The organism is Lysinibacillus sp. NPDC093216, assembly GCF_050280325.1.
Classification (GTDB): domain Bacteria; phylum Bacillota; class Bacilli; order Bacillales_A; family Planococcaceae; genus Lysinibacillus.
Window position 1 is genome coordinate 1 of record NZ_JBNNVB010000014.1, and the last position, 57,671, is coordinate 57,671.

Sequence of the window (57,671 nt, forward strand, 5' to 3'; positions counted from 1 at the left end):
TTTGATGTCCAAAATTTTGTTTCGTTCACCAACTCAAGGTTAGCTACTAAAAACTTTATTGATTACGTTTTGCTTGTTCAGTTTTCAAGGTTCATTTCGTTACCATTTCTTCAACAGTAACTTTTATATAATATCATGTCGCAAACTCTATGTCAACAACTAATTTAGTTGTTTTTTAGTAGCTGTCTTAACGACTTGTATAATATTACACCCGTATTTTAAAAAGGTCAATACTTTTTCTAATAAATATTTATATTTTTTCATTTCGTTGAAAAGCTTCCTATATAATAATTGAATTATCGTTTTGATCAAACTTTGTTCAATAGCTGATTAAATGAGAAAGTACATTGTTTTTCACGTTTAAAGTAAGAGACTTTTTTGTGGGAGAAGTTAAATCTAGGTATAAATTAAACAAAAAGACTCTTTTCTTTTTAAATAATTCCATTAATACTAATAGATGACCACTATGTGGAAAGGAGTTATGTATAAATGTCCTATGTCGATAAAAATCTTGCTCGTACTTTAGAACAGCAACATAAGCGAAGTATAAGAGGTTTATTTTTAAAAATTCAAGACTTAAATAATAATTGTACACTATTAAGTAAACGACTTGAACCACAGATCGACTTAGCTGTTTATAAGAATGCTATTGATTATGTGAATCAATTCGTTTCCCATACTACCATACTCAACTTAAAATTCATTACAAATACACAAAATTTAGAGGTCGTTGTGTTACATGCACTTTTATTAGCGCATATAGTAGAAAACGAAGACCATTCTGATTTTGAATATGAACAACATTTACTTCAAGGGTACATTCATGAAATATTTGCGTTAAACGATCATGCAAAAGCACTTTATACTAATCATCAGGAAAAGATGCTTCACTATATAGAATCTCAACCAACATAAAAAAGACGATCAAGTAGTACTAAGCTACAAAGATCGTCTTTTTTCTTTTATTGTAATCCTTTAATAATCATTGATCGAACTGGTAAGAATTGCTCTCCCGTATCACCATAAGTGAGAATGACCTCATCACCTTCTTGCAAATAAATTGCAAGCGGTTCTGTTTCTGAGCTTACTAAATAGTTTTCACCGTTATTTAGTAAAAATGATACAACTGTATAGTCTCCGAGACGTTCCTTGTAAACGCGAAGCACCTTTCCACTTGCATTTTTCTCTTCCGCATGTGAACTTCCTTCGACTGTAGTTCCACCGCGACTTAAGGCTGTTTTATATAATTTTAATGCCTCTTTAGGAGTTGTCGCATATACGGAAATTTCAGGATTTGCCGCAGATACAATGAAATAATTTTGTAAGAAACCATTTGAATCAAGTACCGCTGTTAGCCAGCTAGCTTCGCCATAAAAGTTATACAACACTGGCATTTCTCCAGACCATTTTTTCTCTATAAATTTCTTCTCGATAATTTGCAAGTTACCTTGTGAATCCATGTAAGAAGCGTCTTGATTTCCAGTATAATAGGTTGCTTGACCTGTTCGTGCATTTGTTAAGGAATAGCCAAGCATTGAATCGACACCCTCTTTAGGGCTCGTAAAGTCTGTGAAATAATACATATCGCCCTTCTCGTCAAAAATTGGGCTAACATTTGCCTCTGTTCCCTCATCAGAAGGAAGTTTTACATCTTTCTTACCAAACTGACTGTTCCAAAATCCATGTACATAATTACCGAAATAACTATTTTGTAAGCTTACTGTCTCTGGAGAAACCGCTCCATCAATAAATTCTGGGACTTCCTCCAGCTTAATAACTTCTGATTTTCCTGTTAGCGCATCTACAAGCACGATCCCTTTTACATCGAAGCCATTACGTGCTGAGATAAACTCACCATATGAACGGATGTAGTATGGTTTACCATCATCATCTATTTCAAGTTGTACATCTCCGCAAAAAACAAGGAATGGATGTTGTAAACGTATATGACGCTCTAAATTTGAATTTAAATACGCAGAAGGAACATACTTCATTTCCTGCTTAACAAATTTAGGGTTATCTGCCGAATCCGTTGCACTCATTATAAAGTAACCAGGAGTCGACCCGCCGTTCATCCATTTAAAGAAACCAGAGAACTCAACTGGTGCAATATAAACATACTCACCATTCACTTTTTGAATTTGTAAGCGCCCTAGCTCATAATAACTCGTATTCGGTACTTGTCCGAACGCTTTTTTCATCTTATTGCGCGCAAATTTAGGAGGAACACTAGCTGGTGTTTGTGTTTCATCGAATGGTTTTATTTCAACCTCTTCCTTCATTTCAGCTGATTTGAATTTTTCGTTAGCATTCCATAAAGGAGCTGATAATACATACACTGCAACACCTAAACTAGCTAAAAATAAAACACCCTTTATTTTTCTTTCTATACCACCTGCAAGAAGCGCGCCACCTAATGTTAATAGAATAATAGCGGGCCAAAAAGCAAGCCAGTTTACATCCATGTTTGTCACATATACTGTTATACCAGTAGCTAAAAACCCTAGTACAAATACACCTATAAAGAAGTAGCCAATTACTTTTTTAGATCCGCCATCTTCTCGTTTTTTCGTTATAATCGGTGTTAATAAAACACTCGCGATTAGCCCAATGACTGCCGAAGCTATTAATAGCTTAGTCATTTTGTTCACCCTCTCTAAGCTTACTGTCCTCTTATTTACGGCTACATACCAAAAAAGTTTCATACATAAGATGAATGAGTACCCTCTCGTACATTTCCTTCACAAAAGAATAAAGGAAATTGTTACATAGATAAAGAATTTCAAAGAAAAGGAGCTGAGAAATTTGTCTAAAAAAGTTTTAATAGCATTTATTATTTTGTTTGGTCTTTATTATGTTTTTTTCCTGTCTCATATTGCAGAAAGCTTGATACTTATCTTTAAAGTCATCCCAATGCTTTTAATCATTATTTTAGCCGCTACATCAAAAAATTTAGGCATTAAAAAGTATCAACTACTGATTGTCATCGGACTTGTGTTTTGTATGGTCGGCGATTATACGCTACAGTGGTTTCTAATTGGGCTAACAAGCTTCTTAATCGGGCATATTTTTTATATCCTGGCCTTTTCTTCTACTAATGAACGACAAGTACCGACTTGGGCGAAGATTGTCTTACTCGTTTACGGTGCAAGTATGGCTGTGTGGATTGCAGGTACTGTATTTTCATCAGGAGAAGTCGTGCTTGGTATCGCGGTCATTGCTTATATTTCCGTCATATTAACGATGGGTTGGACTGTGATTCGAACAGGTTCTACATTTGCAACGATCGGCGCTCTGCTCTTTATTTCATCAGATTCCTATTTAGCTATTAATAAATTTGTTATGCCTTTACCATTTTCACATGAGTTTATTATGTTGACATATTACAGTGCCCAAATACTAATTGCCTTAAGTATTTCTCAATATTCCGAAATCCGAAGTAAAGTGTTACAATAATATCAATTATAACTTGGCGGATGTCACGGAATCGGCCGGGGGCTGAAAGTAGTTAAACATACACATTAGGAGGCCATACTTATGAAAGAACAAGTAATCGAGCGTTTAATTCGTTATGCAAAAATTGATACACAATCTGATTTCACAAGCGAAACAACTCCTTCAACACAAAAACAATTTGACTTATTGCATGTACTAAAAGATGAACTTGCTGCAATAGGCTTAACTGACATTACATTAGATGAAAATGGTTATTTATTTGCGACACTCGAAGCAAATACAGATAAAAAAGTGCCTACAATTGGCTTTTTAGCACATGTGGACACTACAACAGATTTTACCGGCACAAACGTTAATCCACAGCGCATTGACAACTATGATGGTGGAACGATCCAGCTCAATGAAAATCTAGCGATGTCGCCAACAGATTTTCCGGAGCTTAAAAATTATATAGGTCAAACGTTAATTACAACGGATGGCACTACGTTATTAGGTGCTGACGATAAAGCTGGTATCGCAGAAATTATGACGGCTATGGAATACCTAGTAAATAATCCTTCTATTAAACATGGTAAATTACGTGTAGCATTTACACCTGACGAAGAAATTGGCCGCGGTCCTCATAAATTTGATGTGGCTGCCTTTGGAGCAGACTATGCTTATACGATGGATGGTGGACCACTTGGCGAGCTACAATACGAAAGCTTTAATGCTGCAGGCGTAAAGGTTGTGACAAAAGGTACTAGTGTACACCCTGGATCTGCAAAAAATAAAATGGTCAATGCCATCACAATGGCGATCGCTTTCCAAAATGAAATGCCTACTGCTGAAGTACCAGAAAAAACGGAAGGCTATGAGGGCTTTATTCACTTAATGGGCTTTAACGGAGCGATCGAGCATGCTGAGCTTTCTTATATCGTCCGTGACCATGACCGTCAAAAGTTCGAGGCGAAAAAACAATTAATGCTTGATGCTGCGGCGAAAATTAAAGCCCAATATGGCGAGCATGCTTTAAGCATTACTATGGAAGATCAATACTATAATATGGGCGAAAAAATTGAGCCTGTAAAAGAAATCGTTGATATTGCACGCACAGCGATGGAAAAGTTAGATATTACTCCAATTACATTACCAATCCGTGGCGGTACTGATGGTTCACAGCTTTCTTACATGGGCTTACCAACACCAAATATTTTTGCAGGTGGCGAAAATATGCACGGTAAATTCGAATATGTATCTGGAGAAACGATGGAGAAAGCTACACAAGTGATTATCGAAATCGTACAGCTCTTTGAACAACAAGGAAAGTAATTACGAAGAAGGGTTTACCCCTTCTTCGTAATTTTTAAAAAAAACGATAACTGAATTTTCAAATTACATAAAGGATTTTGAGGTGAATTTAATGAAAGAAATTGCATTAGGCATTTTAGCCTCACTTTTTTTTGCTGTTACATTTATATTAAATCATGCAATGGAAATGCAAGGTGGTAGCTGGCTTTGGAGTGCATCTTTGCGCTATTTCTTCATGCTTCCGTTTTTACTTGTGATTGTCTTCTATCGAAAAGGTTTTACCCAACTATCAGGTGAAATGAAGGCACAGCCTGCCGCTTGGCTACTTTGGAGCTTTATTGGATTCGTATTGTTCTATGCCCCACTGACATTTGCAGCAGCATTCGGTCCAGGGTGGCTCGTTTCTGGAACATGGCAATTGACAATTGTCGCTGGCGTATTACTAGCACCCCTATTTGTTTCAATAGTAGCTGGGAAAACAGTACGTCAAAAAATACCGCTTATTTCATTACTCATTTCATGTGTTATTTTAGTCGGCATTTTACTTATCCAAATACCACAGGCACAATCTGTCCCATTTAAAAGTTTAATGCTTGGCATTTTACCTGTTGTCATCGCTGCTTTTGCCTACCCTCTTGGTAATCGTAAAATGATGGAAATCTGCGGTGGACGTATCGATACATATCAACGAGTTCTTGGTATGACCATCGCCTCGATGCCTGCATGGATTATTCTAGCTATTTATGCATTAGCAACGGTCGGGCTTCCTTCTAGCAGCCAAGTAATGCAATCGTTGCTTGTAGGTATAAGCTCTGGTGTCATCGCCACAACTTTATTTTTCATTGCAACTGACCGTGTTCGCGATCATCAAGGCAAGCTTGCAGCAGTTGAAGCAACACAATCGACTGAAATACTCTTTGTCATTATCGGTGAAGTATTATTGCTCGGCATTGCATTCCCAAATCCAATTGCACTCGCGGGCTTAGGTGTCATCATTGTGGGCATGCTACTTCATAGCTACTATACGATGATACTAGGGAAAAAAAGCGCTGTTCATAACAGCAGCCCTACTCAGTAATATTAAAAGTGTACATTACTAAATTTACTTAGTAGTGTACATTTTTTATTCTAGAGAGCACTATAATTTGTAAATCATTGTTTTAGATGTTCCTACTACTTCATAATCTTGAAAGCCTAGTTTGTTATAAATATTAATGGCCACACTATTTTCAAGGTCTACACTAAGTGAAATGGTATTGTATCCTTCATCCTGCGCTTGTTGAATTATTTTACGCATTAGTAAAGTCCCTAATCCCCTTCCTCTTACGTCTTTTGAAACAGCAATTCCTATTTCAGGAGTATTGCTATCAATATATCCATAGCTTTTATTATTTTCATCAAACAATCTGTACCAGACTGCACCAACAGTTTGATTTTCTGCGTCAAAGGCAATCAAAACAGTATCTCCCTTTCTCCCCCAACCTTCATGATATTTTCTTATGTCAGGCGAGTTTAGCAAAACCTCTTTTGATGGTTTATTGACAGGAATAATTACAGACTCATATAACATTTCTTGAAAGAATTCAAACTCATTTTTATTACCTTCGAAGTTTCTAATATAAAACATAAGATAATCACTCCCGCCCCCTAATATTGTTAAACAATCAAATTGTCACTCTAATTACTATATGCATTTAGGGATATCATATATTAAATTACAATTTTTAGGGTTAATGACATAACGTGTAGTTGATTTCCGTTCCGGCTGGGCGCTTTCCTGGGGGCGTCCGATGAGCCGCTTCACTCGCTTTGCTCGCTCCAGGGTCTCATCTGTGACGCTGATCCCCAAGGAGTCACCAAGCCTCCACTCCAATCAACTTATATGCATGGCATACGATTTAACAAATGTCATTCCTTACTTACTCATTAATAAAATCAGAATTCACTAAAGCTGATTTCTTTCATTTTTATAGGGATACTTTGAAGATTTATCGGAACATAATCTCATTTTATCGGAACAATTTTAGCTTTTATCGGAACAATTGCAGTTTCGATAAAAAAAGACGACTCAATCACAATGGAGTGAGTCGTCTAGAGATTTTACGTTCCCAAAAAATGAGGGGGGTTTTAGGAGCGTCTTCATGAACTAGCAAACTTCTGGAGAAAAGTAGCTAAAGTTCATCCTCTCTACACTGTATTGTAGGGGAGGAATAATCTTTATACGATAATGATAATCATTATCAATTATAAAGTCAACATTAATCTGAAAATTTTTTAAAGTTTTTTTATGCCTTTTTCAGCGAGCGACGATATTGCCATTGCTTTAGCTGAAAATGTAGGAAACAACCTATACAAAAGCCTGCAATTGCTATCGATGAAGCTATTGCAACAATTCCCGTAAAGAGGTAGCCAACCACTTGCCATTTAAGCAAGTAACCTAAAATTCCGCCTGCTAAACAAAAGCTAGCAATATTAGAATTAAATTTTTGTTGTTGTGCATCCTCTGGTATATAAGTAGATGGAGCCTTTTTTAGAAACAGCTTCCCTACTCGAATAATAGGATTGTAATTGCATAAAACACCAAGTAAATTTGCTACTAAAGGAATTGCTAAAATCCAAGTGAACCCTGTTACCCACGTTAGAATGACACTTAACAGAATCGTCCATTGATTGAGTCGAACGAGCGGCCTTGGAATTGCATGAGGCTGCGACATTTTAAAACCTACCTTTCAGATATGTTTAATGTATTTTACTATATTGCATACCATTTGTGAAGCAAAAATGATTAATTTATAATTGAAGTAGCAGAAGACTGAAAGAAAAGGTGATCACGATGCCAGCATTAACGATGGATCAAGTTCGACAATTGAATTCCTATAGCATTTATACGACAGAACCAAAGCGGACACTATTTACATTAGCTGATATACATAAGGACTTTTACCATCCTGACTTTTTAAACCTTATGATGGGCATTACAGACGCAGCAACGGAAACAGCCGCTATTTCTCATTTTTCACGCCGCTACGGTATGTTTTTCGCTATGCAACTTTACATGCTTGCCGCCTATGACGAGGTGTGGGCCGGTAAACCAATCGAGCTTCGCTTTGATGCAGCAAAAGAATTCGACAGTTTTACAGTCGCAATGTTTGTTAACCCCAATGATTGGCGTTATGTCGATGAGGATGAGCGACAAGCAGTTATTGAGAAGATTCTATATGATGGGCATGTAATCGTTCAACAGCTCCGTAAAGTAACATCTATTTCCCCTCTTACTATTTGGGAGAATTTCTTTGGATATCTACTTTGGCACTATCACATATTGCTTTCTAATCCTGGACTAGCCGATCAAGCAATGGAGGATATTGAAGCTTTAGAGGACCCTAAAACATGGGGTCGTTTCTCCAATAAATCTTGGTGGGCACAATATACAGGAGGTCAAAGCCCCACTAATTTAGTGAACGTTCCCGTACGGAAATCATGTTGTTTTTCAAAAGACATACCAGGTTTAATGGCTTGTGGCTTTTGCCCGATGAAATAAAAATCTCCTAAACCAAAAAGCCTTACCTCTCACAATAAGTAAAAGGTAAGGCTTTTTACTATTATTTATTTTTCATAAACGACGAACCAATCATCTTGATTCTCATACATAGAAGTACCTATATAACCCTGTTTCAAAAGCTGTTGCTGACCAACCGTATCATCCATCGAAATCGTCATCTTTTCTGTAAAGGTTGGTAGCTCTTGTCGCAAGTCTTTATAGAAAACATATCGTAGCTTGTCTACATACTTAATTTTTAATCCCTTTACCACTAACCCTTGAGAAAATTTATCTTTCAAGCTGGGGATATTATATGGCTTTACCGTTGAGCATACATAATCATATTTTTCTAAATCGATATGACCCATGACAATTTGGGCTAATGTTTTTTGTAATCCATAGCCACGATATGTTGGTGAGACATTCGATATTTCTTGATATAAAACTTTATGAAATTCATCCTCGACAATCCCACAATCATAGCCAAGGTGCTCGTCATCAACAGGTGGGTTCAATAGTGTGCGAAAGGCAATTAACTCATCCCCTACGTAAGCACCTATCATCATGCCATTGCCGCTTAAAATATAGTCAAATTCCTCAGTGCTTAATGGCTGTAAAACACTTTGGTCTGCTAATGAATGATAAACCTCAAGCTGTAATTTTTCAATTTCTTGCAAATGCTGAAGATTTAATGTTGTAACAAAAAACGGCGTTTCTCCAAGCATGCCTTCATAAATTTTTTCCATTTCGCCGCCTCCTTAGGCTGTTACAATTGTTGAGAACTTACATAATTCTTTAAGGGTTTCTTCATCTACGTCTACACCTAATCCTGGTTTTTCATTTAAACAAATAAATGGCACATCATAGTGTAAGTTTCCGACATCCTTAGAGAACTTTAATGGACCTGTTAATTCTACACTCGTCATTATTTTTTTAGAGAATGCTACATGGAAGCCAGCTGCTGAACCAACTGATGATTCTACCATTGAACCGATTTGACATTCAATGCCTGCCATTTCAGCCATCACTGCTAGTTTCATAGCAGGATAAATTCCACCGCACTTCATTAATTTAATATTGACTTTATCTGCAGCACGTTTTGCAATAATTTCACGCATTTCACGTACACCGCGAAGTCCTTCATCAATCATTAATGGTACATCTGTTTTCGACTTCACTTCTACCATCCCATCAATATCTTCACTATCAACTGGCTGCTCTAACCAATCGATATTTAAATCTTTTAATGCACGTAAACCTTGTAAAGTAGTTGACGCATTGCCCCACCCTTGGTTTACATCTACTCGAATTGCGATGTCTTCACCAACACGTTCACGTACCGCTTTGATACGAGCAACATCACGAGCTACCTCTGTCCCTACCTTCATTTTAAATGATCGATAGCCCATCTCTACACGGTTAGCCGCCTCTTCTGCCATCGCCTCAGGTGTTCCAATGCTCAGTACATGCGTAATCGGGAATTTCTCATGATAACGCCCACCTAGTAGTTGGTACACTGGAACTTGTAACGCTTTACCTGCAATATCGAAACAAGCAATGTCAATCGCTGCTTTCGCTGCTGGCACATCCTTCACAACTTTGTTCAATTTATCATGAAGTTTTTCAAAGCCCATTGGATTTTCTCCAATGATTGCAGGAGCAAGCTGATTCTTTAACACAGCATACGTGCTCTCCCACGTCTCCCCTGTTACGTGCTCATCTGGTACTGCTTCACCGTAGCCTACAATACCTGTGTCTGTCGTAACCTTCAAAATAATAGAAGGCATTGTATCATATGTAGCATAACTGATGATAAATGGATCAATAAGTGGTAAATGAATTGCAAAAATCTCTACTTGTTGGATTTTCATTTTTATCAGTCTCCTGTATAATATAGTTGTCGCTAATATGTCGCTAATTGTCAAAAAAATAATAGAAAAGGAACGTTGCCTATGTCTACTAAAATAGCGGTTATCTGCTCGAAAGCATTTATGAAGCGTATAAACAGTATCGCACAAAACATAGAGAATATTCAAATAGATTTTTATCTTTACAAGCAACCTACAGAATCACCCGTTTTGTTAAAGGAAATGAAGCCATGTGATGCACTTTTATTCGGAGGAACCCTACCCTATTTACATGCCCAATCTGCACTGTCAGAACTACCAATACCTTGGAATTATATAAAACAAGATGAGACGGCAATTTCCACAACCTTATTATCGCTTATAGCTAATCATGCAGTACCTTTAAGTAGAATTTCCATTGATGTTATGAATCCTACTATAGTAGAAAATGTTCTAACAGAAATAGAGTATTATGGTCCAAAACCATATATCCAGCCTATTTCTATCACTAAACCTACCCAATCAATATTGCAGCATCATATAACTTTATGGGAAGCTAATAGCATTGATTTTGTCATAACAAGTATTCATAGTGTGTTTGATGAATTACAGGCTCTTCAAATACCTGCAATGCGCATGTTAGATGCAACTAACTCCATTGTTCAATGCTTAGAGGAGACGAAATCTCAATCACTTCTTATAAAATCCGAATCTGTCAAAGCCGTTGTTGGACTATTAGAAGCTCCTGAAGATAAACCTATAGACTTTAACATGTTAACGCAAATCACAGCAGCTACACATTCAACTTATAAAGAAATTTCACCGTACTCTTTTGAGCTATATACGACAGCTGGGCATTTGCAAAAGGCACTTGAAAAAGAGAATTTACAGAACTTATTACAACAAGCTGATAAGCCATTTAATCTAGCATTTGGTTATGGCCATTCAATATTTGAGGCTAATCAAAATGCTAAAAATGCTTTAACATTTGCTAAACCTTGTGAGATTTATATACTAGATGAACATAAAAATTTGCTAGGTCCATTTCCAAAATCGGAAGTAAAACTAGCTTTAAAAACAGATGATCCCTATGTTTTACAAATGGCAAAGCAAACAAGCTTAAGTCCATTAAATATTTCCAAGATCATTCATTTTAGCCGAGAGCGACAATCAGCTCAATTTACATCCCATAATCTTTCTGAATACTTACAGGTTACACGTCGTACAACAGAGCGCATTATAAAAAAATTAGTGGATAACGGCTATGCTAAAGTTGTTGGTGAAGAAATGACACACCAACAAGGTCGCCCACGCACAATATATGAATTAAACTTTGCAACCTATTAAGAGCAATTATGCCTCGGCATAATTGCGTCCCGCTGAAAGAAATTAACTGAAAAGCTCTCGCAGATGCCTTTGCATCCGCGAGACTTTAGTTAACTATCAGAAGAGATTTAGTCAGCCATGACCATATCAGCATCATTTAGTTCTTCCTCTTTTTTGCGCTTCTCTGCTGCTTCTATTTCTTCAGGTGTCAGCTTAACAATCGCAAATCCGATATATGCATAAAAAATTGAAATAATAGGTACAAGGAAATTAATAATTGCATATGGTGCATATTCCATTGCACCTACACCTAATGTTGCTAAGATAAAGACTCCACAAGTATTCCATGGGAAGAATACAGAAGTTAGTGTTCCCCCATCCTCCAACGCACGAGATAAGTTTTTCGAATGCAAACCACGCTCTCGATAGACATTCGCAAACATACGTGATGGAACAACAATTGAAATATACTGCTCAGAACATGTAGCATTTGTTGTAATACATGCAGCAATCGTTGAAGCAACTAGGCTTCCTGTAGATTTAGCAAACTTCACAATAACATTCATAAGTGATTTTAACATGCCGGAATATTCTAACACCCCACCGAATGTCATCGCCACAATTGTCATTGAAACCGTATTCATCATCGAATCTAAGCCACCACGGTTAAATAGATTGTCCACCATGTCATTGCCAGTTGAAATAACAAATCCTTCTTGTAAAGCATGTACAGCCATTGTAGGTGTACCGCCTTGTACGAAGATTTGTAGTAAGAATCCTGAGATTATTCCGACAACTAAAGCTGGAATCGCAGGTACTTTTTTCGCTACCAATACAATTACACCAACTGGCACAAGCAATAACCAAGGAGAAATAACGAAACTGTCCTCCATTACTTTTAATGTTGTTAAAATACTTTCTGATTTCATTGAGATGTCTGCGAAGCTTCTTCCCATAATTCCAAATACAACAATTGCAATGACTAGAGCTGGAATTGTCGTATAAAGCATATGCTTAATATGATCAAATAAGTCTGTGCCTGTTAAACCTGCTGCGAGATTAGTAGTATCCGATAATGGTGACATCTTATCACCAAAGTATGAACCCGAAATAACTGCTCCAGCAATCATTGCTGCAGGGATTCCCATACTTAAACCGATACCCATACCAGCAACACCGATTGTTGCCATCGTCGACCATGAGCTACCAATTGCCAAGGAAACAATTGAACATAACAGCATGATTGTTACTAAAAACCAAGCTGGAGAAATTAATTTTAAACCAAAATAAATCATTGTTGCGACAACACCGCCGCCAATCCATGCGCCAATTGTCAAACCTACTAAAATAATAATAACAATCGCTGGTAAAGCTAGACGTATCCCCTTATACATCATTTCCTCGATTTCTATCCACTTAAATCCATGCATTTTAGCGACAATAGCTGCTACAGTTGTTCCAACAATAAGTGGTACGTGAGGACTTTGCTCTAACACAACTACTGTAATTAGCATAGCTATAATCATTATTGCAAATGTCAGAAGTGCCCAACCTGCATTAATTTCTTTTTTCATGAATCCATCCCCTTTTTTGCGCTAATTGTTAATCTTGGTTTGCAAAGATGCAAATAATTTTTTACGTTTTTTAGCATAATATTCAAAAAATTAAAAGTCAACGCAAAAATTTTATGCCTCTCGAGCGATTTCGACTGTTTTTGCGCATAAAAACGCTTTCAAATAGCTATTAAAGACAATGCAAAATATTCATACATTTCTACAAAAAAGAAAAGAAAAAGGAACTTTACCAAAAGAATTTTGCACTTTTGATATAGCTCCCTCTCGCTATCGTTATTCGTATTCAGGTTTTTTTTCTAACACACAAGCAAGTACTTTTGCAGCATCAATTAATGCATTCCGTTCAAAAGTCATTTTTGGATGATGTAATCCAGGAGTTAAGTTGGCCCCAATCCCAATCATCGTTGCTTTTAATTCAGGTTTTTTAACTGTGTAAAAATGGAAATCATCACTTCCAGGTGTTGTTATTTCCTCAGCTAGATGCGTTTCTCCAAGTGTTTCAATAATTGCGTCTTTAGCCATACGTGCAGCAACTGAAGAAACCTCAGCGCCAGGTGTGAAATCTAACCATTCCCACTCCATATCAATTTCAAACTGCTGCTTGATTGATGTTAAACCAAACTCAATACGACTACGAAGCAATTCTAGTTGGTTATTACGTTGCGCGCGAATATCCATAGAGAAGCTCGCAGTACCTGGAATAATATTCGTACTACCACCATCTGCAACAATCTTCGTTAACTTTGCCGAATGAGGCTCGAAAGGCGATAAATGTATACTATTGAGCATTTGTTGTACAGCCATAATAACATCGATTGCATTTTTCCCTTGATGAGGTCTAGCACCATGGGCATCAGTGCCTCGTATTGTTCCTTCTAAAAAATAAGCTGCACCGTGATGGATAGCAGGCGATACCTTGCCAAGTGGTAGCTCTTCAATTGGTCTTAAATGAACACCAAATAAATGCGATACACCATCAACAGCTCCTCGCTCAAAGGCTGCACAAGCGCCATTCCCAAGTTCTTCAGCAGGCTGGAAAATAAAACGAACACGATGTTGCAATGGTCGATCTTTCAGCAGTAATAAAGCACCAAGCACCATCGTTATATTTGCATCATGCCCACACGAGTGGTTCGCTTGCCACTTCCCATCCACTTCTTGCCATAAAGCATCTATATCTGCACGTACAGCAACAATTTCATCACCTGTACCAATTTCCGCAATTAACCCCGGAACATCCCCTAACAAACGATAGGATACGTTTAACTCATCTAAAATCGACGCAATCTTTTTAGTAGTTTCAAATTCCTTCCAACTTATCTCTGGATATTTATGAAAATGATCAAACCATTGATAAATTGTTTCTTCTAAGATTACAGCATTTGACATAACTACACCTCTATACGCATTTTTGTTTCCCATTATACATGAAACTATTTCTTAAAAGTACATATGAAATTAGACCTATATATATGAAAAACAATGATATTTTCAAGAGGCTCCTCACCAAAAGTTGATGACATTTTTAAAACGTATGCCATATATAAGTTGATTGGAGTGGAGACTGGGCGACTCCTTGGGGATCAGCAATAGAGGAACGAAGGCTAAAACCATCACGTCCTGTGATAACGCCTTCGTGACCAACCTCGTGCTGCTGACGCTTCGTTAGCACTACGCTTTCGCGCAAAAGACATCTGTTGGCCCGAGACCCCGCAGCGAAGCGGATGTTTTCTGTGCGAAAGCGAAGCGTCAGCAACTGTTTTTTTTCTGTGCGAAAGCGAAGCGACAGCAACAACAAAGCGTTCAGTCGGAACGGAAATCAACCACACGCTATGATGATGATCCAAAAATGATTAATATATGTAAAAAAAAACGAAGGACTGTGTTAAAAGTTATTTCACCTTTAGCACAGTCCTTCAAATATTTATTATAAACTTGTAAAAAAACCTTCTGGATATTCTTCATAATGCACCATCGATAGTTGCTCCTCATTTTTTTTCCTCTTCCATAGTAAGCTCCAGTTCCTGATCCATTAGATATGTTTCAAATTTTGAGTTAAACAACTTTTTCATTTAATCATCTCTCCTTTTTATTTGATTGAATTTTCTGATAAAAGAATTATACAATGATCTTTGTAAAAAAAGCAATAAACGATGCTCTTTATGCATAAAAAGTATAAAAGCTATCTACTTTTTAGATTGAACTTTGAGGTTAATCAGAGAAAGAGATGTATCAAATTACGATACATCTCTCTTTATAGTAAGACTTATAAACCAAGCGCTCGGTACATAAACGCTGTAAATTGTGCGCGTGTTAAGTTTTCATCCGGTCTAAAATTACCGTTTTCATCGCCTAGTGCAATGTTATGGTCCGCTAGTGTAGCAATATATCCACTCGCCCAGTGTGATGGATCGACATCCTTAAACGAGCTATTCCCGCTTGGAGTTAAATCAAAGGCAAGCACCATCATTTTTGCCATTTGGGCACGTGTTAAATAAGCATCTGGACGGAAAGTTCCGTTTGAACCGTCTACAATGCCCGCTTGTTGGAGTAATGTGATTTGCTGATAGTACGGATGGCTATGTGGGACATCCAAAAATGGTACAGCTTCCCGGAGTGGTGTTAGAGGTAAGGCACGTTCAATCATAAGTACGACATGCTGACGTTGAATCATGTCATTTGGTCTGAAAGTGCCATCTGGATAGCCTTTAATAATGCATCGATTGGCAATTTGTTCAATCATCTCTTTTGCCCAGTTATGATCAATATCTTTGAAAGTAATATTACAGTCACTGCCTAGCTTCGTCCATTTTGCATATAATGTTGTATTCTCTATCACTTCATCATTAGCAAAATCCCATGCTTTTGTGAGTTCCTCATCCTTGTACCATCCAGCAAAAGTATAACCCTCCTTCATTGGGTTAGAAGGTGCTTGCAACGATGCTTTATAGGCAACAGTTTGGGACGGTACTTCACTTCCGCCATTTGTATTAAAAGTGACGTTATAGTTTGGCGAACCTTGGCTAGATCCCCCGTTAGAAGAATTATACTTTGTCCATTCAGCATATAATATTTCGTTAGCTGTTACTACATCATGTTCGAAATCCCATGCTTTCATGAGTCCTTCATCCTTATACCAGCCGGCAAATGTATGGTCTTCCTTCACAGGTGTAGGCGGCACTTGTAGCAATTCACCTTTTGAAACCTCTTTAGATGGAACCTCACTTCCTCCGTTTGAATTAAAAGTGACGTTATAGCTTGGCATAGCTTCACTAGATCCACCTTCAGTAGTATTGTCCTTGGTCCATTTCGCGTACAACATGATGTTTTTAGTCACTATATCTTTTGCAAAATCCCATGCTTCTGACAGTTCGCTATCCTTATACCAACCAGCAAACGTATATCCTTCCTTCGTTGGGGCAGTTGATGTTTTTACTAATTCTCCTTCTTTCACTTCTTCTGATATGACTTCACTTCCTCCATTGGAATCAAAACTGACGATATAGCTCTGCTCCGAAGCGTCGTCCTCTTTCCACTTTGCATATAGTGTTAGATCTTCTTTGACTATATCCTTAGCAAAATCCCATGCTTCCGACAGTTCGCTATCCTTATACCAACCAGCAAACGTATACCCTTCCTTCGTTGGAGCAGTTGGCGTATTCATAAGTTCTCCTTCTTTCACTTCTACTGGTATGACTTCACTTCCACCGTTTAAATCAAAAGTGACGATATAGCTCAGCTCTGCAATGTCGTCCTCTATCCACTCTGCATATAATGTTAGGTTTTCCTCGACTTTATCTTTTGCAAAATCCCAAGCTGTTGTCAGCTCCGATTTCTTATACCAACCAGCAAACGTATGCCCTTCCCTCGTTGGGACAGTTGGGGGTTTTACCAGTTCTCCTTCTTTCACTTCTTCTGATGCGACTTCACTTCCTCCAATTGAATCAAAACTGACGATATAGCTTTGCTCCGAAGTGTCGTCCTCCGTCCACTTTGCATATAACGTTAGATTTTCTTTGACTATGTCTTTTGTAAGATCCCAAACCGTTGTCAGCTCCGAATCCTTATACCAGCCATCAAACGTATACCCTTCCTTCACTGGGTCAGATGGTCCTTCCACCAATTCTCCAGCTGTAACTATTTTAAACGGAACTTCACTTCCTCCATTTGAATCAAAAGTTACTTTCACCTTACATGTGTTCCAATTTGCATAAATTGTCATTGGCTGCACTACAGATTTAGTCCATTTAATAGTACAACCTGAATCTTCAAACCACCCATTAAAGTATTTGGCTCCTCTGATTTGAAAATCGAATGGGCCTCCGTTAGGGTCAGAATTTAATTGAGGTGTCCCATGAAATATAACAAAATCTAACTCATTTCTAGAAAATGCGCCGTGTTCAATTATCTCAACACTTGATGGAATTTCTACACTTGTTAATTGGTTATATGCAAACGCTGAATGTCCAATCGTTGTAACGCTTGATGGTATCTCTACGCTTGCTAATTGATTATAACTAAATGCAGAACCTTCAATATTTTGAACACCTAATGGGATTTCCACACTGGTTAATTGATTATTCTGAAATGCTTGTTCTCCAATCTTTGTAATGCTGGATGGGATCTCTACACTTGTTAATCGATTACTATAAAATGCGCCCTTACCTATAGTTGTAACGCTCGATGGAATCTTTACGTTTGCTAATAGATTATTATAAAATGCATAATCCCCGATCGTTGTAACACTTGATGAGATCTCTACATTCTTTAAACTATTGTTGCTAAATGCATGACCTCCAATATTTTCAACACCTATAGGAATTTCTACATTTGTTAATAGATTATTATAAAACGTCTTATAGCCAATCTTTGTAACACTTGATGGTATCTTTACACTTTTTAGATTCTTATTTGAAAACGCATATTGTTCAATTGCTACAACTGGTTTCTCTTTAATCTCACTCGGAATAACAATATCCTTCGATATACCATTATACCCTGTAATAACAACACCATCGTCCACGCTAGTCGTTTTAAAATCATCTTCACTATCGCTATTTGCATAAACAGGCTGATTACTTAATGCTAATTGGGAGAATATCAAAAGTATGCTCATTACTAATAAACTTGTTTTTTTCATTTTGTAGTATCCTTTCAATAGTTTGAAATAAATGGGTACCCATTAAATGGATACCCCGTATTAAGCAGTTATAAACTTTATTAAAATATTTTTTTGATAAATAAATACATCGAAGTTTTCAAACTAACCAATGAAAAAAGTGTAGAAACATTATCGTTTCGCTTATTCAGAATAGAAAAAGAGATGTATCAAATTACGATACATCCCCTTCATAGTAAGACTTATAAACCAAGCGCTCTATACATAAACGCTGTAAATTGTGCGCGTGTTAAGTTTTCATTCGGTCTAAAATTACCGTTTTCATCACCTAGTGCAATGTTATGATCTGCTAGAGTCGCAATATATCCACTCGCCCAGTGTGATGGATCGACATCTTTAAACGTACTTTTTCCTTCAGGCGTTAGGCCAAATGCAAGCACCATTATTTTTGCCATTTGGGCACGTGTTATATATGCATCTGGTCGGAAAGCTCCGTTTGAACCATCCACGATACCTGCTCGTTGCAGTCGTGTAATTTGTTCATAATATATATGGTTTTCAGGTACATCCGAAAATGATACAGCCTCTCGAATTGGTGCTGGTCGTAACGCACGGTCAATCATAAGTACCACATGCTGACGTTGAGCCAGATCGTTTGGTCGGAAAGTGCCATCTGGGTATCCTTTAATAATGCATCGATTAGCAATTTCTTTAATTATATCTTTTGCCCAGTTATGATCAATATCCTTAAAAGCAATATCACAGCCTTTACTCTCCTTCATCCATCGAGCATATAATGTTAAGTCTTCTGTGACTACATCTTTCTTAAAATTCCACGCCTTTATGAATTCTTTATTTTTATACCAGCCGATAAATGTGTAGCCATCCTTCTTTGGATTAGAAGGGGCTTTTACTAAAGCTTTATACGCCACTGTTTGGGACGGGATTTCACTGCCTCCGTTTGAATCAAAAGTAACGATATAGCTACCTTCTGACACATTATCCTTTGTCCATTTCGCATACAACGTTATGTCCGCTGTTACTTTATCTTTCGTAAAGTCCCATGCATTTTGAAGCTCTACATCCTTATACCAGCCAGTAAATTGATAGCCATTCTTCACTGGAGTAAACGGAGCCTTCACTAGGTCGTTAAATCCAACTGTTTGTGGCGGTACTTCACTCCCACCATTGGAATCAAAAGTGACAGTGTTTAGATGCGTCCAGCCAGATCCTCCACCTGATGTGTGATCCTTTGTCCATTTCGCATACAATGTAACATTTTTAGTCACTACGTCTTTTGCAAAATCCCATAACACTGTTAATTCTTTATCTTTATGCCAGCCGTTGAATGTATAGCCTTCCTTCTTTGGAGCAGCTGGTGCTTTCACTAATTCGTTATACCCTACAGTTTGGGATGAAACTTCGCTTCCTCCATTGGAATCAAAAGTAACAATATAGCTTACTTTCGACCATTTAGCGTATAGCGTGATATCTTTTTCCACTACATCTTGATCGATATTCCATGCTTCTGCCAGCCCTTTATCTTTATACCAACCCGTAAATGTGTACCCTTCTTTTACCGGATTGGATGGGGCTTTCACTAATTCACCAGGTACCACCGATTGGGATGGTACTTTGCTTCCTCCATTGGAATCAAAAGTAACGATATAGCTTACTTTCGACCACTTGGCGTATAGCGTGATGTCTTTCGTTACTAAATCTTGATCGAAATCCCAAACTTCCGTAAGCCCTTTATCTTTATACCAACCCGCAAATGTGTACCCTTCTTTTAACGGAGTGGATGGGACTTTCACTAAGCCACCTGGTTCTACTGATTGGGATGGTACCTTGCTTCCTCCATCGGAATCAAACGTGACTGTATATTCCGTTTTTTCCCATTTAGCATATAACGTGATATCTTTCTTCACTACATCTTGATCGAAATCCCATAGTTGCGTCAGTTCTTTATCCTTATACCAACCTTCAAATGCGTAGCCCTCTTTCACTGGATTCGACGGAGCTTCCATTGTTTCGTTATATGCTACCATTATCGACGGAACTTCACTTCCACCATTAGAATCAAAAGTGACAGCATAATGGCTCCACTTTGCATAAATTGTCATTGGTTTTGATACTGAGTAACTCCAAACTTTTGTAAAATCCTCATCTTCAAACCAACCCAAAAACGTTCTCCCTTCCTTCTTTTGTGGATTGAATGGAGAATTTTTCTCAGACCATTGGAAATTATGTGTACCAGTAAACGTTACAAAATCAAGACTGTTATTATAAAAAGCATTACTTTTAATCTCTATAACACTTTCTGGAATTTCTACACTTGTTATCGAATTTCCATTGAAAGCTGAAAATCCTATTGATGTAACACCTGATGGAATCTCTATACTTGTTAACTTATTATTAGTAAATGCAAAATCCTTTATCGTTGTTACGCTAGATGGAATCTCTACGTTTGTTAATCGATTATTTAAAAACGCGGCTGCCTCTATTGTCTTAACGCCATCCGGAATTTTTACACTTGTTAATTGATTGTCAAAAAATGCACTTTGCCCTATTGTTCGAACGTTCGGCGGAATATCCACATTCGTTAATTTATTACTAGAAAATGCAAGTTCCCCAATCGTTTTCACACTTGACGGAATCTTTACACTCGCTAGACTCTTACCAGAAAATGCTCCATTCCCTATTTCTATAACGGGTTTGCCCCAGATTTCATCAGGTATATTAATATAATCCTTTGATATACCAAAATAATGCTTAGTAATAGCAACACCATCGCCAAGATCCTTTATTATAAAAGCATCTTCTGGTGGTGATTTGTTTTCATCATCCTTTAGAATATTTTCATCTTTTAAATTTCTCGATTGTACAATATCAGTTTCATTGTTGCTTGTCGCATAAACAGATAGATTACCCAATGACAATTGAGAAAAGATTAAAAGGATAATCATTAAAAGTAAACTTGCTTTTTTCATTTCGAAATCTCCTTTCAATACATTGAAAATATAACAAAGGATAATTACCTTTAAATGGCTAACCTTTATTTGGTTTATCCAAGACTAACAATTCTCAAAAAAACATGCAAATCAACTTTTGCATACTTTTGAACATATTTTGATAATCATTTTTCTTGAAATTTTGTGCTAAGTTATGTATGTGCTTCTTATTCCACTTTCGCTGCAAAAAAAGAATCTGCTCGTTCCTGTAGCTTGTAAGTTAAGCAAATTCCTTCTAAACATACAAGGCATGCACTTACTAACTCAGAAAATGAGCAGATTCTTTTTATTTAATATTATGCGGTCCCAAGCCCTTTTTACGTATTTCTTAAACTATAGCACTCGTTTTACTTTTTTGATCGTCATCACCATCACCTTTATTTTGTGTTACATATTGAATAATAAACATAACAATAAAGATTGCTAAGCCAGCCCAATCCGAGAGTTTTTCTGGATAGATCAGAAGTAAACCCGCTGCAATGGCAATAATGCGTTCAAACCAAAGCATTTTTCGATACCAATAACCGATTACTCCCGCACCTATGGCTACCATTCCTGTAATGGCCGTAATTACTACCCATATAATTTCAGGTATAGTTGTATCAATCATTAGCAATGCAGGTGAAAATACAATCATATACGGAATAATAAACGCTGCAATAGCAAGCTTCGCTGAGTTTACACCTGTTTTAATTGGATCTCCACCAGAGATTCCCGAAGCCGCAAAAGCTGCAAGTGCAACAGGCGGGGTTATATCGGCAATAATACCAAAGTAGAATACAAAGAAGTGTGCCGATAATAAAACAACTACTGGTACCAATTCCTGTGGTGTATTCGGTGATAATAATGCTACGATCGCAGGAGCAGCAATTGTTGATGTAATTACATAGTTCGCTGTTGTCGGAGCCCCCATCCCAAGAATTAAGGAAGCAATCATCACAAAAATCAGCGTTAAAATAATACTACCACCAGCTAATTCCACTAAACTATTAGCTAAACTTAAGCCTAGACCCGTTTTCACAACAACACCTACGATAATACCCGCACAAGCTGTTGCCGCTACAACACCAAGTGCTGTACGAGCCCCTTCAACTAATGCATCAATAATATCCATTGGTTTTAAACGTGTTTCCTTATTAAACATAGCAACGCCAATAGAAATAAGAATACCGTAAAGCGCTGCACGCATTACTGGTGTACCTGTTAACATTAAAACGATGATAGAGATTATCGGTAATAGAAGGTAAATTTTCTTAAATACCTCTCGACGATTTGGCATTTGATCATCACGTAAGCCTTTTAAACCTACACGTTTCGCTTCGAAGTGAGTCATAATCCAAATACCTGTAAAATAAAGCAATGCAGGTATCGCCGCCGCCTTCGCAATATCCCAATACGTTATTCCGCGACCGATAAATTCAACCATTAAAAACGCTGCCGCACCCATAATCGGAGGCATTAACTGCCCACCCGTAGATGCCGCTGCCTCAACCGCACCTGCGAATTCTTTACGGTACCCAAGCTTTTTCATCATTGGAATCGTATATGATCCCGATGTTACAACATTCGCTACAGAGCTTCCTGAAATCGTACCTTGAAGCGCACTAGAAAAAACCGCCACTTTTGCAGGACCACCAATTAATTTACCCGCAAGAGATACCGCTAAATCATTAAAGTATTGGCCAACGCCTGTTTTGACAAGGAATGCTCCAAAGAGTAAAAACACAAAAATAAATGTGGCAGAAACACTAATCGGTGTTCCAAAAATCCCATCTGTCGTAAAATACATAAGATTAACAATACTCTCAATATCTTGCCCTCTGTGCGCCATAAAATCTGGGAAATACGGTCCGAAATAGGCGTATATTAAGAAACATATAGCAATGATGGTAATCGGTACACCTACTGCACGACGGGCTGCTTCAAGCACCAACACGACCGCTATGAGACCTACAATCAAATCTGTTTGCGTAATGGTACCGTTACTATTAACAAGCTCTGTATAATTCATTGTCCAATACGAACCTACTACAATGGATAATACCGCTAAAATATAGTCGAACCACGCTATTTTATTCTTTGCTGCTTTTTTTCGAGCAGGGAATAGCAAGAAAATTAGGGTCAAACCAAAACCTAAATGTATCGTACGCTGAATTTGCGCTGGGAATTGGCCTTTAATTGCCGTGTAAAGCTGGAACAATGAAAACGCTAGCAGTCCAAAGAAAATGACATGCTTCATAATGCCCGATACCGTTCGGACATTGGATTCAATATCATATTTCTCAAGTATCGCTTGTTGCTCTTCAGCTGATATTTGTTCGAATTCTTCTTTTTTTACTTCGTCGTTTGATTTATGCTGTGTCGTCATTTCATCCTTACTCCTTTCCATTGTTCATAAAGTGATAAACGCTTCACCTCAAATAAATAGGATTTTCCCCTTTGTAAGTCTTTTTTTAAATCGTATTCATAATTCTCGTAATCTAATACAAGGTCTAAATCCAAATCGGCAATATAGATCGTAAAATTTTCAATGACTTCATTGTCAAACTGCAAAAAATACTTACCATTGCGTTCTGTTAATGTTTGATTTTTTTCTGCATAGCTCGGCATGCCGATTGCTAAACTTTCATACTCCATCCCTAACATTTGAATACGTGTTCCATCTATGTATTTATAATGTTCGAGTACATCCGTTTTATGGATAGAGTGAGTATATCTAATTTCAAATGTATCCTCAGTTGTCAGTGGTATATAATGCACTATCGGATCATTTATACGTGTTTCCGTAAATGCGAATACCTTTTGAAGAGGAAGAAAAATGACGATACTAAAGCAAATACATAAAAAAGCTAAAACAATTATTAATGTTCTCTTTCGCACTGCATCTGTTCCCCCACATCAATTATGCCCCGGCATAATTCAGTGACATCCGCCTGAGGCTTTAACTTCTTTCAGCGATTGTCTTTTGTACCGAAAGCGCAGCGACAGATACAGGTGTTTGAATACCCGCTGAAAGAAGTTAAAACTATTCGCTATTACTCACGACTTATACTTAACGGAAGAAAAGAGACTCGAAGCTTTACGCAATCCGAGCCTCTTCGTATTAAGAAAATAACTTTTTACTCGCTTTAAGCTATAGTTTGATAAAATCCAAACCCGAATGTTCCGTTATTTCTTTTCATCAAAGTATTTTTGAGCACCTGGGTGAACATCAATACTAATACCGTCTAAACCTGTCTTCGCTTTGATAAATGCCCCTTTAGCGTGAGAAATTTTACCTGCGTTATCATAAATAGCTTTCGTCATCGAATAAACAACATCTTCTGGAAGATCTTTTTTAACCGCTAGCATCGCCAGTACTGAAACTGTTTCAGTATCATTTGCAATACCATACGTACCTTTTGTTACTGTATCTTTTGCATAGTAAGGATATTTAGCAATTAACTCATCTGCTTTACCAGCATCCATACCGATAATATTTACTTTAGTTGTCGCGTTTAATGCCTCTACTGCACTAGTTGGTGTACCTGCAGTGATAAACGCCGCATCAATTTGGCCAGATTGAAGGCCGTCAGTAGACTCACCAAAGTCAAGGTTTTGTGCTTTGATATCATCCATTTTTAGACCATGAATTTCAAGTAATTGTTCAGCATTTGCGTAAGTTCCAGAACCTGGCGCACCGACAGAAACCTTTTTCCCTTTTAAATCAGCGTATGATTTAATGCCTGATGCTTCAGTCGTTACTAATTGTACTGTTTCTGGATAAAGTGCACCTAAAGCAGCAATTGAATCGATTTTTTTGCCATCAAACATAAATTTTCCTTCAGTAGCGTAATAAGCAATATCTGATTGTACAAATGCAATTTCACCTTTACCATCTTGCAAAGCCGTCATGTTGGCAGCAGATGCTTGAGATACTTCAGCAGTTGTTTTAATGCCCGTTTCTTTAGAAATAAAATCAGCAAACGTTCCACCTAGTGCATAGTAAGTACCTTGCGTTCCCCCTGTTAATAAGTTCAAAAATTTAATGTCGGATGATGGCTTTTCAGACGACGCCGAATCTCCTTTATTCGTGTCCTTTGAACCTGTTCCGCTATCAGACCCACACGCAGCCAAAATCAATAGCGTAAAGGCACTTAATAGCATTAATAACCTGAATTGTTTTTTCTTCATAGTAACCTTCCCCCTTTGGTTAAAAATAAGAATCTATTTAAAATTATCAAACATAGTATAATAATGTCAATCTATTTATTGTAAATTCAGTCTTTTATAATTATGCTATTTCTCTTAAATACTCATTATTCCCAACGTTTATCAATATCTCCTTCACACTAAATTTATCTACATTAAGCTATCAAATTCTTTTTTTCAAGAAAACATTTTTAGTTTCTACATGTATGAAAAATGCATATTTTATTTTTATCTTTTATAAAAATGTATGTTATGTATATAAGTTGATTGGAGTGGAGGCTGGGCGACTCCTTGGGATTAGCAATAGAGGAACGAAGGCTAAAACCATCACATCCTGTGATAACTCCTTCGTGACCAACATCGTGTTGGCCCGAGACCCCGCAGCGAAGCAGATGTTTTTTGTGCGAAAGCGAAGCGACAGCAACAACTGTTTTGTCTGTGCGAAAGCGAAGCGACAGCAACAACTGTTTTGTCTGTGCGAAAGCGAAGCGACAGCAACAACAAAGCGCCCAGCCGGAACGGAAATCAACCCTACGTTATGATGACGAGTTATTTTTTCCATAGACCAAAGTGGTTGATTTCAGGAAATTAATCATTTGTTGTCGATTTTTACCCCCAAAACAAAAATACTGTATCTAAAGTGTTTTACTCCAGATACAGTCGATTCAATTTCCTTATTGAATAATGCCACAAGCAATTCTAGCACCAGAATTACCAGAAGGATCTGTTTTATAATCATCCTCAGATTCATGAATGATTAATGTAGTGCCTCCATCACGTAACAATGAGTTAGCAGCATCTTTTTCTAAAGTTAACCCTTCAGCTAAGAAATTCAGATCAACTTTACCATCTTCTCCAACCTCTAAATTCGGAAGATCTCCTAAATGATATCCCTTAGGATTATCCTTCCCATGCTCTTTACTCGTTGGATTAAAATGAGGACCTGCCGATTCAAATGTTGGTGGTTCACACTTCCCAACGGAGTGAATATGAATGCCATGTTTTCCGGCTGGCAATCCTGATAGTGCGAGTGTCACCTTAACCCCATTATCCTCTTCCTCAAAATATGCATTGCCGTAGCTTTCATTATTTTTACCAATTACTTTCGCAGTTGCAGTTGGTCCTGAACTTGCGTTAACTGCCACTTTTTGCTCCTTCTTTTCAAAGAAACTACAACCACCGACAAATACTAATAAAGAAATAATTATTAAGCTCATTTTTTTCATGAAAATACCTCCTCTATTTCAGATGGTTGCCAACAATCCTTCCACTTATGCAATTCCACTGAGAATTTTGTGAATTGTTGGTTACAGAGTAAACTTTGTACACTTGGCTTTTAATCAATGTTGATTCTTAAAAACAATGCAAAATAAAAGGATATCTCCAACCCAAGGAGACACCCTTCCACTTACATTAATTTAAAATTTTTACAGTTACACTTTTGACGCCCCACTGACGAGCTTGTCCCTCGGTAGGAATAAATACGTCAATTTTATTACCTTTTATCGCTCCGCCAGTATCTGCTGCAATTGCTTCTCCGTAACCTTCAACCCAAACTCTTGTACCAAGAGGAATTACACGCGGATCTACAGCAATTACCTTTAAGTTTGGATTCGATCTGATATCTGTTCCATTAGCTGTAATCCCCGAACATCCTTCACAATACGCTGTATAGGCAGTTGCTCGCATAGTTAACGTTTTGCCTGTATTTGTTGGAGCACTCACTGTATTTGTTTTTGTGCTCGATGTCGTTACTTTCTTTTTACTTGATGTCGTTGCCACTTTTGTAGTTTTGCTTTCGGCAGTTTTAGGTTTTGCCGCTGATGCTTTGATAGCTAATGATTCACCTACATAAATTAGATCGGATGGAAGGTCATTCCATTCCTTTAATTCTTGCACTGACACTCCATTTACGCGCGCAATTGTAAATAATGTATCCCCGGCCTCAACGAAATGTTGATCACTATCAATTTTCGGCTCGACTACATTTAAATCTTGCTCTGGATAAAACCATGTCGAGTCTGTCTCATTCAGTGGCTCATAATCTCCTAAAGATAAATTGTAAATTTTCGAGACTCCCCACAATGTATCGAATGGCCAAAAAGAGATTTTGTCCTTAGCAAATGATGGACTAGCAAATAAACCTAATCCCAAGATTAATGTTCCAGCTAAAGCTAAAGCTTGTTTTTTCATATTTTATAACCTCCATATTTTAATACTTTGCAATCTGCTGCTAGCACACTAGAGTTAGGTTCTTTTATGCAAGCAATACTAGAGAATGCAATTAATAACTCAGGACAACGGACCTGATATTACGAATTATTACTATAAAGGAGGAAAAATATACAATATCGATTATATTTTTGGTAAATTGAACAATTTTAAGGTAAAACTACTGCAAAACTATTTGCAATTTTTATATGTTGGAAAATCAGTGCTTTTATCCGATAATATGGTAAAGGAGGAATGTAGGGTGGAAGTTAATACAATAATGTCTTCTCAGATTATGGAGCTACAACAAACTGTACAAATGAGTGTTATGCAAAATGCGCTCAATCTAAATACTGCAGCTGCTATCAATTTATTAAAAGATCTGCCACAGCAACAAGTGGCTATACATCCACATAAGGGGTCAGTTATTGATATTTCGATTTAACCTACTTCACTACATATCAATTATTCCTCGGCATAATTGTAGCTGTCGCTTCGCTTTCGCTACAGAAAACATTTGCTGAGAGAAGTTAAAATTAATATTTGAAAGTTGGTGCCCTTTTTGATTCGAGTGATAGTAATGGATGATGAGCCATTAGCTCTTATAAATATGGAGAAGAAGTTAAAAGAATTTAATTCAATAGAGGTCATTAAATCTTTTACAACTGTAAAAGATTTGCTGGCAGAGGGACCGAGCTTGGATTTTCAAGTAGCATTTTTAGATGTTGAAATGCCCGGCATGAACGGATTAGAGATTGCACAGCTATTAAAAGAATGGAACAAGAATATTTTTATTGTATTTGTCACTGCGTATCGGGACTATGCTGTTCAAGCATTTGAAATTCACTCCATAGACTATTTACTAAAACCTATTTCAAAAGCTCGTCTAGAGACAACTATTAACAGAATCCAAGAACTCCTTCACCTAGAAAATAAATCAACTCCTATACAAATACGAAATAAACCCGCTCTTGCAATACAATGCTTTGGAGGATTCGTTGTTTTATACAATAACAAAGCCGTCCATTGGAGAACGCTTAAAACAAAAGAATTATTTGCCTTTCTTTTTTCCAACCTAAATAGCCAAGTCCCTCGTGATACAATCATCGATGCTTTATGGGCAGATACGGAATTAAAAAAAGCGAGGGTACAGTTACATACAACAGTTTCCTATCTACGTACTACGCTTTCAACTTTGGGCTATTTAGAAGTCATACAGTATGCAAATGGCTGTTATATTTTGCAAATAGAGGATTTTCAATGTGATGTCCATGACTTAGAGCATATTTTAAATGCTAAAGCAGAGACTGGAAAGATTGATGTCGAGAGGGCTGAGGCACTAATACAAAGCTACCAAGGTGAGTATATGGCCACCTTAGATTATCCCTGGATTACTAGTAAAGCAAATTTTATGAACAACAAATTTACTCTTTTACTTCATGATTTAGTAGAGCATTATACAGAAATTCATGATGTTAAGAAACGAGAGCAAATTTTACTTTTAACAATAGACCATAATCCATATTCCGATAAAACCATACAGCAGCTAATAAAGCACTATATAGAAGTGGATAATCGAGCAAGTGCAGTGAAGGTTTACAATACCTTTAAAAGTACCTTGTTAGCAGATCTCGGTATTTTACCAGAGCAAGAAACGACTGAGCTATTTAACGCTATATCTGTCGGAAACTAAGAGACCATCGAGAAGATAACTCTCGATGGTCTCTTATCTCGTATTCATTTCACCAGTAATGAAAATCAACTGTCTTACCACCATAGCGTGGGGTTGATTTCCGTTCCGACTTATATACTAACATGCGTTTTGCAAATATCATTTACGGTATTCATTCGAATCAACAGACCTTTATTTAATATTAATTGTAAAAGAAAAAATTTATTATTTGAGTTTGGCTGATATTCATTTGATTAATTCTCCAGATAATTCTTCGACGACACAGATACAATTCTTTCCTGACTGTTTCGCCTTATATAATGCCTTATCTGCCATTGTAATGATCTGATTAGCAGTCTTAATATTTGCTGTAAATGCTGTAATGCCGGCAGACATTGTCACTGGCCTTCCACATGCCGTATCTAACAAGGCCTGCTTAATGCGTACATTCTCCGCCAATTCTAATGCTACATCTATTGTCGTGGATGGTAATATAACCATAAACTCTTCCCCACCATATCGAAAACACATTCCCTGTTGCTCAATGGCCTTCTGCATATGATTTGCGAAAGCTTTTAAAACTTCATCCCCTACAGTATGTCCATATGTATCATTTATACTTTTAAAGTCATCTAGATCTATTAACACTACTGTATGTGGCACTGTATTGACGATTAGCTCATTTAAAATTTGATCCATCCTTCTACGGTTAGGAATTCCCGTTAAGGAGTCTAAATTCAGTTGACTCGTTAAATCAAATATTTCGCTTTCCGAACTTATGACCATGTTTTGTACTACTTTTTTTAATGAATGTGCTTCGTAATACCAGTCATCCATTTCTTCAAGCTTCTGTACTTCTTCTCTCTCCACGCTAGTAGAAAGCTTTTTTAAAGGTCGTGCAATTTTGAAAGCAAGCCATACAGCTACCACAAGTACTGCAACTAACCATAATAGTAAAGGAACGATTATACTTTTTATGAACGCACTAAATGAAACAACTCTTTCATCAAGTAACTTGTCAACCACTTGCACCATATAAGGTTCAATCGACTTATCTTGATTTGGTTCCATCTGTTTTTTTTGTACGTATCTCTCCGTGATTACTGAAACTTCCTTCACATAATTTTCCTGCATGGCAATCTTATTTTGCATAAGAATGTCGTTAAAATTTCGATAGCTACTCCAAATACTAATACTAGCAGTCGCAAGTACAACAATTACCGTCATACTAACAATAACAAACGATAACTTTAACTTGAATTTTCCCACAATAGATCATTTCTCCCATTGAGATGATTTTTTGTTAAATTTTAATACGCTTTAACTCACAAATTATTTATTCCTTCATCATACGTCACGCCTCTTAAAAAAAACTTAAACTAATGACTCTCCCTCAAAATATGTACTTGACTGCACAGTAAGAAGGGGTATCAAATCTCACGCTACGCCCTCAGGGAAACAAGTAGCCTGTAGCGAAAATCAGCTCCCCTATCCTTTCTGATTAGTCTGAAAGTAACGCTTTTAAAAATTTCTTATTTCCATTTTCTAAATTTCATGGCATGGTAAATATAGTGCTTTTAACTTCTTTCAGCAGATGTCTTTTGACCGAAAGCGCAGCGACAGGTACAAATGTTTTCTGTAGCGAAAGCGCAGCGTCAGCTACAGAAATTAAAGCCTCCGGCGGATGTCACAGAATCGGAAATGAGTTAATAAAGGATGTTAGCCTAAAATCATCGCATCCATGCGATAAAGGCTAACTGACCTGCATCAGTGCTGTGTTGCTGTCGCTTCGCTTTCGCACAGACAAAGACACGTTGCTGCCGCTACGTTAGCACTACGCTTTCGCACAAAAAACATCTGCAGGCCTAAGCACAAAGCCGATTCCGGACGCAATTATGCCGAGGCATAATTGATTACAAGAAGAAATTTTGGAGGTTCTTATGTCACTGTTGAAAAAAGCGACTATACGACATTCACTTTTCATTTTTTTAATTTTCATATTGCTTACTACCCTTCGTTTACTTTGGCTAGCATACTTTCTCCCTTCAAGTAATCAACCAATCGCCCAGGAAGGTATATTTGATATACGGGATCAGCAGTTATCCGACGAAGAAGTTCTTAACTTAGATGGTGAATGGCTCTATTATCCCGGATCATTAATAGATCCCTTAAACATTAATACCCAATCATTTGAACAAACTACCCGAACCGTTCCCATGCGAGATTCAAAGGCAACGACACAACGATATGGTACATACCGTTTAAAAATCTTACTCAATCACGATGCTCCTGAAGATCATCGTTATGCCGTTCGGATTCCTGCAGTGTCGACTGCTTCAGCATTATATATTAATGGGAAGTTGGTTGAACAATCAGGGAAAGTAGCTACTGATTCACATAGTCATAAAGGTCAAGCCGCTCCTTATACTCTTTACTTTACAAATAAGCAGCCTGAAATTGACTTAATTTTACATGTATCTAATTTTGATACATCAGTAAGTTCCAACATTGATAAAAGAGTTTTATTTGGCTCTGCTTCTGCTATGGCTCATCACCAAATGATTAACGATCTATCTCTTGCAACAATTTCGATAACGCTCATATTGTTCGCACTTTTTAGCACCCTTGTGTTCTTTTTTATTAATCCAAAGCCAATTGTTTTACTGTTCACAGTAGGTTTTCTTTTGCCTTTAGCAGATGAATTAATTTCATATGACCAATCTATTATCACTTGGTTACATCTCGATTATGTATGGTCATTTAAGCTATCTACTATCATTTATCTCGGGTCTTCTTTTTTCTTTATCCAATTTATGCGTGTTTTACTAGTCACATATCATAATGCTAAATGCTTTCAGTGGCTCTGTGCTTTCTATTTCCTTTCAGCATTTTTCACTGTCGTCTTACCGATTGATTGGTTATTCGCAATAAATCCTTTTTACTTTATACTTTATGTCGTTTCATTTTTATTTGTAGTAGTACTCGCTTTAAGAGAGTATCTTGAAGATCAAAAACAGAGCACTGCTTTTATTGCATTGACGGCCCTTGGTGCAATGAATGGCATCATATGGGCGTATATCAAATCCATCTATGTTTTTGATATACCCATGTATCCGTTCGATTATTTATTTGTCATGCTCGGTTTTTCGGGTTATTGGTTTAAACGCTTTTTTGAAAATAAAGAGCAAATTAATCAATTGATTGCTAAATTACAAAAGGATGATGCATTAAAGGATGAATTTTTATCCAGTAGCTCACAAAAGCTGTGGGATCCCATGAATAAAATGATTACATTAGGACAGTCCATTTATGATAATCCAAACAATAAGCTTATGACTGATGATAAACAAAACCTGAAGCATTTAATTGATATCGGGAGAAGCATGTCCTTTACGTTAAATGACATACTAGATTTTACTCGTTTAAAGGAAGGTAATTTACATCTCCATAAAAAGAACGTTAGCATCCAAAGTATAGTTTATGGTGTTTTTGACATGTTACGCTTTGTAATAGGCGGAAAACAGATTCAAATGAATTCAACGATTCCTAGGGCATTCCCTAATGTAATGGTTGATGAAAATCGATTGATTCAAATTCTTTTTAATCTCCTACACAACGCCATTAAATATACGAGTGCAGGATCTATAAAAATCAGTGCCCATATAGAAAATAGTATGGCTGTTATCCATATTCGTGACACCGGGTTAGGAATGGATGATGATATCCAAAGTCGTCTATTTTCCCCTTACGAACAAGGCAATGACAACAATGATGGAATTGGTCTCGGTTTATTAATTTCAAAGAAGCTCATCGAATTACATGGTGGAACTTTGCGAATACATTCTATTCCTAACAAAGGATCAGATGTCTATTTCACTTTGCCATTAGCAGAAGGAGACTTTAATGAGGAGCAATCCTATATAGAGGAAGAAGACATACATATTCCTATTGAAGAACATATTTCCCCACCGACAATGGAAAAGCAATTTAAAATTTTAATGGTCGACGATGATCCGGTAAACTTAACAATTATGCGAAGTTTATTTGCAACACCAGAATATGCTGTTACTACAGTTACTTGCAGTGAAAAGGCATTAGAAGTGCTACAGCAAGACGATTGGGATTTAGTCATTATCGATGCGATGCTACCATATATATCTGGCTATGCGTTAATTGAAAGTATTCGAGAACACTACTCATTACTTGAATTGCCTGTCTTATTACTAACAGCTCGTAGTTATTCCGAGGATGTCTATACTGGTTTCGCCCATGGTGCAAATGACTATGTTACGAAGCCTATTAATTCATTAGAGTTAAAGGTAAGGAGCAGAGCCTTAATCGATTTAAAATATAGTATCAATCAACGACTGCATTTGGAAACAGCTTGGCTTCAGGCCCAAATACAGCCTCATTTTTTATTTAATACATTAAATTCAATTGCATCACTAAGTACAATCGATACAGATCGAATGGTTGACTTAATGCATCATTTTGGTGAGTATCTACATGCTAGCTTTGATGTGAGGAATTTACAGCGGGTAGTGCCACTTAAGGATGAGTTAGAACTAGTACGCTCATATCTCTATATTAATCAGCAGCGCTTTGGGAACTTACTAAACATCGAATGGGATATAGATGACACTATCAATATTGAAATCCCCCCTATCTCCTTACAAACTTTAATCGAAAATGCAATTTGTCATGGTGTATTGAAACAGGAAGAAGGCGGTACAGTTTGTATCCGTATAAAGGATTTTCAGGATCATGTGGCAGTAAGTGTTGTAGATGATGGCGTTGGGATTGATCCAAGTATATTAGATGAACTACTATCCGGTAGTACTTCGCCAAACAATGGCGTAGGTTTACGTAATACAGATTTACGTCTTAAAAGGATTTACGGACAGAGGTTACAAATTAAAAGCACATTAAATGAAGGAACAACTGTCACCTTCCATATTCCAAAAAAATAAATAAAGTGGCCATCACCTTCCCAATAGGGTTTGTGGTGGCTCTTTTTTATAGTTTCAAGTTACAATTATTGTATTCAATGAATAATATTAATGGATTTCTAAAAATCAGGGTACATTAAAAATATATAAATAAAGAAGGCTGCTCACCATAACGTAGTGTTGATTTCCGTTCCGACTGGGCGCTTTCCTTGGGGCGTCCGATGAGCCGCTTCACTCGCTGCGCTCGCTCCAGGGCCTCATCTGTGACGCTAATCCCCAAGGAATCGCCCAGTCTCCACTCCAATCAACCAATATACCTTCGTATATTTTAACTAAATACCCACTTTTTAGTGATAGTCTATAAAGAAAGGTCGATACTATGTACAAAATATACATAATAGAGGATGATCCCAATATTTCAAAGATTATTGTGGAGCATTTATCAAAATATCAATTTGAATGCTATACCGTTCAACAATTTAATCATGTAGTAGAAGAATTTCAAGCTATTCAACCTCATCTCGTTATTATGGACATTAACCTACCAACCTATGATGGATACTTTTGGTCGCGCAAAATCCGTCAGCTATCCAAATGCCCGATTATCATTGTATCTGCTCGTGTGAATGATATCGATCAAGTGCATGGGATTGAAAATGGTGCAGATGATTTTATCACTAAGCCCTTCTCACTAGATGTGTTTATGGCAAAAGTGAATGGGCTTATTCGCCGTACATACGGAGAATATGCTTCCTCCGAATCTAATTCAATATCAATTACTAATACAACGTTAAATTCCAATACAGTTCGCCTTTACACCGAGAAACACGAGAGCCTGTTAACGTTAAAAGAAATGCAACTTAGCAAATTACTATTTGAAGCTTATCCTAATGTTGTTCCTCGTCAAAAATTGTTAAGTGCCATTTGGGATGATGAATCCTTCGTTGAAGAAAACACTTTATCTGTTAATATTGGCCGATTACGCAAAAAATTCGAGGCTATTCAATCTAGACTAGAAATTAAAACAATTCGCGGACTTGGTTATCAATTAGTGGAGGCAGAAGAATGAAGCTGTTCTTTCGAGATCATGTAAGTGTCATCATTCTTTATTGTGTAAGTTTTCTATTATTACCTTGGATCATTCATTCATTAGATGATTTATCTTCACACTATCTTTATTTTATCTTTCTCGTTAGCTTCCTATTTACCATTTGGCTGATCGGACGTTATTATCGCAGAAAAAAGCTCTATGTTCATTTACAGAACAGCACATTAACAAACGATGACCTCCATCTGTATGAACCACAGGCTATGATTGAGCAAGCCTATAGCCAAAAACTACGGCAAATGCAATATCTATACTTAACACAGCAACAACATTTAGAAGAGCAAGGAAAAGAAAAGCAGCTTGTGCTTTCTCATTTTGCCCATCAAATGAAAACGCCATTGTCGGTTATTCAACTGATGATCCAATCGAATGCAAATAGCCAATCCGAGCATTTGCAAACAATTAATCAAGAATGCGATAAACTGACGTTTACCCTTAATCAGTTACTAACTTATGAACGTACGTCCAATCTTGTGGCGGATTTAAAAATAGAAGCACTCTCATTAAAAGATCTTATTAAGGAAGTTGTGAACGATTTAAAGGATTATTTCATTGCCAAAGAAGTTTTTCCAAAAGTGACGCTTGTTGAAAATACTATTATTTATTCAGATCGAAAATGGTTAAAAATTGTGCTTTATCAAATCATCAATAACGCCATTAAATACGGTGAGTCCGAAAGTTCTATTCAAATTATTTATGACGAAGCTACTTTACGCATTCAAAACTATGGAGATACGATTCCTGAGAATGAAATTTCACGTGTCTTTGATTTGTTTTATACAGGTGTGAAAGGTAGAACGAGCGGTGAGGCAACAGGTATAGGCTTGTATTTAGTGAAAAAGATTTTAACTGAATTAGAGCACCCTTTTACTTTACAGTCCCATGAGTGCGTCGCTACCTTTTCTATAGATTTTTCAAATAGCGTAAAAAAATCATCATTGTAAGCTCGTAATATGACAACTTTGTCATATTGACGTCATTTAACCAAATAGGTAAAATGCTGCTCCTTCTTTATACTTAAGCTATTCAATCGAAGTAAGGGAGTTGTTGAAAGATGGGAGACTCAATCCTACAAGTGACCAATCTGCAAAAAGAATATATCGGGGAAATCACATATAAAGCATTGAATGGCATAGATTTTCAACTTGGTGAGAATGAATTCGTAGCCGTTATGGGGCCTTCTGGAAGTGGGAAAACTACATTTTTAAATAGCGTGTCAACTATCGATCGCCCTACTGTTGGTGAAATTCTTATAAATGGCAGAAATCCATATTCATTAGATGATGAAGAGCTTGCAAAGTTCCGTCGCTCAGAATTAGGCTTTGTTTTTCAAGATTTTAATCTTGTACACACATTAACGGTGAAAGAAAATATTTTATTACCGTTAACCTTAGATAGTTTACCTGCCGATAAAATGCAGCAACGACTTAAACATGTATCTCAATTTCTAGGAATTGAAGAGCTTCTTTCAAAACGAATTTATGAAATTTCCGGTGGGCAAAAACAACGTGTAGCTATTGCTCGTGCGGTTATTCATGAACCGAGTTTACTGTTGGCAGATGAACCTACAGGAAATCTCGATTCAAAAGCAGTAAATGATGTCATGAATTTATTTAGTTCTATTCATACAGAACTGAAAACTTCCATTTTAATGGTGACACATGATCCTTATGTAGCAAGCTTCGCAAATCGTATTATATTCATTAAGGATGGTAAATTATATAACGAAATTCATCGTGGTCATAATCGTAAACAATTTTACCAGGAAATCATGGACACACTTGCTTTTTTAGGTGGTGGACAGCATGAGCTTTAATCATATCGTTATCCAAAATATTTTACGTGATAAATGGACCTATGTTTCGTATTTCCTTAGCAGTATGTTTTCTATTATTATTTTCTTTCTGTTTACGGTCATTGTATTTCATCCAAGTCTTGCAAGTTTAGATCCAGACTCAACACTTGGCCTTGCATTAATGTTAGCGAGTTTGCTCATCTATTTGTTTTCATTTATTTATATCGCCTATTCCATCATGGCCTTTTTAAAGAAGAAAACAAAAACACTAGGTATTTTTATGATTACTGGTGCATCCATGAAACAAATTCGTACGCTCGTTTTTCGTGAAAATATTCTTATCGGTGTATTGGCGATTATTACAGCAATCATTCTTGGGCTTGTCATTTCGCCACTCTTCTTAATGGGTGCCAAAGTTGTTTTAAATGCAGAAACTTTCGGTATGTATTTCCCTATGAAAGCAATAATTTATTTAATCATCTCACAAGGAATGCGCTTCCTCCTAAAGGCTTTTGAGAGATCGTCAGCCTATATGAAACAAACGAATATGCTACTGGCTTCCAATCTGAATGCAAAAATGAAATCACACGCAAATATACTATTTTTAATCACTCTCTTGTTAAGCGGTGTGTTTTTAAGTACAAGCATTTTATTTAGCTCTTACTACAATGTTAAAAAGGATAGTGAAGAGAATTATCCATACAGTGTTCAGTATATTGCCACGCCTAAGGCTGATCCAAGTATGGTAGAAGCTGATATCGAAAGTATTGAAAAACAATTATCCACAGTGGATTCACATAAATTTTTTATTGAATTTAAATCGAATGAAGAACGTAGAATTGGTTATATGTCAGTTTCTGATTATAATTTGTTACACACTGAAAAAGAAAGCTTAGGTACAAATGAATTTATAGCAGTTGCTGGTAATCGTAAAACTTTGCCAATTACTAATGTAAGTGATGACACATATCTACAGCACTTTAAGCTTATATCTGTAAATGAAAAAAATCTATTAACAACAGGTTTCCAGAAAACGTATTTTATTGTGCCTGATAAAGTTTATAACAGCATCAAATATCCTGTCTACAAAGCCTATTTATTTGAGCTAGACAATTGGACGGCACATACAGAGTTGGCGAAAAAAATTATTAAGGATTTCCCACATATATATGATGAACGTTATGTAACTTCAAAAATCGAATTGTATGACGCAGAGATGTTCACAAAAAGTGTTATGTTCTTTATCGGCTCTATGTTGAGCTTGATTTTCTTAAGTGCAGCTATGAGTATCCTCTACTTCTATTTACAAACGACACTTCTTCAGGAAAAAGAAAAGTATGCAGGCATACGAAAACTTGGGCTATCTAAAAAAGAGTTATTCACTGTAGTTTCTAAAGAGCTGGCAATCCTTATATTTGTACCATTCGCGATAGCCATTACGATGTTATTCGCTACATTATTTGCCATGCGAACAATGGTTTCAGCAGCATTTTTACAAGTCTCTACGATGAGCTCTTTATGCTTCTTTGCCCTGTTCTTCGTTAGTTATATATTTATTCGCAAAAGCTATTTCAAACGCTTGCTTAGCAATTGATGAAAAAAATTCGCACTCCTCTCAGGGTGCGAATTTTTCATAGTGTTGAAAAACTATTGTGTCAATGAAATAAAGTATGGCTCTTCGGCAAAACGAGTGGTTGATTTCCGTTCCGCCTGAGCGCTTTGTTGCTGACGCTTCGCTTTCGCACAGAGCAAAGCTTCCTAGGGGCGTCCGATGAGCCGATTCACTCGCGTTGCTCGCTCCAGGGTCTCATCTGTGACGCTGATCCCCAAGGAGTCGCTCAGTCTCCACTCCAATCAACCACTTCACATAGCATATATCTTCTGGCATGTCACTCTAATTTATAGTGATAAAACGAAACTTCAGCAACAGATGTTTTTTGTACTAAAGCGGAGCGACAGCAACATTCACAAAACTTAGGGTACGATTTTTTATCCTTTACCAAAGCACAGGCTTTGCTACCATTAGCCATAACATAATTAGCAATAACAAAATGTACATCCATGCTTTGCGATGTAACAATGAAGCAAATTTTTGCTGGTCATAGGCAGGTGTATTATATGTCTGTAAAGTCGGTTTGAACGCTCTTGCTAAAAAAACAATGGAGGCTAACATCACAAGAAATGTAAGAACAATCCACGAGGTACTCCAATGATAACCCGCATGCCACATTAATAAAATACCGGATGCAACAAGGACATGCCCCGAATGCTTGACGATCGTAATTGCTCCTTTAAAAGCTTCAATATATGGTGACATTTCAACATGGGATGCTGTACGCATTTTTTTAACAATTGTTAAAACCACGAACAAAGGCCCAATCGAAAGAATGGCACTTAAAATATGTATGTAAAGAAGAAGTGTATAAATTGAAATCACGGTGCATACTCCCTTTTAATCAGTCCCCCTCATTATAGCACCAACATAAGCGTGCTTTATCGTCAATTGTGAATCCTTTGTAAACGCAAAATGAATCATTGTTAAGTTGTTTGAAATTTGCACAAAGAGGGTATGGATTATAGTAACATGCACATATAGACCAAAAAGGAGTGATTTTTATAGGAATTCATCAATTTTTTACAAGTCTTAATGATCTAGAGCGTATTATTCGTTGCCCTGGACGCTTCAAATTTGAAGAGCACAATGTGGCTGCTCACTCTTGGAAGGTATCGCAGTATGCGATGTTCTTTGCCACACTTGAAGAAATGAACGGAGCTACGGTCAATTGGAAATCATTGTATGAAAAAACCATTAACCACGACTTTGCTGAAGTATTTATCGGTGATATTAAAACTCCAGTAAAGCATGCGAGCCCAGAGCTTAAACAAATGCTTGCACATGTGGAAGAAAAAATGATGGAGAAATTTATTATTGATGAGATCCCACAAGAGTTTCAGGCTGTCTTCTTTGAGCGCATGAAAGAAGGTAAGGATAGAACTATAGAAGGTCTTCTACTCGAGTTTGCTGATAAGCTTGACCAATTCTACGAAGCCTTTGCTGAGTTAAAACGTGGAAACACAGATAAAGAATTTGTGCATATGTATCAATCAGCCCTTTCCAAGATTTTAACTATTCCTCTTGAAGCGTCGGTTCACTATTTCCGTACTGAGATTCTGAAGGATGCTGTGAAGGAAAAAACACATATTGATATTCAAGCTTTGACCAATGAAGTATTAACATCAAATTAATAAGGTGCATGTAAGTTTTCCGAACGAATTAACTCACGGAAGGCTTTTTTTATTTTCATCAATTATGCCTTGGCATAATTGCGTCTGGAATCTGCTTCGTGCCTAGGCCTGCGTGAGGCAGGTCAGTTAGCCGTTATCGCATGGATGCGATGATTTTAGGCTAACATCCTATGTGAACGCCTTTTCGATTCCGTGACATCCGCCGGAGGCATTAACTTCTTTCAGCGGATGTTTTTTGTACCGAAAGCGTAGCGACAGGTACAGATGTTTGGACACCCGCTGAAAATTAACTTAAACCCGCATTCATCTGCTGAAAGAAGTTAAAAAGTCGTATAATAGAAGGAGATCGATTGGAGGGAAGCTTTTGTCACAGGAATGTTCAATTGTAGAGGATTTATGGCCTTTGTATAAAAAACAAGCGCTCCAAGCAACTACTGTAGAATTCGTCGAACAACATTTAGCTACTTGTGAGCATTGTCAGCAGCTCGCTACTTCAAAGCAAATACTTGGCTATCATTTATTAATGAAAAGAACGCTCACGTTTTTCCACCTTGTTTTTATCGTACTATCCTTTATGTTTGCCATTAACTCTTCCTTACTTGGCAATCAAACAAGCTTTGCTATATCTTACGCGATTTTCGGCTGTCTTACTTATTTCTTTTACAGAAATATTTGGATTGTTTTTGCTATCAGCTTTATACCTGTTTTCGTATGGGCTATTGTTAACAATATCAATAATTCTCTCTACGTCACCCACTACTCCTTAACAGAAATTGGGACACTGTTGATTGGAGCTAGCTTCATAGCCATTTTACATACTATTTTTGCACTATTCGGTTCTGCCTTTGCTATTCTATTTCGTAGGTTTACAAAATAATGTTACACCAGCAGAAAGAAGTTGTCTCAATATATTGAGGCAACTTCCTTTTATCCAGAAATAAAAAAAGAGTCAGTTTTGAATAGCCACCCAACATCATTTCCGAGATTGGGACGCCTCATTACACGACTCTTTTTTCAGTAATTATGCTTTTTTAACGAACTCTGACTTTAATTTCATTGCACCAAAGCCATCGATTTTACAATCAATATTGTGATCGCCTTCAACGAGACGAATGCTTTTCACCTTTGTCCCAATTTTTAGCGTTGAAGAACTACCCTTAACCTTTAAATCCTTAATAACTGTAACGGAATCACCGTCTGCAAGTAGATTGCCATGAGCATCCTTTACGATTAACGTATCTGTCTCCTGCTCCGTTACATCAGTGCCCCACTCATGCGCACATTCTGGACATACAAAGTTTGTTCCATCCTCATATGTGTATTCAGAATTACATTTTGGACAATTTGGATAAGCTGCCATTTCCGCTTCCTCCTTTTACTTTTTTGCTCCTAGATCAATTTCGCCTTGGCGTAATTGCGTCTGGATTTTGAATTGTACCCGCACAATTCATACCTTTGAAAATCCATGACATCCGCCGGAGGCTTTATCTTCATTCAGTAGGGATTTGGATACCCACTGAAAGGTAATCAAAACTGCATTCATCTCACCACCTGTTGAGATGTGTAGCCTTCTACTGAATGAAGGTAAACCCTATATATTCTCTTATCTTTACATACTTCGCCCTATTAAGTAAAGGATGTTCGCATTTTTTGTTCGTATTTGTGAAAAATATTTGAATCTGTTTTATGCTTTTGGAGATATTTCATTCTGGATATTCATGATTTGGGACACTCGCCCATTGACTTTTTTGTACAAACCATCTTACTTGCAAGTTTGTTTAACATGCCTTATTATATCCTTAAAGGCTGCATTGTTCGTATAATATTAAGTTTTAACCTTTAAGCTGTAAAAGGGAGTTTTATTATTGGAGTTGGAATGACGGGCCTCACACTAAGGTGCATGAGGATAAGCAGGAAAGCTTCTGCGAACACCCACTTTGAGGAGTGGTGGTTTAAAACTTTCTATAATAACTACGGCATACGCGGCTTTTTAATTTAATCATATAGCCACAAGGCTTTGAAGCATTTCTCTCATAGTGAAAACTATGGGAGATTTTTTGTTGTGGGAAAAAACAAGGGAATTGTTGGGGGAAATAAACATTCTACAGTTTTGCTCTATGGTTTATATCTAATCACGATAGCTATATTTACAAAAGAAAAAGCAAATCTATTATGAAACATATTTACTTTTTTCATTTTATTAAAATCCATCATTAAGATGCTCACCTAATACTATATGCCTCTTTTACCTCCATTAGCCTTATACTTAATTGCTGCTTTAGCTAACGCTTCCCCCGATAACACTTCACCGATTGGTTCACGAGTAGTAAAAGGACTTGTTTTTCTTCTTGATTCATAGTTCCCATCCCATCCTCCTTTTTCTCTTTCATTTGACTCTACCACCCTTTATTTAATTCTCCGTTCTTTATATTAATGATTGCAATTTTAAGAGGCTTGGGTACCTGGGTATTAATCATTTTTTTATGATTTTCATCGGCAAAATCACCCCCTAATAAGGTTATAAAATCCACCTTAATAAACAGTAACGAATAATCCTTTGGTTAACTATGGTTGGCACTTATTTCAAGTAGAGAAAAACATAAAAGAATGATAGACTTTTGAACGGAAATATAGTTAATTATTACTACATAAAAGAAAGGTGATTGATAAAAATGCAACAACAAACTTCTGAAAAAAACTATATAGTAATGATTTTACTATGTTTCTTTTTAGGTGGCCTAGGAATACATCGCTTCTACGTAGGTAAAATTGGTACTGGTATTTTAATGATTATAACTTTGGGCGGACTAGGTATCTGGGCATTGATCGATTTAATTATGATTATTGTCGGCAAATTCAAAGATAAAGAAGGAAAAGAAATAAAACCTTCTTAACAATAATGAAAAGGCGTTAGTTAACTACGGTTAACTGGCGCTTTTTTGATTGGAGAAATGTTGTTTATGTCAGGGAGGATTGATATGCGCCTTATGTGTTTCCTGTCTCCCCTGCTTGCCTCACTTTGAATGAAGCTTGCGGGTACGCTACCGTTACACATACGTATCTATTTCACCTTGCAACTCCAGTTCTAAATAGCGTTTCCTTAATTCAATTTGTTCAGTGAACCACTATTACCCTTATATTAACTCCTGTTTTCTTTCTTCCTGTAGCAACTAAGACTTCCACGTTTTCATTAATGTCTATATTACGTTATTACTTCCCAAAAGTTTAAAAAAGATAACAAATATTGGTTGTGTACTTTTTTGTTCATTTAATCAGTCTTAAGGCTGAGAAGTGGCACCGCCTAAAGTTTGTTTCCAGTAAAAAGGAAAAGTGTTACAATTAAAAAACATTAATTGGAGCATTAAGATTCATCACCAGAAGTCGGAATTACATTTATGAAAGAGCGTATTGCTTTTAGAATGCTCATTGTTCTACGTTCCAAGGGTGACTCCTTCGTGTCCAACATCCTGTTTCCCCAAAGTGGCACAATGGTCATCTCGTCCAAAAGGAGATCAACCCTAAGTTATGGTGGTGAACCATATACAATTACGAATAGAAGAAGGTGTTTATTTTTGAGTATGAAAATATGGTGGGCTTTAAACATTGTATGGCTATTCATTTTTGCTGCTGGGGCCATATTTATTGGAGTAAGAGAAGTTGATTATGCAGGGGTAGTGCAAACTCCTGAAGTTAGAATGGTCTCATTTATTATTTTGGGTATTGTATTTTTATTTGTTGTACTATTTCAACTAATGCTACTCATCTTTATTCATTTTGTTAGAAAAGGTACAACCAATACTTCAACAAAAAAACTATCTTAATCAAGGTGGTCTTTGTCGTTTTTTAAGTCACTTAAATAAAGTGGCTTTTTTATATGTACTAATGTAAAAGTGTCTGTGTACGAATTTTAATCATAAAAAAACTGCACTCCAATAGATAGAGTGCAGTCAACTGCTTCTTTTTTATAAATTAAATAACTAAACCAACAATTGTAGCCGTTAAGATACTAACAAGTGTAGCTCCATACAACAACTTTAAGCCAAAACGAGCAACTACATTCCCTTGCTTTTCATTCAAACCTTTTACTGCTCCGGCAATAATACCGATAGATGAAAAGTTTGCAAAGGATACAAGAAAGACTGAAATAATAGCCAGTGTATGCGCACTCATAGACTTAGCTACTTCTCCAAGGCTTATCATTGCAACAAATTCATTCGTTACTAATTTTGTTGCCATAATTCCTCCAGCAGTTATAGCATCTGCCCAAGGTACCCCCATTAAGAAAGCAATTGGTGCAAAGATATAACCTAAAATATCTTGGAAGGATATACCGAAAATCATATCAAATAGTGAATTGATTAAATCCATTAATGCTACGAAACCGATCAGCATAGCGCCAACAATGATGGCTACTTTAAACCCATCCATGATATATTCTCCAAGCATTTGGAAGAACGATTGCTTTTGTTCATCTATCTTTAAAATATCTTCGCTTGCTTCTACTGTATACGGATTAATGATTGAAACAATAATAAAACCGCCAAACAAGTTCAAGACAATCGCCGTTACAACATATTTTGGTTCAATCATCGTCATATATGCTCCAACAACTGACATAGAAACAGTCGACATTGCTGATGCGCATAATGTATACATTCGCTGTGGACTAATCTTATCTAATTGTTTTTTAACAGTAATGAATACTTCAGATTGGCCTACCATTGCAGAAGCAACAGCATTATAGGATTCCAATTTCCCCATACCACTCACTTTACTTAAAAGTAAACCTATCCCTTTCATGATGAGAGGAAGAATTTTAAAATGCTGTAGGATCCCTATCAATACAGATATAAAAACAATAGGTAATAACACATTTAGGAAGAAGGAATACTCCCCTTCATTCGCTAAACCACCAAAAACAAAAGTTATGCCCGTACTTGCGTAAGACAATAAATGATCAAATACTTTCGTAAATCCTTTGATTAGAACATAACCAACCTTTGTATTTAGCAGTATAGCTGCAAATACAAATTGGATGATTAGCATAATAATTATGTTTTTATATTTTATTTCTTTTTTGTTTTTACTCATTAACAGAGCTAAACCAAAAACAAGTAACAATCCACAAAAGGATATTAAGTATCTCATGAGTTCCTCCATAAATATATTGATAATTTTTGCGCGTTCGATATCCGAAACTACAAATCCTTTCACTCATTATGTTCCATTATTGAAACTTGAATAACAGCTATAGATCTTAAAACTGAAAATATGTAGTTAGTCAGACGTCAGACAAATCACTTCACTATACATTGTTTTCACTAGCAATTCAATAGTTAAAAGAAAAAAACTATGCGAAAAGTGTATACGCTTACAAAATTATCGTTTGATAAAAAAAAGACCATCATATATGATGGTCTCTGCTTGCTACAAGTTTTTGTATTCTTTATTCAAATTTTACTGATTTAAATGAACTGATAAGAATCATGTCTTTAAATCTGTCGGATTATTTTACATAAAAATACCAATAATCAATAACCTAAGTGACTTTTAAACCACCCATCACCTACGAAAATTTTTTATGATTATTCATTAGCATTTCAATTTCTTTATAAAATTTAATGCTTGTTGGGTCGATTCAATAAGTGATACATCACCTTTAAGTTCCCTTAACTTTAATGCTTCCTTAAAGCATTTTTCCGCCTCAGCAATTTCCCCTAATTCTAACAAACACTTGCCTTTATGTTGTATGGCAAAGTCCAAATATGCCAAATTATTATTTGCCTTACATTTATCCAAAACTTCGTTGAAGATCCCTAATGCTTTTATTGGATTACCATTATATTTTATTGCCTCTCCAAGACGTATTAATGATACGATTTCTCGATTGCTGTTATTCTGATTGCTAGCAAAATTAAAGCATTCAGTTAAAATTTTAACAGCTTTTTGTGGTTCCCCGTAAATTCTATATAAATTCCCCAGCGTTCCCTTTAGAAAATATTTCTCATTTTCATTCGTTATATTCGCTAGTAAATTTTCAGCAATGTCTATCATTTCTTTTAATCTAAAAGGATTAGAAGTTTTTTCGCGGAGATACTCATTGCTATCAAAATAAATTATTTCGCTTATTGTCAAAAGATAGTTTTTAAACTCCGGAAAATTCATTTTATCAATGCCTCCAATAGTTTTTAATTAATTATTAAAAAATTAAGGCCGTTTTCTCAAAGATTGTTGCTTCACGTTTGGCTATCTTCTTTAACTTAAGCACCCCGTTAGTTGAATTGGATTTTTTTAATATTTTCATTAGGTACTCCTGTTTCTATGTAACTTCGTATCAAATTCCATTCATCGTTTTCTTTCTTTTTAAACGTTTGAAAAAATAAGCTAACATTCTCTAACTTCTTTCCACCGATAACTAATGTAGCAGACAAGATAACCATAACTTCATCTTCTCGTAAAGGAACTATTGAAATTTCATTTAAATCCCATTTATTTTCTTTTTCTTTTGCGAAATTAAAGCCTTGTTCCCAACCAATTATCGACTCTTCATAACCAAAGTCTACTAATTCGCCACTTGAAATCTCTCTTGCTTTATAATCCTTGGAAATTATATTTTTCAAGTCTGTTAATGATGAATTTCTCCAAACTTCTAGATACAAATCAAGAAACTTGCGAAATGAATTATTTTCCATAAAAAAACCCTCCCAATATACTGATTCTTATTCTACTAAATTGCTCCTATTTTTGAACACAAATTAAACAACACTCTTCAACTAAACTGCCCCGTTAGCCATCCATGTAGAACAAAAACCAGCGATACACCACAGAGAATGAAAGATTATTTCGTTCTTTCATGGGAGTTGAAGAGCAACAATCTTTACGAAAACAGCCAAAATTAAAGCGATGATGTAAGGCGGATTTTGATTTTATGACGTACGAAATAGATATCAGTTTTTTTATTATATACTTTTACCAGAATCAAACTTAAAATGTAAATATACTGTTATATTACCAAAAGTTTGAGGAGACATCCTGGAGCGAAGTGGCTCATAGGATACGCAAAGTGGAACGAAATCAACTCCACGTTATTGTGATGAATTCATTTTTATAGGAATACTTTGAAGATTTATCGGAACAATTTCAGGTTTGATTAGCCAAACTGAAATTAGCGTACCTTTTGATACGCGATTAATTACATAAGAATCAGTAAGGAGTATTTTAAATGAAAATAAAGAAGAGTATGTTGTTTTTTATAACACCACTATTTCTATTAGCTTCTTGTAGTGATGATGATCCAGTTATTAAAAATAATGAGAAAATGTATGCATCATCAATTCAACAAAAGGAGATATATGAAATTAAACAACCTGCAAAATCTAATGTTTCAAGAGGGTTGATACTTAGTAATATGAACAATTCATTAAACGTCAGTGAAATTGAAGAAGGATTAATGGATTTATCAGGCGATTACTTTCCTACAAAGAAATTTTATATGCAGGAAGGTCAATATCTAGATGGTGAGATTATAAATAAATGGTTAGATAGAAAATCAAAAGAAGGTTTTGGTTTAAACCCACCCATTAAAAAAAGTACTGGAGATGTTTTAGAGGATGAAAAAAATAATCCTAAAATATTATCTCATGTCTTAGAACAAAATTTTATTAACAAAGAAAACGGAAAAGTAGAAGGAATGTCTTTAGCCATATCCTTAAATGAATTTTATGACATTAGAGTACATGATGATAAAGGCTTAACTTATACAGATCAAGTTAAAGTCGATACGAACGAAGATGAGGTTAATGACGTAGAAAAATACGGTAAGGAAATAGCCGGAACTATAATAAAAAATATAAGAGAAAATAATAAAATACCCAATGTCCCTATTTATTTAACTTTATATCAAGAATCCAATAAAAACGATATAATTCCCGGAATATTTTTAGCTCAAACATTTATTCCTGAAGGCGAAGATAAAATAGATAAATGGGCTGGTATAGATATAAAAAATTATACATTCCCTTCAGATTCACTTTATAGCTTAGACAAAGAAACTTATAGTAAATTATTAATTTTCAAAGAAGATATCCAAGAAGGCTTTAAACATATAAATCCTAAAATAGTTGGTAAACTTCGATATGAAAACGGGAATTTAACCGAGTTAAAAATAGAGGTTAATGCGCCTTTAATAAATGATACTGAATTGATAGGTCTTTTACAGTTAACTAGTACTAAATTGAATACTATTTTATTTGATTATATTCCTATTTCTATTCGTATTAAAGATCAAAACCAAGATATCGGGATTGTCCTCTGGGATCCAACTGAAAAACAGATTTATGCAGCTCCATTATAATTTAACTTCTTACATTGTTAACTGCGCGAAAGCATAGCGTCAGCGGCAATTATGCTGGGGCATAATTGATTTTTTATTACCTCCCTTCTTTTTGTATAATTCACCTCCATTTTGCGCATATATGGTAGTAACAAGGGAGGTTATTACATTGAAGAAGTTATTTTATTTGTTTTTACTAGCCACACTACTATTATCCGCTTGCGGGAAAAATACCGCTCCAAAGGAAGTTGCAGTCGATAAAAATACTTCCGTTGAAGATATAGTAGGAGCAATCATTAAAAACAAATTCACTGTTGAAGAAAAGAATGGTATCGTATCAATCTCTATACAGGATACCGATGTGAGAAAAGGTATGAAAAGCCAAATGCTGAAGGATTCCACAAAAATATTTGCAGAACTGTCTAAGCTTCAAAGTGTTAAAACTCCAGCTATTAGTTGGTATGCACCTTTAACGGACCCTAAGGGGGATAAATCTATGACGGAGCTATTGAATATTTATTTTAGTGAAGAAGATTTTAGAAAGGCTAATTGGGCAAACTATACCCAGCTAGATATTGAATCCATTGCTACTCATTATCATCAAAGTGCTTCTTTAGGACAATAGAATATTCTAACAACAAGATACCCCTCCGTGTATAACGAAGAGGTATCTTTTTTCTTTTTACTAATTGCTTCAGACAATTTTTTTTGCCAGATACCTTTTCCATCTTTCGATATTAAAGGTCGCAATCATATACCGCTCAGGGTATAAAATTATAGGCTCCTACCGATTTAAATTCCCTCTGTATTCATCAATACGAGACGCCAGCCATCAGGATCTTCAATTGTGACACCTTTTACGGCCCAATATTGATTTTCTGGTTCCACTTCAGGGTAGCCCATTTGCAATAAGCGTTCAGCAATACACTGTATAGTTGAACGCTTCGGGATATACAATACGAGCAAATTATCTTTTGTTGGTGCTGGGCACGGGCTTCCTTCAATATGCTCTGTAAACTCTAAATGATAACCAGCATTCGGAAGACCAATCATGATACCAATGTAGCCCCGATGTCCTGAAAACGAACCGATTTTTTCTAACCCTACGCCTTCACAGTAAAATTTTTCAATTTCCTTTATTTTATCAGTCGGCCGTGCAACACGTACCTGCGCTACCTGTAATTCATCTGACCATTGTTGTCTCATTGTTATTTTTCTCCTTTTCAACCATTGTACAATCGCAAAATAGAGCTAAGGAACAGCCAATAGTCTGAAAAATCGCAATCAACCTTAATGCTCTTCAGAAATACCCGCGAAGTGACAAAAAATCGCATATTTATCCTTTGATTGACATTCCGAATGAAAAATAACCAGCCCTATTCAAAGAACTGGTTACATTCAATCACTTTACCTCGCATTAACGACCAGTAATCGTGTACCGAAAGAGAAGCGTCGGGTACAACCTGGAGATTAATCAGAAGCAAAAAAGTTATAGGAGGTTTAACTGCCCGTAAACGCCCGATTGGTGAAGACTAATAATCAGTGGGGATGAAGAAAATCCCCACTGATTAAAGTTCCACTTTATACTGTTAAGGCGACACTAAAAGAAGCAGCTGTCTTCTCTTTTACTTCTTCTAAAGTTACACCCTCTGTTAATTCTATAAGCTGCATCCCTTCATCGGTAAAATCGAAAACAGCCAAATCTGTAATTAATCTATGCACAACTCCCTTTCCAGTTAACGGTAGCTCACATTGTTTTTTTATTTTGGACTCGCCGTTTTTATTGACATGCTCCATCACGACGACTACTCTTTTTGCCCCGACTACAAGATCCATGGCGCCTCCCATACCTTTCACCATTTTCCCTGGGATCATCCAGTTCGCAAGGTCACCCGTTTCAGATACTTCCATGCCACCTAAAATAGCAAGATCAATATGACCGCCACGAATCATGGCAAATGATTCGGCACTATCAAAGAAGGAAGCGCCGGGAACAACTGTAACCGTTTCTTTACCTGCATTAATTAAATCAGGATCGACTGCGTCTTCTACTGGGTATGGTCCAATGCCAAGAAGTCCGTTTTCTGATTGTAAAAGAACGTCATAATCAGACGGAATTGCATTGGCCACTAGCGTTGGGATACCAATACCTAAATTGACGTTCATGCCGTTCTGTATTTCTTTTACCGCTCTATTTACGATTCTTTGTCTTGTATCAGCCATCACGCATCCCCCTTTTTCACTGTCAAACGCTCGATACGCTTCTCATAATTGCCACCTAGTAAAACGCGTTGCACGAACACTCCCGGAGTATGAATATGATCTGGATCTAACTCTCCTACTTCAACAATTTCCTCTACTTCTGCAATCGTAATTTTTCCTGCCATTGCAGCGAGAGGATTAAAGTTACGTGATGTTTTTCTGAAAACTAAATTTCCTAGCTTGTCTGCCTTCCATGCTTTGACAAGAGCAAAATCTGCAACAACACCTTTTTCTAAAATATATTCCTTGCCATCAAAAACCTTTACTTCTTTTCCCTCAGCAATGGGTGTTCCAACCCCAGTAGCTGTGTAAAAGCCCGGAATTCCAGCTCCTCCAGCTCGCATACGTTCTGCCAACGTACCTTGTGGTGTCAATTCTACTTCAAGCTCCCCACTTAAAAACTGCTGCTCAAAAATTTTATTTTCACCTACGTAGGATGCGATCATTTTTTTGATTTGTTTATTTGCTAATAAAAGCCCTAAACCCCAATCATCCACACCACAGTTATTACTTACAACTGTTAAATCCTTTGTTCCCCTTTGGACTAGTGCCGCAATTGATTTTTCCGGGATACCACATAGCCCGAAGCCCCCTACAGCTAATGTATCTCCATCTTTAATGTCGGCGACGGCTTCCTCAAACGAATTCCACACTTTCCCCTTCTCCATATCGAAACCCCCTAAAATTGCTCAGTTATTAAGAAAAATTCTACCTCAACACTATTTTATAAGTAAAGGAATAAATTAGAATACTATTTATTCTAAAAGTGCATAAATCAATTTTCTGAACGTATTGTATTAAGTAGCTGCTTTAAGGCAAAAGATTGATATGTATTCTTCTTCGTAATAACACCTAAACGCCATGGCATGTCAAAATTAAGTAACGGAATAATTTTGACATTTTTATTCGTCTGCTTTGCGGCTATTGAATATGGTAAAAGTGTCACCCCTAAATTCGAGGAAACTAGCTCCACTATTAAATCCCATTGCGAGCTTTTATAGCCGATTATTGGTGTAAATCCTGCGCTTTTACATGATTTAATAACATAATCATGCAGTGTGAATTCCTCTGTGAAGATAATGAATGATTCATCTTTTAAATCTTGTAATAGAATATGTTCTTGCTGAGCCAATGGATGGGACTCATTAATAAAGACAAAAAATTGGTCTTCCACAAATGATTGGACCGTAAATTTTCTTTCATCTGTAGGTATGACAACAATCCCCATATCAACATCGCCATTTTCTACTAATGTTCCGATCATTTTAGCTCCACGTTCCACAAGCTCTAAATGCACCTTTGGATATTGCTTATGAAACTTTCGCGCGATTTCAGGGAAAAATAGTGTGCCAATTAATGGGGGTATCCCTAATTTAATCGTACCTGTCTCGATGTTCGATAAATCACCCAATAATATATGTAAATCATGTACAGAACGTATTATTTTTTGTCCTTGTTTATAGACGATACTACCAGCGTCTGTTAACTCTATATTGCGTGTAGAGCGGTTTAATAACTCTACATGAAGAGCATTCTCCAACTTTCTAATGCTTTTGCTTAATGAAGGTTGTGATACAAAGGATTCATTAGCTGCCTTTGTAAAGCTCCCATGTTCAACAACAGTCATAAATGCTTTTAAATCTCGCAACTCCATATACATTCCCCCTATTTATTCTAAATTGTTATAAATAATATTCCTAAAACCCCTATTTAGTAATAAATTCTCCTCATTTTCTACTAATCCTTCTTCTTAAAAATAAGTAGATAAATACAATAGAACTAAGGCTTTGCTATGATTTCAATAGTATTTAATCGGACAATAACGATCATGATTTCATTTCTACATTACATCCCGCTTATTGTGCTTAATACCATTTTTATCTTCCTTAATTCGTTTTTCTATGTACAATTAGCAATAAGGGATGGCAGAAAAGGAAGGGGGATTTCTAACATGAAAACGTTAACAAGAATTTCAAATGCTATTATGGAAAAATATTTACCTGATCCATACATATTTGTCACTATCCTCACTGTATTAACGTTATTATTAGGGGTTGCATTAACAGATTCTTCTCTGCTCGATATGGTGATCTATTGGGGAGATGGTTTTTGGGAACTATTAGAATTTACAATGCAAATGGTGATTGTCTTAGCTGCAGGTCACATTTTAGCGAATAGTCCTGTGTTCAAGAAAGGATTAGCAGCCATTGCAAGTAAAATAAAAACACCAGGCATGGCAATTATCGTTATTACATTCGTATCACTAATAGCTTGCTGGATTAACTGGGGATTCGGGCTTGTCATTGGTGCTCTCTTTGCAAAGGAAATTGCTCGTCATGTTAAAAAGGTAGATTATCGCTTATTAATCGCTAGTGCCTACTCAGGCTTTGTAATTTGGCATGGCGGATTAGCTGGCTCCATTCCGTTATCCATTGCGACGGAAGGTCATAAGTTTGCTGACATTATGGGTATCATCCCAACAAATGTTACACTTTTTTCAACATATAACTTATTTATAGTCATTGTTATCGTCTTCACTTTACCGTTGTTTAACCGTTGGATGATGCCAAAGGAAGAAGATACGGTTGAGGTTGACCCCACTTTATTAGTAGAAGAAAAAACAGAGTTACCTAAGCCTGAAAACAACTTTGCCAGTCGCTCTGAACGAAGTTATATTTTAACGATTTTAATTGCTATTATCGGACTTGTTTATTTAGTTCATCATTTTATGACGAAAGGCTTTGTTCTTGATTTAAATGTGATTAATACGATTTTTATTGTGTTAGGGATCATTTTCCACGGGACACCACAGCGTTTCCTCGCTGCTGCACAAGATGCCATTAAAACAACTACAGGCATCGTTTTTCAATTCCCGTTTTATGCAGGGATTATGGGTATGATGACCGCTTCTGGTTTAGCTGCCGTATTTTCAAAATGGTTCGTTAATATTTCCAATGAACATACATTCTATTTGTTTACATTTTTCTCAGCGGGACTCGTTAACTTCTTTATACCGTCAGGCGGTGGACAATGGGCGGTGCAAGCTCCTATTATGCTAGATGCTGCAACCACTTTAGGTGCCGACTACGCTAAAACCGCTATGGCTATCGCGTGGGGTGATGCTTGGACGAATATGATTCAACCATTCTGGGCACTACCAGCCCTTGCAATCGCTGGCTTAAAGGCTAAAGATATAATGGGCTTCTGTTTATTCGTTTTAATCTTTACGGGCATTATTATTAGTATCGGCCTCCTTTTCTTCTAACCGAATATAGAGTGTTTGAACTTCACGAAGATGTATATGACCAAACATTTTCGTGAAGCTTTTTTGTACCTTTTAAAAGTTTTTGCCATATGTAAGTTTATTGGAGTGGAGATTAGGTGACGTTCATACTTTCTAAGATTTGGACAACTTCTTCAGTCGGAATTTTCATATCATCATTTATCCATTTTCGGATTACTTCAATGATCCCTCCTGTTGAATAGGTGAAAAAATATTCTAACTGAGTCTCATTAGCATTTGGTAACTTTTTTTGTATTTCTGCAATTGTTATATCATGAGCAGAATTCAAAACTGTATTAAGTACATGAGAACCATTTTTTTCATTAAAAATAATTTTACAGAGATCCTTATTTATAAGTATCAAATTTAAAAGTTCATTTAGTATATTTTGTTCTTCTGAAATATTAATTGTACTCATCATTTTCTCGATCAATTCTTCTTCAATACTTCTCATTAAATCAAAGGGATCATTATAATAAGAATAAAAAGTTCCCCTATTAATATCTGCTATTTTGCAAATATCCGTAACAGTAATTTTATTTAAGTTTTTTTCTTGTAGCAGCAGTAAAAAAGCCTCTATTATTACCTTTTTACTATACAGTGTTCTTCTGTTTCCTGGTGTACCAACCACGTTTTTCCCTCCTGGTTATTAAGCAAATCACTTCAATATGTTTTTAAACAGACAAAATATTAATAAATGATTATTTAATAACACATGTCTTCATTTTGCTTATTGTTACCTTCAATTAGCTTTAATATACTTTGTCTACGCCATTAAATCAACAGAGTGTACGATTAATAACTAGTTGTTTTAATGTGCTGTCTGTAATATTAGGATGAAAGGAAGCTGTTAATGGCAAAGTATCTTTATAAATTAGGAAAATTGGCGGCAAACAATAGTAAAAAAATAATTGGGGGCTCAGTAACTGTTCTCTTTGTGCTTGCAATTATTGCAATGAACATGGGATCAAATTTTTCTGAGGATATGTCTATACCTGGATCAGAATCAGAAAAAGCCCTTCACCTCATTCAAAAGGAATTCCCCTCTAATACAGGTCAAGTACAGTTAGTATTTAATGCACCTGAAAATAAAACCCTAGATTCTGAAGAGATTAATAATGTAATTACAGATACATTGAAAGTGATAAAAGAAAAAGATAGTTATATTGTTTCTGTAGCAAGCCCATTAGAGTTAGGGAATATAAATAAAGATAAGAATATTGGTTATGCAATTGTTACTTATAATGTAGCAGCAGACAAGGTATCGGAAAAATCAAAGGAAAATATTATAGAAAACATCGAAAACATACGTGATGCTGGTATTCAAACAGAACTTTCTGGTGATGTTTCATTTTCTGAAATGGAAATTGGAGGAATAACAGAAGTAATTGGGGTAGTTGTTGCTTTCGTTATATTGGCAATTACTTTTATTTCCTTATTAGCGGCTGGGTTGCCAATTATTACGGCGGTTATTGGACTAGCTACAGGAATTTTTTTAATTATGATTGGAACAAATTATTTGGATATTACCTCAGTTTCAATAACGTTAGCAGCAATGTTGGGACTGGCAGTAGGCATTGATTATGCTCTCTTTATTATGACTCGTTTTAGACAACAAAGGAAAGAAGGATATTCTGTCCAAGAGTCTGTAGCAATTTCAAATGGAACAGCCGGTAGTGCTGTAGTGTTTGCTGGTATAACAGTCATCATTGCGCTCTTAGGTTTATCTGTTGCAAAAATACCATTTTTAACAATGATGGGTCTATCTGCTGCCCTTTGCGTATTATTCGCAATATTTATTGCAATAATTGTGGTTCCAGCTTTTTTAGGTCTGATGGGACATAAAGTGGGACCAGATAGAAAGAATAGTTTTTTAAGCAAAATTATTAAACGTGATAAAAAACAAACTACTTCCGAAAGATGGGGAAATTTCGTAGCAAAACGCCCGTGGAAGGTAGCAATTATTGGAATTGCACTTCTATCTATAATTGCTATCCCTATTTTCCATATGGAACTCGCATTACCAGATAACGGTTCGAAAAGTGAAGAGACAACAGAAAGAAGAGCTTATGACTTACTTACCAAAGCCTATGGCCCTGGTCATCTTTCAACATTAATTGTAGCGGCTAAAACCTCAAGCGAAACAACCAATCCACAAGTAGCATTAAGTGATACTATAGAAGAGTTAAGTGGGTTATCAAATGTAAAAAATGTTAGTCCAGCAATTCCTGGACCTTCAGGAGAATTGTATCTTATTTCTATAACTCCAGAGACAGGAGCTGCCGATTCAGAAACAAAAGATCTTGTAAACGATATTAGAGAAAAGGCAAAGACCTTGGAAAAATCCAATCATATAAAATTAATGGTTACAGGTACTACTGCGGTAAACATTGATATATCACAAAAATTGAGTGAAGCATTGCCTATATTCGCTTTATTAATTATTGGATTTTCATTCATCTTATTAGTACTAGTATTCAGGTCTATTCTAGTTCCATTAAAGGCAGTACTAGGATTTTTACTATCTTTAGGTGCAACATTAGGATTCACTGTATTTGTTATTCAAGATGGAAATTTAATTGATATATTTGGGTTTCCTATTGCCAATCCTGTATTAAGCTTCTTACCAGTCATTGTGATTGGAATTTTATTTGGATTAGCAATGGACTATGAGGTTTTTCTAGTTAGTAGAATGCGTGAAGTATTTACACATACCGGGGATGCACGCAAAGCTGTTTTAGTCGGAATGAAAGATAGTGGTGGAGTAGTAACAGCTGCAGGGTTGATTATGATTTCAGTATTTACTGGATTCATGTTAGCTCCAGATCCAATCATTAAAGCGATGGGCTTTTCACTCACATTTGGCGTTATATTTGATGCTTTTGTAGTAAGAATGGCTATTGTACCAGCAGTAATGATCTTAATGGGAAAAGCTTCTTGGTACTTGCCAAAGTGGTTAGATAAATTACTACCAAATTTAGATATAGAAGGCGAATTCTTTATGAAAGAAATAAAAAGAAAAAATGAATAATGCATAAATATTTTTAACTGCATGGACTGAAGAAAATCGACTCTTAATATTCTTCAGTCCTTTTAATTACAAAAATGAATTTATAAAAAAGTACATCGGTTAATTAAATAAAAGCATGTTTTAATCAATCTTTTTTCAAAACATGCTCTCTTGTACTTTATTCTAAAGCAAAAAGCATTTTAATCTTAGTGGGCTCTCTCTAATGCTAGCTTAATACCAAAGCCAATTAACACTGTACCCGTCAATCCTTCGATAACAGTTTTCGTCGTTGGCTTTTTCATAAATGCACTAATTTTATCTAACAAGTAAACATAGAACACAAACCAAAATCCTGTTAATGCCGTATAAATAAGCCCCATTATAAGAAACGGCATAAATGTACCGCTTTTGCCATCTACAAACTGAGGTAAAAATGTTAGAAAAAATA

At 36.3% G+C, this 57,671-nt stretch carries 49 protein-coding genes and 1 other RNA gene (1 of these 50 running past the window's edge); 22 read left to right on the forward strand and 28 right to left on the reverse strand.

Features of this window, described 5'->3' with window-relative positions; all coding sequences use genetic code 11:
• The first annotated feature begins 489 nt into the window (after positions 1-489).
• A complete protein-coding gene (locus tag ACQKOG_RS15555; protein WP_370082928.1) occupies positions 490-915 on the forward strand; it encodes a hypothetical protein in 426 nt (141 codons plus the stop codon).
• A gap of 47 nt (positions 916-962) precedes the next feature.
• Here ACQKOG_RS15555 and ACQKOG_RS15560 read toward each other — a convergent pair whose 3' ends face one another.
• Positions 963-2,642, reverse strand: coding sequence for a hypothetical protein (locus ACQKOG_RS15560; RefSeq protein ID WP_427447288.1), 1,680 nt, complete (start codon positions 2,640-2,642; stop codon positions 963-965).
• Between the two features lie 163 nt (positions 2,643-2,805).
• Between ACQKOG_RS15560 and ACQKOG_RS15565 the strand changes: the two genes are divergently transcribed.
• From ACQKOG_RS15565 to ACQKOG_RS15575, 3 genes are all read left to right on the forward strand, one after another.
• On the forward strand, positions 2,806-3,456 hold the full coding sequence (locus ACQKOG_RS15565; protein ID WP_427447291.1) for a lysoplasmalogenase: 651 nt from the start codon (positions 2,806-2,808) through the stop codon (positions 3,454-3,456).
• An 81-nt stretch (positions 3,457-3,537) separates the two neighbouring features.
• On the forward strand, positions 3,538-4,767 hold the full coding sequence (pepT, locus tag ACQKOG_RS15570) for a peptidase T (protein ID WP_370082922.1): 1,230 nt from the start codon (positions 3,538-3,540) through the stop codon (positions 4,765-4,767).
• Between the two features lie 91 nt (positions 4,768-4,858).
• Positions 4,859-5,824, forward strand: coding sequence for a DMT family transporter (locus ACQKOG_RS15575; RefSeq protein WP_370082920.1), 966 nt, complete (start codon positions 4,859-4,861; stop codon positions 5,822-5,824).
• A 60-nt stretch (positions 5,825-5,884) separates the two neighbouring features.
• Here the strand turns inward: ACQKOG_RS15575 and ACQKOG_RS15580 are convergent, their stop codons facing one another.
• Together ACQKOG_RS15580 and ACQKOG_RS15585 are read right to left on the reverse strand one after the other, a co-directional pair.
• Entirely contained in the window at positions 5,885-6,373 is a 489-nt protein-coding gene (locus ACQKOG_RS15580; protein ID WP_370082918.1) for a GNAT family N-acetyltransferase, read from the reverse strand.
• A 658-nt stretch (positions 6,374-7,031) separates the two neighbouring features.
• Positions 7,032-7,460 carry a DUF4395 domain-containing protein gene (locus ACQKOG_RS15585; RefSeq protein ID WP_370082916.1) on the reverse strand — a complete coding sequence of 143 codons (429 nt, stop codon included), beginning with the start codon at positions 7,458-7,460 and terminating at the stop codon, positions 7,032-7,034.
• A 119-nt stretch (positions 7,461-7,579) separates the two neighbouring features.
• Here ACQKOG_RS15585 and ACQKOG_RS15590 point away from each other — a divergent pair, with 119 nt between their 5' ends.
• A complete protein-coding gene (locus ACQKOG_RS15590) occupies positions 7,580-8,287 on the forward strand; it encodes a Fe-S oxidoreductase (protein ID WP_427447295.1) in 708 nt (235 codons plus the stop codon).
• A 65-nt stretch (positions 8,288-8,352) separates the two neighbouring features.
• Here the strand turns inward: ACQKOG_RS15590 and ACQKOG_RS15595 are convergent, their stop codons facing one another.
• Both ACQKOG_RS15595 and ACQKOG_RS15600 read right to left on the reverse strand, forming a co-directional pair.
• Positions 8,353-9,033, reverse strand: a complete 681-nt coding sequence (locus ACQKOG_RS15595) for a GNAT family N-acetyltransferase (RefSeq protein WP_427447297.1) — start codon at positions 9,031-9,033, stop codon at positions 8,353-8,355.
• A gap of 12 nt (positions 9,034-9,045) precedes the next feature.
• Positions 9,046-10,158 carry a mandelate racemase/muconate lactonizing enzyme family protein gene (locus ACQKOG_RS15600; protein WP_427447300.1) on the reverse strand — a complete coding sequence of 371 codons (1,113 nt, stop codon included), beginning with the start codon at positions 10,156-10,158 and terminating at the stop codon, positions 9,046-9,048.
• Positions 10,159-10,239: 81 nt separating this feature from the next.
• Here ACQKOG_RS15600 and ACQKOG_RS15605 point away from each other — a divergent pair, with 81 nt between their 5' ends.
• Entirely contained in the window at positions 10,240-11,481 is a 1,242-nt protein-coding gene (locus ACQKOG_RS15605) for a hypothetical protein (RefSeq protein WP_370082909.1), read from the forward strand.
• Between the two features lie 107 nt (positions 11,482-11,588).
• Here the strand turns inward: ACQKOG_RS15605 and nhaC are convergent, their stop codons facing one another.
• The 10 genes from nhaC to ACQKOG_RS15655 form a co-directional block, all read right to left on the reverse strand.
• Positions 11,589-13,034, reverse strand: a complete 1,446-nt coding sequence (nhaC, locus tag ACQKOG_RS15610) for a Na+/H+ antiporter NhaC (RefSeq protein WP_370082907.1) — start codon at positions 13,032-13,034, stop codon at positions 11,589-11,591.
• Positions 13,035-13,307: 273 nt separating this feature from the next.
• Complete coding sequence (locus tag ACQKOG_RS15615; protein ID WP_427447303.1) at positions 13,308-14,423, reverse strand: amidohydrolase; 1,116 nt, start codon at positions 14,421-14,423, stop codon at positions 13,308-13,310.
• A gap of 136 nt (positions 14,424-14,559) precedes the next feature.
• Complete coding sequence (locus tag ACQKOG_RS15620) at positions 14,560-14,721, reverse strand: hypothetical protein (RefSeq protein WP_427447306.1); 162 nt, start codon at positions 14,719-14,721, stop codon at positions 14,560-14,562.
• Between the two features lie 579 nt (positions 14,722-15,300).
• Positions 15,301-18,174: an InlB B-repeat-containing protein gene (locus ACQKOG_RS15625; protein WP_427447308.1), complete on the reverse strand. Its 2,874-nt coding sequence runs from the start codon at positions 18,172-18,174 to the stop codon at positions 15,301-15,303.
• Positions 18,175-18,395: 221 nt separating this feature from the next.
• The gene (locus ACQKOG_RS15630; RefSeq protein ID WP_427447311.1) at positions 18,396-21,143 is read right to left on the reverse strand and encodes an InlB B-repeat-containing protein; all 2,748 of its coding nucleotides are present in this window, start codon (positions 21,141-21,143) and stop codon (positions 18,396-18,398) included.
• 349 nt (positions 21,144-21,492) lie between these two features.
• The gene (locus ACQKOG_RS15635; RefSeq protein WP_402871047.1) at positions 21,493-23,532 is read right to left on the reverse strand and encodes a TRAP transporter permease; all 2,040 of its coding nucleotides are present in this window, start codon (positions 23,530-23,532) and stop codon (positions 21,493-21,495) included.
• Positions 23,529-24,044 carry a DUF1850 domain-containing protein gene (locus ACQKOG_RS15640; protein WP_370082895.1) on the reverse strand — a complete coding sequence of 172 codons (516 nt, stop codon included), beginning with the start codon at positions 24,042-24,044 and terminating at the stop codon, positions 23,529-23,531. Before ACQKOG_RS15640 ends, ACQKOG_RS15635 begins: the two co-directional genes overlap by 4 nt.
• Before the next feature lie 288 nt (positions 24,045-24,332).
• On the reverse strand, positions 24,333-25,337 hold the full coding sequence (locus ACQKOG_RS15645) for a TAXI family TRAP transporter solute-binding subunit (protein WP_427447314.1): 1,005 nt from the start codon (positions 25,335-25,337) through the stop codon (positions 24,333-24,335).
• Between the two features lie 692 nt (positions 25,338-26,029).
• A complete protein-coding gene (locus ACQKOG_RS15650) occupies positions 26,030-26,581 on the reverse strand; it encodes a superoxide dismutase family protein (RefSeq protein WP_370082891.1) in 552 nt (183 codons plus the stop codon).
• Positions 26,582-26,768: 187 nt separating this feature from the next.
• Positions 26,769-27,548 carry a 3D domain-containing protein gene (locus ACQKOG_RS15655; RefSeq protein WP_427447316.1) on the reverse strand — a complete coding sequence of 260 codons (780 nt, stop codon included), beginning with the start codon at positions 27,546-27,548 and terminating at the stop codon, positions 26,769-26,771.
• A 280-nt stretch (positions 27,549-27,828) separates the two neighbouring features.
• Between ACQKOG_RS15655 and ACQKOG_RS15660 the strand changes: the two genes are divergently transcribed.
• The gene (locus ACQKOG_RS15660) at positions 27,829-28,011 is read left to right on the forward strand and encodes a putative motility protein (protein ID WP_370082887.1); all 183 of its coding nucleotides are present in this window, start codon (positions 27,829-27,831) and stop codon (positions 28,009-28,011) included.
• 126 nt (positions 28,012-28,137) lie between these two features.
• Entirely contained in the window at positions 28,138-29,259 is a 1,122-nt protein-coding gene (locus ACQKOG_RS15665) for a response regulator (RefSeq protein ID WP_415732888.1), read from the forward strand.
• 225 nt (positions 29,260-29,484) lie between these two features.
• On the opposite strand, the gene ACQKOG_RS15670 is transcribed toward ACQKOG_RS15665, so the two are convergent.
• Positions 29,485-30,507 (reverse strand): GGDEF domain-containing protein, encoded by a 1,023-nt coding sequence (locus ACQKOG_RS15670; RefSeq protein WP_370082885.1) that lies wholly within the window; start codon positions 30,505-30,507, stop codon positions 29,485-29,487.
• A gap of 671 nt (positions 30,508-31,178) precedes the next feature.
• Here ACQKOG_RS15670 and ACQKOG_RS15675 point away from each other — a divergent pair.
• From ACQKOG_RS15675 to ACQKOG_RS15695, 5 genes are all read left to right on the forward strand, one after another.
• Positions 31,179-34,208, forward strand: a complete 3,030-nt coding sequence (locus ACQKOG_RS15675) for an ATP-binding protein (protein ID WP_427447319.1) — start codon at positions 31,179-31,181, stop codon at positions 34,206-34,208.
• 358 nt (positions 34,209-34,566) lie between these two features.
• Positions 34,567-35,256, forward strand: a complete 690-nt coding sequence (locus ACQKOG_RS15680) for a response regulator transcription factor (RefSeq protein ID WP_370082881.1) — start codon at positions 34,567-34,569, stop codon at positions 35,254-35,256.
• Entirely contained in the window at positions 35,253-36,239 is a 987-nt protein-coding gene (locus ACQKOG_RS15685) for a sensor histidine kinase (protein ID WP_370082879.1), read from the forward strand. Before ACQKOG_RS15680 ends, ACQKOG_RS15685 begins: the two co-directional genes overlap by 4 nt.
• Positions 36,240-36,349: 110 nt before the next feature.
• A complete protein-coding gene (locus ACQKOG_RS15690; protein WP_370082877.1) occupies positions 36,350-37,111 on the forward strand; it encodes an ABC transporter ATP-binding protein in 762 nt (253 codons plus the stop codon).
• A complete protein-coding gene (locus ACQKOG_RS15695; protein WP_427447323.1) occupies positions 37,101-38,684 on the forward strand; it encodes an FtsX-like permease family protein in 1,584 nt (527 codons plus the stop codon). The genes ACQKOG_RS15690 and ACQKOG_RS15695 overlap by 11 nt, the downstream gene beginning before the upstream one ends.
• A 402-nt stretch (positions 38,685-39,086) precedes the next feature.
• On the opposite strand, the gene ACQKOG_RS15700 is transcribed toward ACQKOG_RS15695, so the two are convergent.
• Positions 39,087-39,527, reverse strand: a complete 441-nt coding sequence (locus ACQKOG_RS15700) for a hypothetical protein (protein WP_370082873.1) — start codon at positions 39,525-39,527, stop codon at positions 39,087-39,089.
• A gap of 170 nt (positions 39,528-39,697) precedes the next feature.
• On the opposite strand from ACQKOG_RS15700, the gene ACQKOG_RS15705 reads away from it, so the two are divergent.
• Together ACQKOG_RS15705 and ACQKOG_RS15710 are read left to right on the forward strand one after the other, a co-directional pair.
• A complete protein-coding gene (locus tag ACQKOG_RS15705; RefSeq protein ID WP_427447325.1) occupies positions 39,698-40,336 on the forward strand; it encodes a YfbR-like 5'-deoxynucleotidase in 639 nt (212 codons plus the stop codon).
• A 364-nt stretch (positions 40,337-40,700) separates the two neighbouring features.
• Positions 40,701-41,213: a zf-HC2 domain-containing protein gene (locus tag ACQKOG_RS15710; protein WP_370082869.1), complete on the forward strand. Its 513-nt coding sequence runs from the start codon at positions 40,701-40,703 to the stop codon at positions 41,211-41,213.
• Positions 41,214-41,357: 144 nt separating this feature from the next.
• Here ACQKOG_RS15710 and ACQKOG_RS15715 read toward each other — a convergent pair whose 3' ends face one another.
• Positions 41,358-41,696 carry a zinc ribbon domain-containing protein YjdM gene (locus ACQKOG_RS15715; protein ID WP_370082867.1) on the reverse strand — a complete coding sequence of 113 codons (339 nt, stop codon included), beginning with the start codon at positions 41,694-41,696 and terminating at the stop codon, positions 41,358-41,360.
• 440 nt (positions 41,697-42,136) lie between these two features.
• On the opposite strand from ACQKOG_RS15715, the gene ssrS reads away from it, so the two are divergent.
• Positions 42,137-42,329: non-coding RNA, 6S RNA (ssrS, locus tag ACQKOG_RS15720), on the forward strand.
• A 239-nt stretch (positions 42,330-42,568) separates the two neighbouring features.
• Here the strand turns inward: ssrS and ACQKOG_RS15725 are convergent.
• Complete coding sequence (locus ACQKOG_RS15725) at positions 42,569-42,739, reverse strand: hypothetical protein (RefSeq protein ID WP_402871063.1); 171 nt, start codon at positions 42,737-42,739, stop codon at positions 42,569-42,571.
• 269 nt (positions 42,740-43,008) lie between these two features.
• Between ACQKOG_RS15725 and ACQKOG_RS15730 the strand changes: the two genes are divergently transcribed.
• Both ACQKOG_RS15730 and ACQKOG_RS15735 read left to right on the forward strand, forming a co-directional pair.
• Positions 43,009-43,230 (forward strand): TM2 domain-containing protein, encoded by a 222-nt coding sequence (locus ACQKOG_RS15730; protein ID WP_370082865.1) that lies wholly within the window; start codon positions 43,009-43,011, stop codon positions 43,228-43,230.
• Positions 43,231-43,914: 684 nt separating this feature from the next.
• Entirely contained in the window at positions 43,915-44,157 is a 243-nt protein-coding gene (locus ACQKOG_RS15735; RefSeq protein ID WP_402871168.1) for a DUF3923 family protein, read from the forward strand.
• Between the two features lie 148 nt (positions 44,158-44,305).
• Here the strand turns inward: ACQKOG_RS15735 and ACQKOG_RS15740 are convergent, their stop codons facing one another.
• From ACQKOG_RS15740 to ACQKOG_RS15750, 3 genes are all read right to left on the reverse strand, one after another.
• A complete protein-coding gene (locus ACQKOG_RS15740; protein WP_370082861.1) occupies positions 44,306-45,484 on the reverse strand; it encodes a NupC/NupG family nucleoside CNT transporter in 1,179 nt (392 codons plus the stop codon).
• 444 nt (positions 45,485-45,928) lie between these two features.
• Positions 45,929-46,501 carry a hypothetical protein gene (locus ACQKOG_RS15745; RefSeq protein WP_402871067.1) on the reverse strand — a complete coding sequence of 191 codons (573 nt, stop codon included), beginning with the start codon at positions 46,499-46,501 and terminating at the stop codon, positions 45,929-45,931.
• 107 nt (positions 46,502-46,608) lie between these two features.
• A complete protein-coding gene (locus ACQKOG_RS15750; protein WP_427447329.1) occupies positions 46,609-47,028 on the reverse strand; it encodes a flavoprotein in 420 nt (139 codons plus the stop codon).
• Between the two features lie 530 nt (positions 47,029-47,558).
• Between ACQKOG_RS15750 and ACQKOG_RS15755 the strand changes: the two genes are divergently transcribed.
• Together ACQKOG_RS15755 and ACQKOG_RS15760 are read left to right on the forward strand one after the other, a co-directional pair.
• Positions 47,559-48,689 (forward strand): CamS family sex pheromone protein, encoded by a 1,131-nt coding sequence (locus ACQKOG_RS15755; protein ID WP_427447331.1) that lies wholly within the window; start codon positions 47,559-47,561, stop codon positions 48,687-48,689.
• Between the two features lie 148 nt (positions 48,690-48,837).
• A complete protein-coding gene (locus tag ACQKOG_RS15760; RefSeq protein ID WP_370080878.1) occupies positions 48,838-49,293 on the forward strand; it encodes a hypothetical protein in 456 nt (151 codons plus the stop codon).
• A 167-nt stretch (positions 49,294-49,460) separates the two neighbouring features.
• Here ACQKOG_RS15760 and ACQKOG_RS15765 read toward each other — a convergent pair whose 3' ends face one another.
• The 4 genes from ACQKOG_RS15765 to ACQKOG_RS15780 all read right to left on the reverse strand — a co-directional run bounded on the left by ACQKOG_RS15765 (position 49,461) and on the right by ACQKOG_RS15780 (position 52,584).
• Positions 49,461-49,874 (reverse strand): VOC family protein, encoded by a 414-nt coding sequence (locus tag ACQKOG_RS15765; protein ID WP_370080876.1) that lies wholly within the window; start codon positions 49,872-49,874, stop codon positions 49,461-49,463.
• A gap of 375 nt (positions 49,875-50,249) precedes the next feature.
• Positions 50,250-50,891, reverse strand: coding sequence for a 3-oxoacid CoA-transferase subunit B (locus ACQKOG_RS15770; protein WP_370080874.1), 642 nt, complete (start codon positions 50,889-50,891; stop codon positions 50,250-50,252).
• Positions 50,891-51,598 carry a CoA transferase subunit A gene (locus ACQKOG_RS15775; RefSeq protein ID WP_370080872.1) on the reverse strand — a complete coding sequence of 236 codons (708 nt, stop codon included), beginning with the start codon at positions 51,596-51,598 and terminating at the stop codon, positions 50,891-50,893. Before ACQKOG_RS15775 ends, ACQKOG_RS15770 begins: the two co-directional genes overlap by 1 nt.
• A 107-nt stretch (positions 51,599-51,705) precedes the next feature.
• Positions 51,706-52,584 (reverse strand): LysR family transcriptional regulator, encoded by an 879-nt coding sequence (locus tag ACQKOG_RS15780; protein ID WP_370080870.1) that lies wholly within the window; start codon positions 52,582-52,584, stop codon positions 51,706-51,708.
• Positions 52,585-52,881: 297 nt separating this feature from the next.
• Between ACQKOG_RS15780 and ACQKOG_RS15785 the strand changes: the two genes are divergently transcribed.
• Positions 52,882-54,195 (forward strand): short-chain fatty acid transporter, encoded by a 1,314-nt coding sequence (locus tag ACQKOG_RS15785; RefSeq protein ID WP_427447335.1) that lies wholly within the window; start codon positions 52,882-52,884, stop codon positions 54,193-54,195.
• Between the two features lie 112 nt (positions 54,196-54,307).
• Here ACQKOG_RS15785 and ACQKOG_RS15790 read toward each other — a convergent pair whose 3' ends face one another.
• A complete protein-coding gene (locus ACQKOG_RS15790) occupies positions 54,308-54,844 on the reverse strand; it encodes a TetR/AcrR family transcriptional regulator (protein WP_370080866.1) in 537 nt (178 codons plus the stop codon).
• Between the two features lie 222 nt (positions 54,845-55,066).
• Between ACQKOG_RS15790 and ACQKOG_RS15795 the strand changes: the two genes are divergently transcribed.
• On the forward strand, positions 55,067-57,244 hold the full coding sequence (locus ACQKOG_RS15795) for an MMPL family transporter (protein ID WP_370080864.1): 2,178 nt from the start codon (positions 55,067-55,069) through the stop codon (positions 57,242-57,244).
• A gap of 185 nt (positions 57,245-57,429) precedes the next feature.
• Here ACQKOG_RS15795 and ACQKOG_RS15800 read toward each other — a convergent pair whose 3' ends face one another.
• Positions 57,430-57,671, reverse strand: the 3' end of a protein-coding gene (locus ACQKOG_RS15800; protein WP_370080862.1) for a LysE family translocator. Its footprint extends 397 nt past the window's final position; 242 of the gene's 639 nt are visible here — the last part of the coding sequence; its start codon lies off the right edge, out of view; the stop codon is at positions 57,430-57,432.

Bases quoted from the DNA above. Each gene is read 5' to 3' on its own strand.
- ACQKOG_RS15555 (WP_370082928.1), top strand. From the start codon at position 490: ATGTCCTATGTCGATAAAAATCTTGCTCGTACTTTAGAACAGCAACAT.
- ACQKOG_RS15560 (WP_427447288.1), bottom strand. From the start codon at position 2,642: ATGACTAAGCTATTAATAGCTTCGGCAGTCATTGGGCTAATCGCGAGT.
- pepT (WP_370082922.1), top strand. From the start codon at position 3,538: ATGAAAGAACAAGTAATCGAGCGTTTAATTCGTTATGCAAAAATTGAT.
- ACQKOG_RS15575 (WP_370082920.1), top strand. From the start codon at position 4,859: ATGAAAGAAATTGCATTAGGCATTTTAGCCTCACTTTTTTTTGCTGTT.
- ACQKOG_RS15580 (WP_370082918.1), bottom strand. From the start codon at position 6,373: ATGTTTTATATTAGAAACTTCGAAGGTAATAAAAATGAGTTTGAATTC.
- ACQKOG_RS15585 (WP_370082916.1), bottom strand. From the start codon at position 7,460: ATGTCGCAGCCTCATGCAATTCCAAGGCCGCTCGTTCGACTCAATCAA.
- ACQKOG_RS15590 (WP_427447295.1), top strand. From the start codon at position 7,580: ATGCCAGCATTAACGATGGATCAAGTTCGACAATTGAATTCCTATAGC.
- ACQKOG_RS15595 (WP_427447297.1), bottom strand. From the start codon at position 9,033: ATGGAAAAAATTTATGAAGGCATGCTTGGAGAAACGCCGTTTTTTGTT.
- ACQKOG_RS15600 (WP_427447300.1), bottom strand. From the start codon at position 10,158: ATGAAAATCCAACAAGTAGAGATTTTTGCAATTCATTTACCACTTATT.
- ACQKOG_RS15605 (WP_370082909.1), top strand. From the start codon at position 10,240: ATGTCTACTAAAATAGCGGTTATCTGCTCGAAAGCATTTATGAAGCGT.
- nhaC (WP_370082907.1), bottom strand. From the start codon at position 13,034: ATGAAAAAAGAAATTAATGCAGGTTGGGCACTTCTGACATTTGCAATA.
- ACQKOG_RS15615 (WP_427447303.1), bottom strand. From the start codon at position 14,423: ATGTCAAATGCTGTAATCTTAGAAGAAACAATTTATCAATGGTTTGAT.
- ACQKOG_RS15625 (WP_427447308.1), bottom strand. From the start codon at position 18,174: ATGAAAAAAACAAGTTTATTAGTAATGAGCATACTTTTGATATTCTCC.
- ACQKOG_RS15630 (WP_427447311.1), bottom strand. From the start codon at position 21,143: ATGAAAAAAGCAAGTTTACTTTTAATGATTATCCTTTTAATCTTTTCT.
- ACQKOG_RS15635 (WP_402871047.1), bottom strand. From the start codon at position 23,532: ATGACGACACAGCATAAATCAAACGACGAAGTAAAAAAAGAAGAATTC.
- ACQKOG_RS15645 (WP_427447314.1), bottom strand. From the start codon at position 25,337: ATGAAGAAAAAACAATTCAGGTTATTAATGCTATTAAGTGCCTTTACG.
- ACQKOG_RS15650 (WP_370082891.1), bottom strand. From the start codon at position 26,581: ATGAAAAAAATGAGCTTAATAATTATTTCTTTATTAGTATTTGTCGGT.
- ACQKOG_RS15655 (WP_427447316.1), bottom strand. From the start codon at position 27,548: ATGAAAAAACAAGCTTTAGCTTTAGCTGGAACATTAATCTTGGGATTA.
- ACQKOG_RS15675 (WP_427447319.1), top strand. From the start codon at position 31,179: ATGTCACTGTTGAAAAAAGCGACTATACGACATTCACTTTTCATTTTT.
- ACQKOG_RS15680 (WP_370082881.1), top strand. From the start codon at position 34,567: ATGTACAAAATATACATAATAGAGGATGATCCCAATATTTCAAAGATT.
- ACQKOG_RS15685 (WP_370082879.1), top strand. From the start codon at position 35,253: ATGAAGCTGTTCTTTCGAGATCATGTAAGTGTCATCATTCTTTATTGT.
- ACQKOG_RS15690 (WP_370082877.1), top strand. From the start codon at position 36,350: ATGGGAGACTCAATCCTACAAGTGACCAATCTGCAAAAAGAATATATC.
- ACQKOG_RS15695 (WP_427447323.1), top strand. From the start codon at position 37,101: ATGAGCTTTAATCATATCGTTATCCAAAATATTTTACGTGATAAATGG.
- ACQKOG_RS15715 (WP_370082867.1), bottom strand. From the start codon at position 41,696: ATGGCAGCTTATCCAAATTGTCCAAAATGTAATTCTGAATACACATAT.
- ACQKOG_RS15730 (WP_370082865.1), top strand. From the start codon at position 43,009: ATGCAACAACAAACTTCTGAAAAAAACTATATAGTAATGATTTTACTA.
- ACQKOG_RS15735 (WP_402871168.1), top strand. From the start codon at position 43,915: ATGAAAATATGGTGGGCTTTAAACATTGTATGGCTATTCATTTTTGCT.
- ACQKOG_RS15740 (WP_370082861.1), bottom strand. From the start codon at position 45,484: ATGAGATACTTAATATCCTTTTGTGGATTGTTACTTGTTTTTGGTTTA.
- ACQKOG_RS15745 (WP_402871067.1), bottom strand. From the start codon at position 46,501: ATGAATTTTCCGGAGTTTAAAAACTATCTTTTGACAATAAGCGAAATA.
- ACQKOG_RS15750 (WP_427447329.1), bottom strand. From the start codon at position 47,028: ATGGAAAATAATTCATTTCGCAAGTTTCTTGATTTGTATCTAGAAGTT.
- ACQKOG_RS15755 (WP_427447331.1), top strand. From the start codon at position 47,559: ATGAAAATAAAGAAGAGTATGTTGTTTTTTATAACACCACTATTTCTA.
- ACQKOG_RS15765 (WP_370080876.1), bottom strand. From the start codon at position 49,874: ATGAGACAACAATGGTCAGATGAATTACAGGTAGCGCAGGTACGTGTT.
- ACQKOG_RS15770 (WP_370080874.1), bottom strand. From the start codon at position 50,891: ATGGCTGATACAAGACAAAGAATCGTAAATAGAGCGGTAAAAGAAATA.
- ACQKOG_RS15775 (WP_370080872.1), bottom strand. From the start codon at position 51,598: ATGGAGAAGGGGAAAGTGTGGAATTCGTTTGAGGAAGCCGTCGCCGAC.
- ACQKOG_RS15780 (WP_370080870.1), bottom strand. From the start codon at position 52,584: ATGGAGTTGCGAGATTTAAAAGCATTTATGACTGTTGTTGAACATGGG.
- ACQKOG_RS15785 (WP_427447335.1), top strand. From the start codon at position 52,882: ATGAAAACGTTAACAAGAATTTCAAATGCTATTATGGAAAAATATTTA.
- ACQKOG_RS15795 (WP_370080864.1), top strand. From the start codon at position 55,067: ATGGCAAAGTATCTTTATAAATTAGGAAAATTGGCGGCAAACAATAGT.